46 protein-coding genes and 1 pseudogene (1 of these 47 running past the window's edge) are annotated in these 57671 nt (G+C 64.8%); 24 read left to right on the forward strand and 23 right to left on the reverse strand.

All coding sequences use genetic code 11. The features are described from left to right. The first annotated feature begins 69 nt into the window (after positions 1–69). The 7 genes from J6500_RS20350 (at position 70) to J6500_RS20380 (ending at position 5895) form a co-directional block, all read left to right on the forward strand. A complete protein-coding gene (locus J6500_RS20350; protein ID WP_225714473.1) occupies positions 70–549 on the forward strand; it encodes a chemotaxis protein CheW in 480 nt (159 codons plus the stop codon). A 43-nt stretch (positions 550–592) separates the two neighbouring features. Next, positions 593–982: a response regulator gene (locus J6500_RS20355; protein WP_225714474.1), complete on the forward strand. Its 390-nt coding sequence runs from the start codon at positions 593–595 to the stop codon at positions 980–982. A gap of 37 nt (positions 983–1019) precedes the next feature. After that, entirely contained in the window at positions 1020–1883 is an 864-nt protein-coding gene (locus J6500_RS20360) for a CheR family methyltransferase (protein WP_225714475.1), read from the forward strand. Between the two features lie 3 nt (positions 1884–1886). After that, entirely contained in the window at positions 1887–2201 is a 315-nt protein-coding gene (locus tag J6500_RS20365) for a PilZ domain-containing protein (RefSeq protein ID WP_225714476.1), read from the forward strand. A gap of 356 nt (positions 2202–2557) precedes the next feature. Further along, positions 2558–3193 carry a response regulator transcription factor gene (locus J6500_RS20370; protein ID WP_225714477.1) on the forward strand — a complete coding sequence of 212 codons (636 nt, stop codon included), beginning with the start codon at positions 2558–2560 and terminating at the stop codon, positions 3191–3193. Positions 3194–3305: 112 nt separating this feature from the next. Further along, the gene (gene araD, locus J6500_RS20375) at positions 3306–5045 is read left to right on the forward strand and encodes an L-arabinonate dehydratase (protein ID WP_225714478.1); all 1740 of its coding nucleotides are present in this window, start codon (positions 3306–3308) and stop codon (positions 5043–5045) included. 130 nt (positions 5046–5175) lie between these two features. Further along, entirely contained in the window at positions 5176–5895 is a 720-nt protein-coding gene (locus J6500_RS20380) for a ribonuclease activity regulator RraA (protein ID WP_225714479.1), read from the forward strand. Between the two features lie 378 nt (positions 5896–6273). Here the strand turns inward: J6500_RS20380 and J6500_RS20385 are convergent, their stop codons facing one another. The 7 genes from J6500_RS20385 to J6500_RS20415 form a co-directional block, all read right to left on the reverse strand. Next, entirely contained in the window at positions 6274–8376 is a 2103-nt protein-coding gene (locus J6500_RS20385) for a S9 family peptidase (protein WP_225714480.1), read from the reverse strand. A 189-nt stretch (positions 8377–8565) separates the two neighbouring features. Further along, positions 8566–10281: an ABC transporter permease gene (locus J6500_RS20390; protein WP_225714481.1), complete on the reverse strand. Its 1716-nt coding sequence runs from the start codon at positions 10279–10281 to the stop codon at positions 8566–8568. Positions 10282–10562: 281 nt separating this feature from the next. Next, entirely contained in the window at positions 10563–11615 is a 1053-nt protein-coding gene (locus tag J6500_RS20395) for an ABC transporter ATP-binding protein (RefSeq protein ID WP_225714537.1), read from the reverse strand. Positions 11616–11930: 315 nt separating this feature from the next. Further along, positions 11931–13115: a pyridoxal-phosphate-dependent aminotransferase family protein gene (locus tag J6500_RS20400; protein ID WP_225714482.1), complete on the reverse strand. Its 1185-nt coding sequence runs from the start codon at positions 13113–13115 to the stop codon at positions 11931–11933. Between the two features lie 135 nt (positions 13116–13250). Beyond that, positions 13251–14084, reverse strand: coding sequence for an LssY C-terminal domain-containing protein (locus J6500_RS20405; protein ID WP_225714483.1), 834 nt, complete (start codon positions 14082–14084; stop codon positions 13251–13253). A 46-nt stretch (positions 14085–14130) separates the two neighbouring features. Then, the gene (locus tag J6500_RS20410; RefSeq protein ID WP_225714484.1) at positions 14131–14856 is read right to left on the reverse strand and encodes a thermonuclease family protein; all 726 of its coding nucleotides are present in this window, start codon (positions 14854–14856) and stop codon (positions 14131–14133) included. Positions 14857–15066: 210 nt separating this feature from the next. Then, positions 15067–16797, reverse strand: coding sequence for a hypothetical protein (locus J6500_RS20415; RefSeq protein WP_225714485.1), 1731 nt, complete (start codon positions 16795–16797; stop codon positions 15067–15069). Positions 16798–17247: 450 nt separating this feature from the next. Between J6500_RS20415 and J6500_RS20420 the strand changes: the two genes are divergently transcribed. After that, a complete protein-coding gene (locus J6500_RS20420; protein ID WP_225714486.1) occupies positions 17248–18087 on the forward strand; it encodes a caspase family protein in 840 nt (279 codons plus the stop codon). Positions 18088–18255: 168 nt separating this feature from the next. Here J6500_RS20420 and J6500_RS20425 read toward each other — a convergent pair whose 3' ends face one another. Continuing rightward, complete coding sequence (locus J6500_RS20425) at positions 18256–19131, reverse strand: efflux RND transporter periplasmic adaptor subunit (RefSeq protein ID WP_225714487.1); 876 nt, start codon at positions 19129–19131, stop codon at positions 18256–18258. A 168-nt stretch (positions 19132–19299) separates the two neighbouring features. On the opposite strand from J6500_RS20425, the gene J6500_RS20430 reads away from it, so the two are divergent. Genes J6500_RS20430 through J6500_RS20440 form a run of 3 tightly spaced genes read left to right on the forward strand, consistent with a single transcriptional unit; the run spans position 19300 to position 22772 of the window. Further along, on the forward strand, positions 19300–20301 hold the full coding sequence (locus J6500_RS20430) for a DNA-methyltransferase (protein WP_225714488.1): 1002 nt from the start codon (positions 19300–19302) through the stop codon (positions 20299–20301). Positions 20302–20307: 6 nt separating this feature from the next. After that, on the forward strand, positions 20308–22167 hold the full coding sequence (locus J6500_RS20435; protein ID WP_225714489.1) for an AAA family ATPase: 1860 nt from the start codon (positions 20308–20310) through the stop codon (positions 22165–22167). Beyond that, positions 22164–22772 (forward strand): HNH endonuclease family protein, encoded by a 609-nt coding sequence (locus J6500_RS20440; protein WP_225714490.1) that lies wholly within the window; start codon positions 22164–22166, stop codon positions 22770–22772. Before J6500_RS20435 ends, J6500_RS20440 begins: the two co-directional genes overlap by 4 nt. A 727-nt stretch (positions 22773–23499) precedes the next feature. On the opposite strand, the gene J6500_RS20445 is transcribed toward J6500_RS20440, so the two are convergent. The 4 genes from J6500_RS20445 to J6500_RS20460 form a co-directional block, all read right to left on the reverse strand. Further along, on the reverse strand, positions 23500–23745 hold the full coding sequence (locus J6500_RS20445) for a hypothetical protein (RefSeq protein ID WP_225714491.1): 246 nt from the start codon (positions 23743–23745) through the stop codon (positions 23500–23502). Positions 23746–23888: 143 nt separating this feature from the next. Continuing rightward, a complete protein-coding gene (locus J6500_RS20450; RefSeq protein WP_225714492.1) occupies positions 23889–24161 on the reverse strand; it encodes a hypothetical protein in 273 nt (90 codons plus the stop codon). Positions 24162–24576: 415 nt separating this feature from the next. Continuing rightward, on the reverse strand, positions 24577–27009 hold the full coding sequence (locus tag J6500_RS20455; protein ID WP_225714493.1) for an adenylate/guanylate cyclase domain-containing protein: 2433 nt from the start codon (positions 27007–27009) through the stop codon (positions 24577–24579). Positions 27010–27121: 112 nt separating this feature from the next. Further along, positions 27122–29140: an AsmA family protein gene (locus tag J6500_RS20460; protein WP_225714494.1), complete on the reverse strand. Its 2019-nt coding sequence runs from the start codon at positions 29138–29140 to the stop codon at positions 27122–27124. A gap of 223 nt (positions 29141–29363) precedes the next feature. On the opposite strand from J6500_RS20460, the gene J6500_RS20465 reads away from it, so the two are divergent. Continuing rightward, positions 29364–30038, forward strand: a complete 675-nt coding sequence (locus J6500_RS20465; protein WP_225714495.1) for a Crp/Fnr family transcriptional regulator — start codon at positions 29364–29366, stop codon at positions 30036–30038. A gap of 242 nt (positions 30039–30280) precedes the next feature. Here the strand turns inward: J6500_RS20465 and J6500_RS20470 are convergent, their stop codons facing one another. The 4 genes from J6500_RS20470 to J6500_RS20485 all read right to left on the reverse strand — a co-directional run bounded on the left by J6500_RS20470 (position 30281) and on the right by J6500_RS20485 (position 36895). Next, the gene (locus tag J6500_RS20470; RefSeq protein WP_225714496.1) at positions 30281–33412 is read right to left on the reverse strand and encodes an efflux RND transporter permease subunit; all 3132 of its coding nucleotides are present in this window, start codon (positions 33410–33412) and stop codon (positions 30281–30283) included. Positions 33413–33424: 12 nt separating this feature from the next. Beyond that, positions 33425–34342, reverse strand: coding sequence for an efflux RND transporter periplasmic adaptor subunit (locus J6500_RS20475; RefSeq protein WP_225714497.1), 918 nt, complete (start codon positions 34340–34342; stop codon positions 33425–33427). A gap of 212 nt (positions 34343–34554) precedes the next feature. After that, on the reverse strand, positions 34555–35205 hold the full coding sequence (locus J6500_RS20480) for an OmpA family protein (protein ID WP_225714498.1): 651 nt from the start codon (positions 35203–35205) through the stop codon (positions 34555–34557). A gap of 142 nt (positions 35206–35347) precedes the next feature. Next, a complete protein-coding gene (locus J6500_RS20485) occupies positions 35348–36895 on the reverse strand; it encodes a caspase family protein (protein ID WP_225714499.1) in 1548 nt (515 codons plus the stop codon). A 384-nt stretch (positions 36896–37279) separates the two neighbouring features. Between J6500_RS20485 and J6500_RS20490 the strand changes: the two genes are divergently transcribed. Together J6500_RS20490 and J6500_RS20495 are read left to right on the forward strand one after the other, a co-directional pair. After that, the gene (locus J6500_RS20490) at positions 37280–38086 is read left to right on the forward strand and encodes an N-acyl homoserine lactonase family protein (protein WP_225714500.1); all 807 of its coding nucleotides are present in this window, start codon (positions 37280–37282) and stop codon (positions 38084–38086) included. 14 nt (positions 38087–38100) lie between these two features. Next, positions 38101–39009, forward strand: a pseudogene (locus J6500_RS20495) (NAD(P)-dependent oxidoreductase); the annotation flags it as partial. 195 nt (positions 39010–39204) lie between these two features. Here the strand turns inward: J6500_RS20495 and J6500_RS20500 are convergent. Further along, positions 39205–39765 carry a MarR family winged helix-turn-helix transcriptional regulator gene (locus J6500_RS20500; protein WP_376707833.1) on the reverse strand — a complete coding sequence of 187 codons (561 nt, stop codon included), beginning with the start codon at positions 39763–39765 and terminating at the stop codon, positions 39205–39207. A 148-nt stretch (positions 39766–39913) separates the two neighbouring features. Between J6500_RS20500 and J6500_RS20505 the strand changes: the two genes are divergently transcribed. The 5 genes from J6500_RS20505 to fahA all read left to right on the forward strand — a co-directional run bounded on the left by J6500_RS20505 (position 39914) and on the right by fahA (position 45691). Further along, positions 39914–41539, forward strand: a complete 1626-nt coding sequence (locus J6500_RS20505) for an FAD-dependent oxidoreductase (RefSeq protein ID WP_225714502.1) — start codon at positions 39914–39916, stop codon at positions 41537–41539. 9 nt (positions 41540–41548) lie between these two features. Further along, on the forward strand, positions 41549–41788 hold the full coding sequence (locus J6500_RS20510) for a DUF2783 domain-containing protein (RefSeq protein WP_225714503.1): 240 nt from the start codon (positions 41549–41551) through the stop codon (positions 41786–41788). Positions 41789–42005: 217 nt separating this feature from the next. After that, complete coding sequence (locus J6500_RS20515) at positions 42006–42962, forward strand: MBL fold metallo-hydrolase (RefSeq protein ID WP_225714504.1); 957 nt, start codon at positions 42006–42008, stop codon at positions 42960–42962. Positions 42963–42964: 2 nt separating this feature from the next. Then, positions 42965–44311 (forward strand): homogentisate 1,2-dioxygenase, encoded by a 1347-nt coding sequence (hmgA, locus tag J6500_RS20520; RefSeq protein ID WP_225714505.1) that lies wholly within the window; start codon positions 42965–42967, stop codon positions 44309–44311. 108 nt (positions 44312–44419) lie between these two features. Next, positions 44420–45691 (forward strand): fumarylacetoacetase, encoded by a 1272-nt coding sequence (gene fahA / locus J6500_RS20525; RefSeq protein ID WP_225714506.1) that lies wholly within the window; start codon positions 44420–44422, stop codon positions 45689–45691. 60 nt (positions 45692–45751) lie between these two features. Here the strand turns inward: fahA and J6500_RS20530 are convergent, their stop codons facing one another. Then, positions 45752–46063 (reverse strand): DUF1272 domain-containing protein, encoded by a 312-nt coding sequence (locus J6500_RS20530; protein ID WP_225714507.1) that lies wholly within the window; start codon positions 46061–46063, stop codon positions 45752–45754. Between the two features lie 86 nt (positions 46064–46149). Further along, positions 46150–46623: an Lrp/AsnC family transcriptional regulator gene (locus J6500_RS20535; RefSeq protein WP_225714508.1), complete on the reverse strand. Its 474-nt coding sequence runs from the start codon at positions 46621–46623 to the stop codon at positions 46150–46152. Positions 46624–46744: 121 nt separating this feature from the next. Between J6500_RS20535 and hppD the strand changes: the two genes are divergently transcribed. Continuing rightward, positions 46745–47863 (forward strand): 4-hydroxyphenylpyruvate dioxygenase, encoded by a 1119-nt coding sequence (hppD, locus tag J6500_RS20540; protein ID WP_225714509.1) that lies wholly within the window; start codon positions 46745–46747, stop codon positions 47861–47863. 92 nt (positions 47864–47955) lie between these two features. Here the strand turns inward: hppD and J6500_RS20545 are convergent, their stop codons facing one another. The 4 genes from J6500_RS20545 to J6500_RS20560 form a co-directional block, all read right to left on the reverse strand. Further along, complete coding sequence (locus J6500_RS20545) at positions 47956–49068, reverse strand: CaiB/BaiF CoA transferase family protein (RefSeq protein ID WP_225714510.1); 1113 nt, start codon at positions 49066–49068, stop codon at positions 47956–47958. Between the two features lie 197 nt (positions 49069–49265). Beyond that, positions 49266–50066 carry an FAD binding domain-containing protein gene (locus J6500_RS20550; protein WP_225714511.1) on the reverse strand — a complete coding sequence of 267 codons (801 nt, stop codon included), beginning with the start codon at positions 50064–50066 and terminating at the stop codon, positions 49266–49268. Between the two features lie 14 nt (positions 50067–50080). After that, positions 50081–52420, reverse strand: a complete 2340-nt coding sequence (locus J6500_RS20555) for a xanthine dehydrogenase family protein molybdopterin-binding subunit (protein ID WP_225714512.1) — start codon at positions 52418–52420, stop codon at positions 50081–50083. Positions 52421–52503: 83 nt separating this feature from the next. Next, the gene (locus tag J6500_RS20560) at positions 52504–52989 is read right to left on the reverse strand and encodes a (2Fe-2S)-binding protein (RefSeq protein WP_097675807.1); all 486 of its coding nucleotides are present in this window, start codon (positions 52987–52989) and stop codon (positions 52504–52506) included. Between the two features lie 417 nt (positions 52990–53406). Here J6500_RS20560 and J6500_RS20565 point away from each other — a divergent pair, with 417 nt between their 5' ends. The 4 genes from J6500_RS20565 to J6500_RS20580 all read left to right on the forward strand — a co-directional run. Beyond that, the gene (locus J6500_RS20565) at positions 53407–55122 is read left to right on the forward strand and encodes a PQQ-dependent dehydrogenase, methanol/ethanol family (RefSeq protein ID WP_225714513.1); all 1716 of its coding nucleotides are present in this window, start codon (positions 53407–53409) and stop codon (positions 55120–55122) included. Between the two features lie 28 nt (positions 55123–55150). Beyond that, a complete protein-coding gene (locus J6500_RS20570; protein WP_312018230.1) occupies positions 55151–56335 on the forward strand; it encodes a c-type cytochrome in 1185 nt (394 codons plus the stop codon). A gap of 36 nt (positions 56336–56371) precedes the next feature. After that, positions 56372–57052 carry a response regulator gene (locus tag J6500_RS20575; RefSeq protein WP_225714515.1) on the forward strand — a complete coding sequence of 227 codons (681 nt, stop codon included), beginning with the start codon at positions 56372–56374 and terminating at the stop codon, positions 57050–57052. Between the two features lie 115 nt (positions 57053–57167). Next, positions 57168–57671: the 5' portion of a response regulator gene (locus J6500_RS20580; protein WP_225714516.1), read on the forward strand. Its footprint extends 237 nt past the window's final position; the window shows 504 of its 741 coding nt (coding positions 1–504); the start codon lies at positions 57168–57170; its stop codon lies off the right edge, out of view.

The raw sequence follows: 57671 nt of genomic DNA on the forward strand, positions 1-57671 counted from the left end.
CTGATCGCGGCGCTGAAGGAACAGACCGCCGAGATGCGGCGGGCAGCCTAACCAACGGAAACGATACCGATGACCAGCAAGACCGAAGCGGGCGAAGGGGCGATGGCGGAATACGTCACCGCTGTGATCGGCGGACAGCTGTTCGGCCTGCCGATCTCGCGGGTGCAGGACGTGTTCATGCCGGAGCGGCTGACGCGGGTGCCGCTGGCGTCCAGCGAGATCGCCGGCGTGCTCAACCTGCGCGGCCGCATCGTCACCGTGATCGACATGCGCGCCCGGCTCGGCCTGCCGAAGGCCGACGACGGCCAGGTGCCGATGGCGGTCGGCGTCGACCTGCGCGGCGAATCCTATGGCCTCTTGATCGACCAGATCGGCGAAGTCTTGCGGCTGCCCGATGCCGGCCGCGAGGACAATCCGGTCAACCTCGATCCGCGCATGGCCAAGCTCGCCGGCGGCGTCCACCGCCTCGACGGCCAGCTCATGGTCGTGCTCGACGTCGATCGCGTGCTCGAATTGATGCCTAAAGCAGATCTGAAGACCGCAGCGTAATGCGCCGCCGCGACAGACGGCGGTTCAAAAGGGAGTGCAACAGATGAAGACATGTCTCGTCGTCGACGATTCCGGAGTGGTCCGCAAGATCGCCCGCCGCATCCTCGAGGGAATGGGGTTCACGGTCATCGAGGCCGAGGACGGCGCGGTCGCGCTCGAAGCCTGCAAGCGCGCGATGCCGGAGGCTGTGCTGCTCGACTGGAACATGCCCGTGATGGACGGCTTCGAATTCCTCGTGCAGCTCCGCCGCCTGCCCGGCGGCGACCAGCCCAAGGTGGTGTTCTGCACCACCGAGAACGGCATCGACCACATCTCGCGCGCGCTGCACGCCGGTGCCAACGAATACATCATGAAGCCGTTCGACAAGGACATCGTGATCGCGAAATTCCAGGAAGTGGGCCTGATCGCGCTCGACGCGCCGACCGAAGCGTGAAGCCAGTTTCATCCGTCTTTGTCTTTGTGAGGCTCCCGTGACGCCCCCCGACTTCGAGTATCTGCGCAAGCTGTTCAAGGACCATTCCGGTCTCGACCTCTCCGCGGACAAGCAATATCTGATCGAGAGCCGCCTGCTGCCGCTGGCACGCAAATGCGGCCTCGCCGGCATTCCCGACCTGGTGGCGAAGATCAGAAGCGGCTCGTCCCAGCACATCGTGCAGGCGGTCGAGGCGATGACCACCAACGAGACGTTCTTCTTCCGCGACAAGGTGCCGTTCGATCATTTCCGCGACACCATCATGCCGGAACTCTTGAAGGCGCGCGCCGCGCGGCGTGCCGTGCGGATCTGGTGCGCCGCCGGTTCGACCGGACAGGAGCCCTATTCGCTGGCGATGTACCTGAAGGAGATGAGCGCGGCGCTGGTAGGATGGCGGGTCGAGATCATCGCGACCGACCTCTCGCAGGAGGTGTTGGAGAAATCCAAGGCCGGCATCTACAGCCAGTTCGAGGTGCAGCGAGGGCTGCCGATCCAGATGCTGGTCAAGTACTTCAAGCAGTCGGGCGAATTCTGGCAGATCAATCCGGAGCTGCGCGCGATGGTGCAGCATCGCCAGCTCAATCTGCTGCACGACTTCTCCCAGCTCGGCAGCTTCGACGTGGTCTTTTGCCGCAACGTGCTGATCTATTTCGATCAGGACACCAAGATCAACGTCTTCAACCGGCTCGCCCGGTTGATGGACACCGATGGCTTCCTGGTGCTGGGCGCCGCCGAGACGGTGGTCGGGCTCACCGACACCTTCAAGCCGGTCGCCGACCGCCGCGGCCTGTACCGGCCGAGCGGCTTGCGGGCGGCCGGGGCCGTGACGCCAAGGCTTGCCGCGCTGGCGGCCGGACATTGAGCGATGACAGACGAGGGCAAAGTCGTTGAGCGGGTCACCTTCAGCCGGGGCTTCGACGTCTGCATCATGGCGATCGACGGCACCTGGCGGCGGGATTGCCTGCTCAACGCCATCTCCGATACCGACGCATCGCTCACCGTCGAGGGTTCCATCCAGGGGCTGAACCTGAAGGAGTTTTTTCTGCTGCTGTCGTCGACCGGGCTCGCCTATCGCCGCTGCGAGCTGGTCCGCGTCAATGGCACCGAGATGGACATCTGCTTCATCAGGGGGCGGCTGGGCAAGAAGCGCGCGGGAGATGCCGATCGGCTCGGGGCGTGAACCCGTCGCCACGCCGACGCTGCCTTTCCCGATGCGCGGAACCGACCGTTGCCGCCTCAGAGGTCAATTCGCCAAAAATGCAGGGCGGGTGATTTTCGCCCCAGCGGATCAGTTGAGGCGATGCGCCGGGACTGCCGCATCGCACAGCGGCCAATCAAGCGCCGCGCTGGCGTCCTGCTCGGTGAGCGGGGCCTCACTTGCAATCGCGGCTTCGATCAGCCGCAGGCTCCGTTCTTAGGGAATGTGCTGCTACTTGTGCGCTAAGCTGCCGTCCCGTACAAATACGGGACCATTGATCGCGAATGATCAGAGATGTGCGGTCACGCGCGATGCTGTACCACTGACGGACGATGCATATGGCTGAGAATGGTGCTCCCCGCGGGGAGATTTTCGTAGTCGACGACGATCCAGCCGTTCGCGAGACGCTGTCCGTAGTCCTGTCGACGGCGGGCTACAAGGTGATCTGCTTCGCCGACGGCGCTGCGCTGCTCGCCGTTGCGCGCTCCCGGACCCCGGCCTGCATCCTGCTCGACGTGCACATTCCCGGCAAATCCGGCCTCGATATCCTGCGCGAGCTGCACGGCGAGGACTATCCGGCGCCGATCTTCATGATCTCCGGCCAGGGCGATATCGCGATGGCGGTCAGCGCCATCAAGAACGGCGCGCTCGACTTCATCGAGAAGCCGTTCCGCGGCAATGAGATCGTCAGCCGGCTCAACGAGGCGATCGAGGCCTACACGCGACGCCGGAACGAGAGCTCGGCTTCGCGGATCGCCTCGCTGCACTTCCCGGGACGCGAGCCGCTGACCCGCAGGGAGCGCGAGGTGCTCGAGCAATTCACCTCCGGCGCCTCGAACAAGGAAGCCGGCCGCCAACTCGGCATCAGCCCGCGCACGATCGAGGATCACCGCGCCAACATCATGAAGAAGCTCGGAGCGCGCAATGCCGCCGACCTCGTCCGCATCGTGATGACGGCGCAGCGCCAGGCGTGATCTTGGCCGCTGAATTTCACCTCTGATTCTCTTCCCGCGGAGTTTTGCGGCGCACCCGTGCGGGGCGCGCCGCGCGCGTGCGGGCAATGTCAGGAAACATGGCGCATCGATCATGATCAGCAAGAGCAAGACCCCCGATCAACTGCGCAGCGCGCGCTGGTTCGCACCGGACGATTTGCGCGCCTTCGGCCATCGCTCGCGCGCGATGCAGATGGGCTATGCGCCGCAGGAGTGGCGCGACCGCCCGGTGATTGCGATCCTAAACACCTGGTCGGACGCGCAGCCCTGCCACATGCACTTCAAGAGCCGGGTCGACGACGTCAAGCGCGGCGTGCTGATGGCCGGCGGTTTCCCGCTCGAGCTGCCGGCGCTGTCGCTGTCGGAATCGCTGCTGAAGCCGACCACGATGCTCTACCGCAACATGCTGGCGATGGACGCCGAAGAGCTGCTGCGTGGCCATCCGGTCGACGGCGTCGTGCTGATGGGCGGCTGCGACAAGACCACGCCGGGCCTCTTGCTCGGCGCCACCAGCATGAACCTGCCCGCGATCTATCTGCCGGCGGGGCCGATGCTGCGCGGCAACTGGAAGGGCAAGACGCTGGGCTCTGGCTCGGATGCCTGGAAATACTGGGACGAGCGCCGCGCCGGAAAAATCTCCGACAAGGACTGGGTCGACATGGAGGCGGGCATCGCCCGGAGCTACGGCACCTGCATGACCATGGGCACGGCCTCGACCATGACCGCGATCGCGGAGGCGATCGGCATGACGCTGCCCGGCGCCTCGTCGATCCCCGCGGCCGACGCTAATCACATCCGCATGAGCTCGGAAGCCGGCCGTCGCATCGTCGAGATGGTGTGGGAGGATCTCACGCCGCAGAAGATCCAGACCCGCAAGGCCTATGAGAACGCGATCACAGTCGCTATGGCGATGGGCTGCTCGACCAACGCGATCATTCACCTGATCGCGCAGGCGCGCCGCGCCGGCCAGGATATCTCGCTCGACGATTTCGAGATCGCGAGCCGCAAGGTGCCCGTCATCGCCAATGTGCGGCCGAGCGGCGACACCTATCTGATGGAGGATTTCTTCTATGCCGGCGGTCTGCCCGGCCTGATGGCCCGCATCAAGCAGCATCTGCATCTCGATTGCATAACCGTCTCCGGCAAGACGCTCGGCGAGAACATCGAAGGCGCCGAGGTCTACAACGACGACGTCATCCGCACCGTCGAGAACCCGATCTACAAGGAGGGCGCGCTCGCGGTGCTGAAGGGTAATCTCGCGCCCGACGGCTGCGTGATCAAGCCGAGCGCCTGCGATCCGCGCTTCCTCAAGCACACCGGCCCGGCGCTGGTGTTCGACGATTATCCCGCGATGAAGACGGCGGTTGACGATCCCGATCTCGACGTCACGGCCGATCATGTCCTGATTCTGCGCAATGCCGGCCCGCAGGGCGGGCCGGGCATGCCGGAATGGGGCATGCTGCCGATCCCGACCAAGCTGGTGAAGCAGGGCGTGCGCGACATGGTGCGGCTGTCGGACGCGCGGATGAGCGGCACCTCCTATGGCGCCTGCATCCTCCACGTCTCGCCGGAAGCCTATGTCGGCGGTCCGCTGGCGCTGGTGAGGAATGGCGATCGCATCACGCTCGATGTTGCCGCGCGCACCATCAGCCTCGATGTCTCCGAGGCTGAACTCGCAAAGCGCCGCGCCGAATGGCAGCAGCCCGAGCGCCGCTTCGAGCGCGGCTATGGCTGGATGTTCTCCAGGCACATCAAGCAGGCCAATGAAGGCTGTGACTTCGATTTCCTCGAGACCGGCTTTGGCAAGCCGGTTGGCGAGCCGTCGATCTATTAGTCACTATCATTCCGGGGCATCGCGAAGCCATGAGCCCGGAATCCATTTCGCCACGCTTGATGCGGCTTAATGGATTCCGGGCCTGCGCCTTCGGCGCATCCCGGAATGACGAAGGGAGAAGGCAAGCACCATGTCCAAACTCAGCGACACCACCCGCAACAAGCTCAAATCCGTCTCCACAGCAACAGTCGCGACCGCGCTGTTCAAGCGCGGCTTCCGCATCCAGACGATCCAGGATGTGCATCCGCTCGGCCCAAACCAGCCGACCATGGTCGGCGAGGCCTTCACCCTGCGCTACATGCCGGCGCGCGAGGACCTCAACAAGATCGAGGTGTTCCGCGACCGCGCGCATCCGCAGCGCAAGGCGATCGAGGATTGCCCGCCCGGCGCCGTGCTTGTCATGGACAGCCGCAAGGATGCGCGTGCGGCAAGCGCCGGCGCGATCCTGGTGACGCGGCTGATGAAGCGCGGCTGCGCCGGCGTCGTCACCGACGGCGGCTTTCGCGATGCGGCCGAGATCGCGCGGCTCGGCTTCCCCGCCTTCCATCACCGTCCGAGCGCGCCGACCAACCTCACCTTGCACCAGGCGATCGAGATCAACGTCCCGATCGGCTGCGGCGACGCGCCGGTGTTTCCCGGCGACGTGATCCTCGGCGACAGCGACGGCGTCATCGTGATCCCCGTGCATCTCGCCGACGAGATCGCCGACGACACCTTTGAAATGACCGCGTTCGAGGATTTCGTCACCGAGCAGGTCCACAACGGCCGCGGCATCTTCGGCCTCTATCCCGCGACCGACGAGCAGACGCTGAAGGATTTTGCGGTATGGCGAAAGGCGAAGGGGAGGTGAGGCTCTTCGCCTCTCCCCGCCTGAGGGGAGAGCCCGGATCGCATGAGATGCGATCCGTGTGAGGGGGAGCCTCCGCGAGTCCGTCCCTAGCCATTGATGCTGATGCAGCCCCTCACCCCAACCCTCTCCCCGCAAGAGCTGAGCGAGGGAGCTAGAGCCGTCGTCCTGGCGAAAGCCTGGACTTATTTGCCGCGGTACTACGACCGCCGCGTTGCAGAGATCACGCGGTACGGGTCCTGGCCTTCGCCAGGACGACGATGGGGGGAAACCCGCGATCAACGATGATCCGTAGCCCGGATGAAGCGAAGCGTAATCCGGGATTCTCGCAATTGGAAAGACTGCCCCGGATTGCGCTGCGCTTCATCCGGGCTACGAGAGCTACACCTCGGCCCGTTCCGCCATTCCCACCGCCCACAGCGCGAACGCGTAGACGATCGCGATTTCATCGAGACGGTTGAAGCGCCCCGACGCGCCGCCGTGGCCGGCGCCCATGTTGGTGCGCAGCAGCACCGGGCCGCCGCCCGTCATGGTGGCGCGCAGCCGTGCGATCCATTTGGCCGGCTCCCAATAGGTGACGCGCGGATCAGTGAGCCCGCCCATCGCCAGGATCGCCGGATAGTCCTGTGCCGCGACGTTGTCGTAGGGCGAGTAGGACAGGATGGTGCGAAAGTCCTTTTCGCTTTCGATCGGGTTGCCCCATTCCGGCCATTCCGGCGGCGTCAGCGGCAGCGTGTCGTCGAGCATGGTGTTGAGCACGTCGACGAACGGCACCTCGGCGACGATGCCGCCGAACAATTCGCCGGCGCGGTTGGCCACCGCACCCATCAGCATGCCGCCGGCCGAGCCGCCATGGCCGACGATACGTTTCGCGCCGGTGTAGTTCGCTGCGATCAGCGCGCGTCCGGCGGCGGCGAAGTCGTCGAACGTGTTGGTCTTCTTCTCGCGCTTGCCGTCGAGATACCAGCCCCAGCCCTTGTCGGCGCCGCCGCGGATATGTGCGATCGCGTAGACGAAGCCGCGGTCGACCAGCGAGAGACGGTTGGCGTTGAACGAGGCCGGCATCGCCATGCCGTAGGAGCCGTAGCCATAGAGCAAGAGCGGTGCCTTGCCGTCGCGGGCAAGATCCTTGCGATGCAGGATCGAGACCGGCACCTCGGCGCCGTCATGCGACGTCGCCATGATGCGCGTGGTGACGTAATCCGCCGGGTTGTGCCGGGACGGAATCTCCTGCCGCTTGCGCAGCACCCGCGCCCGCGTCGCCATGTCGTAGTCGTAGACCTCCGATGGCGTCGTCATCGACGAATAGGCGAAGCGCAGATTGGTGGTCTCGAATTCGTAGCCGCCCATCGTGTCGAGCGAATAGGCCGCCTCGTCGAACGCGATGGCGTGCTCCTCGCCGGTTGAGAGATCGCGGATGACGATCGCCGGCAGCGCGTTCGCACGCTCCAGCCGCACCATGTGGCCGGCATAGAGCTCGACGTCGAGCACGTAGACGCCTTCGCGATACGGGATCAGGTCGCGCCAGTTGGCGCGCTCGGGCGCCGCGAGCGGCGCGGTCACCACCTTGAAGTCGATGGCGTCGTCGGCATTGCTGAGGATGTAGAGCTGATCGCCGCGGTCGGCGACCGAATATTGCACGCCTTCCTCGCGCGCCGCGACGAGGCGCGGCGGCGCATCGGGATTGGCGAGGTCGATCAGCCGCTGCTCCGAGGTCTCGTGGTCGCCGCCCGCGATCACGCAGAAGCGGCCGCTGGCGCTCTCGTGCAGATGAGTGAACCAGCCGGAATCCTGCTCCTCATAGATCAGGATGTCGTCGGCCTGCTTGGTGCCGAGCCTGTGCCGCCACACCTGCATCGGGCGGTGATTGTCGTCGAGCTTGACGTAGAAGAAACTTTTGGAATCCGCCGCCCAGACCACGCCGCCGTCGGTCTCCTCGACGCAATCGTCGAGATCGGCACCCGAGGCCCAGTCGCGCACGCGAATCGAGAAATACTCGGAGCCCTTGGTGTCGGCGCTCCAGGCGTGCAGCCGATGGTTGTTGGAATGCCGGCTGCCGCCGAACTTGAAATATTTGTGGTCCCGCGCCAGCACGTCGCCATCGAGCACCACATGCGCATCGCCGCCGTCGCGCGGCATGCGGCAGAACAACTCGTGCTGGCCGCCTTCGCGAAACTTCCTGAAATAGGCAAACGGGCCGTCCGGCGACGGCACGCTGGAATCATCCTCCTTGATCCGCCCGCGCATCTCCTTCACGAGCTGCTTCTGCAAGCCGTCGGTGTGGCCGAGCAGGCTCTCGGTGTAGCCGTTCTCGGCTTCGAGATAGGCGCGGATATCGGGATCGAGGATCGCGGGATCGCGCAGCACCTCCTGCCACTTCGGGTCCTTGATCCACGCATAATCGTCCGTCACCGTGATGCCGTGGGTGGTGAAACTGTGCGGCCGGCGCGGCGCGACGGGGGGCTTGCTGGCAGATTGGGTCACGCGGTCCTCATTGTGCGGGGGTACCGCTGTATATCGGGACGAATGTGGCGATTGCCAGATGGAAACCGTTGGTTTGGCGCTCCGCTCTACCCCCGTCATTGCGAGCGAAGCGAAGCAATCCATGCTTCAACGTATGCGGAGCCATGGATTGCTTCGCTTCGCTCGCAATGACCGGGGAGAGGGCGTGGGCTAACCGTTCCGCAGCTTCGCGCCGGCATTGCCGCCGGACATCGGAATCTGGTTCACGGCCAGCACCACGGCGAAGGTGATCACCAGCATCGCGATGCCGAGCACGGCGATCGCGGCGAGGTCGCCGCCCTCGTTGAGGTCGTAGATCAGGACGCTGAGCACCTTGGTCTGCGAGGTGAACAGCACGATCGCGGCCGACAGCTCCCGCATCACGCCGATGAAGATGAAGCACCAGGTCGCGATCACGCCGGTGCGCAGCAAGGGCGCGGTGATCTGGCGCAGTGCCTGCAGCCGTGTCGCGCCGAGGATGCGGCTGGCCTCCTCGAGCTCGGGATGGATGGTCGCGAACGCTGCCTGCAATTGCTGATAGGCCGACGGCAGATTGATGGTGAGGAAGGCGAGCAGCAGGATCCACAGCGTGCCGTAGAGCACGAAGGGCGGCCGCGTGTAGCTCAGGAACAGCCCGACGCCGAGCACGATGCCGGGGACGGCGACCGGCGCGGTGGCGAGGAAGCCGAGCACGCGGTGGCCTGCGATCACCTTGCGCGTCGTGACATAGGCGATGACCAGCGCGAGGAGGGTGCCGATGGTCGCGGTCGCGGTGCCGAGGATCACGGTGTTCCTCAAGGCCAGCTGGGTCGACGACAGCTCGGTGAACACGAAGACGATGTTGTGCAGCGTCGCCGTCGACGCCGTCACCAGCGTGGTGGCGTTCGGCGAGAACGCGGCGTTGAGCAGCGCGAAATAGGGCAGGAACACCGGGTTGAGCAGCACCACGAGGCAGAAGCCGAGCGCCGCCCAGCGCCAGCCTTTCAGCTCGACCCGGCGCGGCGCGCCGTATTTGCCGCCGATCACCGAATAGCCGCGGCGGCCGAGCAGCGCCTTCTGGCCCTGCAGCAAGAGGATCGTCAGCAACAGCAGCGGCACGGCGGCGGCTGCCGCGAGCTCGAGCTTCGGCGGATACTGGAACAGGCTCCAGATCTTGGTCGTCATGGTGTGGAAGCCGGCCGGCAGCGCCAGGATCGCCGGCGAGCCGAACAGCGTCATCGCCTGCAGGAAGGCGATCAGCGCGCCGGCGACCAGCGCCGGCAGCGCCAGCGGAATCGTCACCCGCCGCGCCGTGGTCCAGGCCTTGCCGCCGAGGATCGCGGAGGCGTCCTCCAGCTCGCCCGGCATGGTGTCGAGCGCATTCGCCACCAGCACGAACACGAACGGGAACGTGTAGCAGGAGATCACGAAGATGATCCCGGTCAGCGAATAGATGTTGAACAGGGCATCCGCGTCCTCGCCGGCGAACAGCCGATAGAGCTGGTTGAGCAGCCCGGAATTCGGCGCCGCCAGCAATTCCCAGGCCACCGCGCCGAGGAACGGCGGCGTCACGAACGACGCCGTCACCAGCGCGCGGATGGTCTGCCGACCCGGCATGTCGGTGCGCGACACCAGCCAACTGATCGGCGCGGCGACGATGCAGCAGATCAGTGCCGACGTGGTTGCGATGATTGCCGTGGTCAGCAGCGGATCGAGGAAATCCGGATTGCTGAACAGCGTGATGAAGTTCTGCAGCGTCGGATGCCGGCTCTTGTCGGTGAAGGCGAACACCGCGAGCCACGACAGCGGCAGCAGGATGAGGAGGACGAGCACGGCGGCGAACAGCCACAGCACCGGCCGGGTCCAGTCGAAGCGGGATTTGGGGGAGGTGGTGGTGATTGTTATCATGCTAGTCCGGACTGAGTTGCTTCAGCCCCCTCGCCCTGCTCTTGCGGGGAGAGGGGGGTGAGGGGCTGTTTCAGCGAGCGCGATGCGCGGAGAGTCCCCCTCACCCGGAGCGCATCTAACGATGCGCTCCGGCCTCTCCCCGCAAGCGGGGCGAGGCAAGGAAGCGGCGCCGCGGCGCGCGCCGGTGCAGCAAACACTGTGCTGAGCGCGAGCGTGGCCGCGCCTTTCAGAACATTGCGTCTGGAAATTCGCTTCCGCATCGCGCCGCTCCGTTTCTGTCGTTATCGGCTGAGCGCCCGGCAGCGTTCGGGCGGCAGGGTCAGCCAGACCTCGCTGCCCTTGTCGACCGCGGTCTCGGTCGGCGTGCTCACGCGCAGCGAGGTGCCGTCCGGTGTTTCCACCATGTAGTCGCGGTTCATGCCGAGATAGACTTGCCGGGTCACGACCGCCTTCAAGGTGTTCTGCTGCGATGCGGGTGCCTGCGTCGAAAGCTGGATCTCGTGCTGGCGGATCGCGACCGGCGCGCTCTGCCCGGCGGTGAGTTTTGCGCCGACCACTTCAAGCGTCGCGCCGGCGAATGCGACATGGCTCGCATCGCGCGCGATGCCCTTGATCACGTTGGCGGCGCCGATGAAGCGGGCGACGAACTCGGACTCGGGCCGCGCGTAAATGTCCTCGGGCGTGCCGAGCTGGTCGATCTTGCCGGCGTTCATCACCGCGATCAGATCGGCCGTCGTCATCGCCTCGGACTGGTCGTGGGTGACGTAGACCGTGGTGTAGCGATATTCGTCGTGCAGCCGGCGGATCTCGAAGCGCATCTCCTCGCGCAGATTGGCGTCGAGGTTGGACAGCGGCTCGTCGAGCAGCAGTGTCTCCGGGCCGACGATCAGCGCGCGCGCCAGCGCCACGCGCTGCTGCTGTCCGCCCGACAGCTCGCCGGGATAGCGCTGCGCCAGCGGCTCGAGTTTTGTGGTGGCCAGGATCGCGGCGAGCTTCTTCGCAATCATGTCGCGATCCATCTTGCGCAAGCGCAGGCCGTAGACGATGTTCTCGGCCACCGTCATGTGCGGCCACAGCGCGTAGCTCTGGAAGATCATCGACATGTTGCGCTGCTCAGGCGGCAGCGTGCGCGCGCGCGACGACACCACGCGTTCGCCGACCCGGATCTCGCCGCCGGTGGGTTCCAGGAACCCGGCGATCAGCCGCAACGTCGTGGTCTTGCCGCAGCCCGACGGCCCGAGCAGGCAGACCAGCTGGCCGTGATCGATCGTGAGTGAAACATCATCGACCGCGACAAACGACCCGAACCGCTTGACCAGCCCGCGCAACTCCACCGCCGCCAAGCGATCCCTCCATCTCATAGTGTCGCTGGGATCAGTGCCCGGCTGTTGCAGGCAGTAAAGCGGAAAAAGACGACGACGAAAAGTGTGGGGCTCTCGCAAAAAGTCGGGGCACCTCTTCATTTGATCATCCTGTGAACGTCGTTCCGTCATCCTGAGCAGCCGCGAAGCGGCATCTCGAAAGATCGACGGCGCGGATATTTTTCGCGTCCTCCGATTCGTTGCGGCGGCAGCGCGGCCATCGATCCTTCGAGACGGCGCTTCGCGGCCTCCTCAGGATGACGGGATTGGCGCATGAACTCGCAGCCGCTACGCCTTCACGTTCTCGCCCAGCCACTGCACCGCGGCGTCGACGCCGCCGCGGCCGTGCGGGATCTTCAGGGCGGCGAGGGCGACTTCGATGACGCCGAGGGTGCCGAGCACCATCGGGGCGTTGACGTGGCCCATATGGGCGATGCGGAAGGCCTGGCCCTGCAGGTCGCCGATGCCGGTGCCGAGCACGACGCCGCATTTTTCCTTGGCGTAGCGCTGGATCGCGGCGGGATCGGCGCCCTTCACGGTCACTGTCGTCACCGTGTTGGAGCGCTCGGCGGGCTCGGTGATGTTGAAACCAAGCACCTGGCCTTCGGCCCACACCGCGACCGCGCGGCGCACCGCTTCGCCGAGCAAACGATGCCGCTCGAACGCGTTCTCCAGCCCTTCGGCGTGGATCATGTTGATCGCCTCGCGCAGCGCGAACAACAGATGCACTGGCGCGGTGCCGGCATATTTGCGGTAGTGCTCGCTTCCCTCGCGCTCGGTCCAGTCCCAATAGGGCGTGCGCAGATCGGCCTTCTTGTGCGCCTCCCAGGCGCGGTCGTTGGCAGCGACGAAGCCGAGGCCGGGCGGCGTCATCAGGCCCTTCTGCGAGCCGCTCATCGCGACATCGATGTACCATTTGTCCATCTCGAACGGCGTGCAGCCGAGCGAGGCCACCGTGTCGACCATGAACAACGCGGGATGGCCGGCGGCCTTGATCGCCTTGCCGATCGCCTCGATGTCGTTGTAGGCGCCCGAGGCCGTATCGACCTGCACCGCGAGGATCGCCTTGATCGAGTGCTCCTTGTCGCGTCGCAAGCGTTCCTCGACCTCGGCGGGACGGATGGCGCGGCGCCAGTCGCCCTTCAGCACCTCGACTTCGGCGCCCATCGCGGCGGCAGCCTGGCCCCAGCCGATCGCAAAGCGCCCGCTCTCCAGCACCAGCACCTTGTCGCCGCGCGACAGCACGTTGGACAGCGTCGCCTCCCAGGCGCCGTGGCCGTTGGCGATGTAGATGTACGACTTGCCCTGGGTGGCGAACAGTTTCGACAGATCGCGCAGCAGGCCCTCGGTCAGCTCGACCATCTCGGTGGAGTAGATGTCGAGCGCCGGGCGATGCATCGCCTGCAGCACCTGATCCGGCATCGTGGTGGGCCCGGGGATGGCCAGAAATTCCCGGCCCGCGCGAACGGTCATCGTCCTGTTCCTTGTCGGTGAAGCGCGCAAATCATGCGTGTGAGGGGTTGAGGCCGGAGGATATGCCATCGAGCCGCCGATTGCGAGCATGGCGAAGCAATCCAGAGCTTCAAAAACTGCAAGGCCGCGGCCGCTTCACTTGCCGATCGCCTGGACCACGGCGCGCCAGACCTGGTCCTTGAATTCCGTCGCGGCCGGGCTCGGGAGGTTCTCGACGGCGCCCTCATGCTTCACGCAGTTCTCGACCAGCCGCAGTGCCCAGATCTCGCCGTCGGTGAAGTAAGGATCGCCGCCGCCATTGCGGCCGTTCAAGGTCGGGCCGATGCCGGTGACCTGATATTTCGCCGTCACCATGCCGGCCGCTTCCAGATCGCTCGCCAGCGTCGCGCGTTCGGCGTCGAGGTCGGCGGCAATGTGATGGGTCACCGCGCCGGTGTAGTGGCTGATGCCGACGCTGCGATCCAGCGTCGCGGCGCCGAGCCACACCGGGCGGTTCTCCTCGCCCTGGTCGAGCACCTTCCAGAGCCGCACATGGTTGCGGCGGTCGGCGCTCGATCCCACCGGCTTCTCGAAGGCGAGGTCCTCGCGGCGGCCGAGATAGAACAGATTGCTGACCGGCGCGTCCTTGTAGGGACGGTCGAGCAGCACGCTGCCGACGATCGCGATCGAGGATCGCAGCGTGATCGGGTCGGCCGGATACCAGCCCGCGTGGTGCATCGCGCAGATCACGTCCCGGTGGTCGCCGATCAGGCTGACATTCAAGGGATCGCCAGGAATGTCCTGCGCGGTGCGCGTCACCATCGGCAGCTTGGCAAGCCCCTTCTGGTGCTCGTAATGCGTCCAGAACGCCGGCAGCAGCAGATAGGCCGCGAGCAGATAGGCCGCCAGCACGAGCAGCAGCAGCCATCGCGCGCGCCGCAGGCGGCTGCGCTTGCGCGCGTTGACGTCGCTGTCTGTCTGAGCGTCCACGGCGTCATCCGCGAGTTCGCTTCACCAAACTGCCGTCCACCAGATGTCAGCGCCGCGTCTCGCGGCAGCCGGCGGCCTCGGCTTCCTCGACCGAGCAGAACCAGCGCGTGCCCTTGCTGATCTTCATCTCGATCTTGGCGTACCAGCGGCTGGTGCGCTGGTGGAAGATGCATTCGCCAGAGCGGTTGACGTTGCCCTTGATGGTGCAGTCGGGCGAGGGCGCGACCGGGCCCGAGGCGGACGCGAGCAGGATCGCGATGGCGGCCTCCGGCGGCTTCACGGCGCCGAGCACATGGGTCTTCTTGTTGCGCACGCGCCAGTCCCACGGCGCGATGAATGCGCCCTGCCACATCCCGGCCTTGGCTTCGCGCGCAGTCTTCTCGTCGGCCTCGTAGTCGCGCGAGACCCGGGTATTGGCCAGCGCCCAGCCGTTGCTGACCAGCCACTTCTGGATGTCTTCGCCGTCGGCTTCGCAGCGCGCCACGGTGCGGCCGCGGCGATCGACCGAGCGGGTGTGGCAGGTCCAGCTCTTGTTGCCGACATGCTTGATCAGTTCGTCGCGCGCGGCGACACCGCAGGTCCAGCGCTCGCCCTTGGTGTTGAGGCAGAGCTGGTCGGTCGACGGCGCATCGACGCCGCCGAGCCGGATCCGGGTCGAGCCGATCATGATCTGGTCGCCATCGCGAATCTTGGGGACGCCGGTGATGTCGGCGGCGAATGCCAGTGACGGCAACGACAATAGCGCGGCGGCGGTGAGCAACGTCTTGAGCATCGGCAATCCCGACGGGGTTGAGCAATCGATCGTCAGTGCCGAGGAATTGTGCGGGCAATTGGGCAGCGGTGCCAGTGGCGATATGTTGCAGGCCGTTTCAACTTTGCGAGAGGGCGAATAGCAAATAGGGAATAGGGAATAGGGATAGCGAATAGGGAAGAGGACTCAGTCTCGCAGCTTCCTTCCCTGTTCGCCACTCGCGATTCGCTATTAGCCTCTACCCGCCAACCGCTTCCTCGCCAACGCCAGCGCCATCAGCACGAAGGCCGACGTCACCTCCGGCCCGCCGACGAGGATCCGCGTCGGCGTCTTCATCTTGTTCCATTCATAGGCCTTGTAGGGCCGCTTGCGGCCGCCCTCGCCGAAGCCGTGCACGATGCAATGCAGTGCCGGCGAAAAGGTCGACACGTCGGCGTTCAGATGCGCCAGCGCGATCAGCGCCAGCGCGGCGTCGAACGGGTTCATCTCATGGGCGATCAGTTCGCCCGTGACATAGCCGAGCACGCGGGCGCGGATCAGCGCGAACACATTGCCAGGATCGATGATGCGCTGCGCCGTCAACGGCAGCGCGACGAACGCGGCATAGCAGCGGCCGAAATAGGCCGAGTACAGCTCCGGCAGATAGTAGATGTGCGAGCGTGGGTCCTTGAACGCGCCGCTTTCCACCAGCCGCGCCTGGAAGGCGATAATGCGCTGCAACGTCTCCAGCCGCTGCGGTGTCTCGATGATCTGCCAGCGCTTGAGGTTGCGGAACGAGACCTCGAGGATGTCGAGGTTCAGCGTCGGATCGAGATCGTTGCCGTAGGGCCGCTCGCCCTTGAGGTTGTCGATCCAGGTGACGATGCCGCCCTCATAGTCGATGTGGTCGTTGAGCGGCACGGTGACGCGCGGCTCGTTGGCGCCGGAGCGCACCTGGTAGCCGCGATAGAAGTCCACCAGCGGCTGCTGCAGCATCGGATCGCCGGCGCCGGCCTGCGTCGCAGCCGAGAACGCACACGCCGTGGTATCGCAGTCGGGCACATAGACGCCGAAGCCGAGGTCCTGCTTGATCTGGGCGAAGAAACGCGAGAAGCGCGGATGCGGCCCCGGCGCCAGCGCAGTGATCACCTTCACCGTGGAGCCGTCATGTGACGGCACCTCCTCGGCGCTGGTCTTGAGGCAGAACGCCACCATCTCGTCGATCGCGCGGCGCGCGGCACTGGCCTCGTCCGGCCGCGCCAGCCCCGTCTCGAGGAAGCCGAGCAGCGCCTCGGTGAAGAAGGCGTCGTAATAGGCCGAGCGGTGGCGGATCTGCACCGGCTCCCACATCGGCTCGGCGATGCCGCGCCACGGCGGATTGATCAGGGCGCGCGCCGGCGAATGCGCGATGAAGATGCGGGCGAGCGAGAACAGCAGTGTCGAGTTCTTGTAGCCGCGCGCGTTCAGCCCGGTCAGCGCCATCAGCATCTCGCGCCCGCCGATGTCGGCATCGCCGAGCAGGTTGAACGCGGCATAGGTCGGAATGAAGCCATTCTTGCCGAACGAGCCGACCAGGTGCGATCCGGTGGCGCGGATCACCCGGTCGATCTCGGCCATCGCGGGCGGCCGCCCCGGCGCGCCGGCCGGCGGCGGTGAGGGGTGGCGGAGATCCATGCCGTCCATCAGCGCCGCGACCGGTGCGCCGACCGCGGCCCAGTCCGGCGCCTCGTCGTCGCGCGCCGCGGTCAGTGCCGCGCGCAGGCCGGCCAGCCGCTCAGTGTCGGCCAGCGCGGGCAGGCCGGTGCGGCGGAGCAGCGCGCGCAGCGGCGGATTGCCGAGCGCGGTCTTGTAGAATTTCCCGAGATGGGCATCGCCGCCGCGATAGCTGGCGAGCACCGGATCGCAGACGTCATAGAGCGACGGCCCGTCCTTCTTGGCCGTCAGCGCCCGGCACACCGCCCCCGCGATCCCGTGAAACCCCATGAAATCCTTTCTAGGAGCGTTTTCGAGCGAAGTGGACGGCCGGCTCGGATGAAGTGGATGCCGGTTGGGCGAATAAGAAACTCCTTCCCCGGGAACCGGTTAACGCCACAAGCCGCGGCGATGTTTCTCCCGGCCGGTGCTGGAATTGCGCGAGTCCCCGGCAAGTATTTGGAAAACTATATGAATCGGCAGAGAACGCAAATGTGATGGAGGTCACGTAACTGGATCTTAACCGCGTCAAGTCTCTCTGCCGGTCGGCCGCATGCGGCAAACCGGGTTGCTCCACGCGCCCGGCCGGGTTAAGGAGTGTTTGTTGCGGCGCCGCAAATTGAGACCAATTCAACGGCACAGACCCCACAACCCCATTAAACCTGACTGTGTTTGAAGCGACTAACGGGCGCGGCCTTAACTGGAAGCGCCTTTGGGAAAATGATTGGGACCAGGAACGCCATGAACCTTAGGCAGCTTCGCATTTCCCGCCGGACCATCGCGGTGGCCGTTGCCGTTGCCGGCACGGTGTCGCTGGCGATCGGCGCCCATGCTGCGCTGAACAAGCGTCCGCTGGAGGCCGCCAAGGCCGTCACCACCGAGCACACCGGCAGCATCGCCGCCGGTGCCCCCCGCCTCGCGCTGGTGATCGGCAATGGCCATTATCCCGACGCCGCTGCCCCGCTGACCCAGCCGATCAACGACGCCCGGACGCTGTCGGCCCGGCTGCGCCATGAAGGTTTTGACGTCGACATGGTCGAGGACGCGACGCGCGACGACATGCTGCGCGCGGTCGAGCGCATGAAGGCCAAGATCCGCCCCGACACCGTGGTGATGCTGTTCTTCGGCGGCTACGGCGTGCAGGCCGGCCGCGACAGCTACATGATCCCGGTCGATGCCGCGATCTGGAAGGAAGCCGACGTCAAGCGCACCGGCGTCAGCGTCGAGGCCGTGCTCGACGTGATGAAAGAGCAGGGCGCCAAGACCAAGCTGGTGGTGCTGGACGCCTCCAGGCGCAACCCCTATGAGCGCCGCTTCCGCTCCTATTCCCACGGTCTCGCCCCGATCTCCCCGCCGGAGAACACGCTGGTGCTGACCTCGGCCGCGCCGGGCAAGGTTGTCGACGACGCCCGCTCGCCGAACAGCGCGCTGGTCGCCGAGCTGCTCAACAACCTCACCGGCGACGCCGGCGCCGAAAGCGCCTTCAACAAGACCCGCCTCGCCGTCACCCGCGCCTCCGAAGGCGAGCAGGTGCCGAGCGTGTCCTCCTCGCTCCTGGAAGACGTCAAGCTCGGCGGCTGAAGCGCGAATAGCGAGTGGTGAGTGGCGAATAGCGGCCCTTGTAGCCCGGATGGAGCGCAGCGAAATCCGGGAACCGCGCCTCCGCGGATATTGGCCCCGGATTACGCTTTCCGCTCCATCCGGGCTACGAACCCCTATTCGCTACTCACCATTCGCCATTCGCCCCCCTCACTTCGCCGCGGTATCGCCCACCGGCCGCACCGGATCGCCTTCGCGCAGCAGCGCGCCGGCGCGGGCGACCACGATGTCGCCTTCCGCAACGCCGTCGCGGATCTCGACCTGCCCGGCCGACATCAGCCCGGTCTCCACCCGCCGCGTCTCGACGCGGCCGCCGCGCACCACCTGCACCACGGTGCCGGCGGTCGAATAGAGGATCGCGGTCAGCGGCACCGCGACGCCGCAGCTCTGCCCGGTCTTGATCTGCGCGCGGCCGGATGAGTTCACCAGCAGCTTGCGGCTGGCGCCGATCGCCACGAACACCTGGCCGAGCTGGCTGTTCGGCTCGACCGTCGGCGCGATCCGCCGCACCTTGCCGTCGAGCTCGCCGGCGCCCGAGATCTTGATCCGCGCCGTCTGGTCGGCCTTCAGCCGCGTGATGTCGCGGGTCGGCACCATGCCGACCAGGTCGTACTCGCTCTTGACGATGATCGAGAACAGCGCCTCGCCCTTGCCCGATGCCGGCGCGCCGACGATCGCCGTCGACGCCGACACCGTCCCCGCCACCGGCGCCGTGACGTTGACCGAATTGGCCCCATCCGTCAGCCGCGCCAGCGCCTGCCCCGCGCTGACCGTATCCCCGGCATCCACCATCACCTCCGCCACCTTCAATCCGAAGCGGTCAGGCCGAACCTGCTGCTCGTCGCGCGGCAGCACGAAGCCGGTGACCTCCGCGATATTGTCGAAGCAGAACTTCGAGGCTTTGAGCACGGTGACGGCGGCGCCTTTCGGTGTGGCGTCGGTCTCGCCGGCGGCGAAGGCGGGGGATGCGGCGAGAAGCAGTAGCGCGGAGGCGAGGGCGGAGAGGCGGGATAAATGGGGCGTCATCGGCGGATCATTCCCAAAGTATGCGGCTCTTGACTCGTATGGCGATCATCGTCGGCTGCGGAGCAGTACATTGTAAGAAAAGCGTTATGACAGCCAATCCCCGATGACAAGTGCCGCAAATCTCTGGTTTAGTAGCTAAAAATCGATTCGATGGGGAAGCTCACTAGCATGACACGTTCCGGCTCGGCGAAATTCACGGTCATAGAGAACAACTCTCTACGACCGGTGACCAAAGCCAATCAGGCGATGCACCCCCAGATTGTATCGGAGGAGATATTTACGTCTGACGAAATTCGCAAGCTGGCTTATTACGCAGACGAGACCACCATTATTCTTCACGCCGACGTACGAGAGGGTGTCAAAACGCTGGCGGAGGCAGGGATCGTCGCTAATTGCATAGTCACTTCCCCCCCATTTTACGGTCAGCGCGACTACAAAATTAAGCACCAGATTGGTCTTGAGGATCATCCTTCAGAGTATATCGAAGCGCTGATTGGGGCCTTCGACAACATGAGCACTGTGCTCGCCGAAAATGGAAGCCTCTGGATAAATATCGGCGACACCTATTGGAGTGGAAAAGGCGAGCACAAAAGCTCCGAGGCAAAGCAATCGGCGCGTCGTTTTGGAGTGAGACCGCAAGACCGGAAAGGCGATGGTAAGTGGTGCGTTCCAAAACAGCTCTTGCTGATCCCCCATCGCCTTGCAATCGGCTTGCAAGAGAAGGGCTGGTTGGTTCGCAATGACAACGTTTGGGTAAAGCCCAATCCGATACCAGATCAGGTTCGAGATCGATGCTCGGTATCTCATGAGTACGTCTTTCATTTCGTGAAAGAGCGCTGGTACTATTTTGATAAGAACGCAGTTGGTCGGACAACTGATTCAGGCTCTGTGCTGCCTCCGCTCGACACTTGGGAAGTTCCTCCCGTGCGCAATGGGCAGTCCACTCAACACAAGGCGAGATTTTCCGAAGAACTCGTTCGAATTCCGGTCCTCACCACTACCCCGCCGCGTGGAGTTGTTTTGGACCCGTTTGCTGGTAGCGGAACTGCACTGCAATTTGCGCTGAGGCACGGCTTCCGCTGCATCGGAATCGATGCGAAGAAAGAGTACTGCCAACTAATGGTAGAAATGGTCAAAAAGCTCACTGAAGATGATCAGCCTGTTGAATAACGAGATATGTACCTAGCTGCGCAAACCGTTGTCTCCGCTATTCGCTCCCTCAAAGCGCAGACACATCCGTTTGTCGGAATAACCTTCCTCGCATGTAAAGAGCATGGGCTCAAAGTTGGAGGCACAGAGCAACTTAGCCTCGACACGTTGACGAGAAATCACCTTGGCAGGCATCACGTCCTTGATCGTCATAGCAGTTACTATTTTCAACCGTTCAAAAGCCAAGCTTACTGGGTCGTCCCAAGATACCCATCTACGGGACTGCAGACGGTAAACACACAAACGTTCAACGATGTGTTTATTCATCCACGAGGGACGTCTAAGTGGGGTTTCGTTAAAGACTACGTCGACAAAGTTAAGAGCAAGCTTCGCGAGATAAACTTCGCGGATAGAATCGGCATCGATGCGTTGGCCGTTTGGATTTACAAAGGCAGGGATGTTGGTGACCTAGCCGATATCGACGATATAGTCGCTCTCTTTGCCAATGAATTTCAAATTACGGAAGAAGAGCGCCGCGAGCTATTTTCAGAGAGATGGCTTACGCCGTCTTTGTTATTGCCGGGCTTCTCCGAAGATCCCCTTATCGTTACAGATGTTGCGAAGGAATTTCCAGCGCCACCCGATGCAGAATTGGAGATTGCAAAATCGCTCTCATTCATGCGGCTGACTAACGTCGGTCCTGCGTCAAATATGTCGATTTCGTTTGGCGAACGACTAACGCTTATCACAGGCGACAATGGGCTCGGAAAGTCCTTTCTACTAGATTTTGCTTGGTGGGCAGCAACTGGGGCTTGGCCCGAACGACCGATATTGCCTTCAATGCGTGGAGACGAAGAGGCGACCGTCGAATATTCGTTCCGAGCTTCATCGGGACGAGCGCTTGCCGCCAAGCGGGAATTCGATCCGCGAACCTTCTCTTGGGGGCAGCCCGAGCAAGGACATGTGACTGAAGCGCTCGCTGTATTTTCGCGTGCGGATGGCTCATTCGCCCTGTTCGATCCATTGCGAAAGAGATTTCAGGGCTACACAACGACGAATATCCTATCGGCATATGAGGTTTGGAACGGGAAGCCCGGCGTGATCGAAGGCCTGCTTCGCGACTGGCCCCGCTGGCAGTCGTCTCCAGACAGAATAGCCTTCGACAGGTATGCTGCGGTTCTTAGGCGACTCTCGCCAGAGGACCTCGGAGTATTGTCGCCTGGTCAGAGTGTACGCATCCCGGGGGACCCCCGCGATATTCCGACTGTCCAGCACCGCTACGGAACAGTGCCCGTTACTCAGGCCTCCTCAGGCGTGCAACGCGTCCTTTTGCTCGCGTATCTGATCATCTGGTCTTGGCAGGAGCACGAACTTGCTGCTTCGCAATTGGATGAGTTGCCTCTTCGTCGGATGCTCGTGATTGTTGACGAGCTTGAAGCTCATTTGCATCCGAAGTGGCAACGCATTGTATTGCCGGCATTGATGAGTGTTGGAGGCTTCCTAAGCGCTGATCTCGCAATGCAAATGATCTCAGCTACGCACTCGCCCATGATTCTGGCATCGGTAGAAACTCATTTTAGCAACGAGACGGATACACTTTACCATCTTTTCGGAGAAGGCGCAGAGGTGAAGCTAGAGGAGGTGCCCTTTGTTAAGTACGGAGATGTGTCGGGGTGGCTGACGTCGCCATTGTTTGGCCTCCGGCATGCAAGGTCGCGTGAAGCCGAGCAGGCCATTGAGGATGCTAAGGCACTACAGCAGCAGGAAACCCCAAGTGTGACGGCTGTGGTAGAGGTGTCGGCAAGATTGAAGATGCATTTGGCTGATGATGATAAATTCTGGCCCCGGTGGCTCTATTTTGCCGACAAGCATGGGGTCGAACTTTGATAAGAGTTGCTGCGAAGCTGGAATATCCCGATTTTGATGCTCAGGTCCGTCAGCCAGGAGCGGCATACCTACGCACTTGTCCGACTCCGAACTCCGAACAATTTCGTAAGAAGAACTTTTGGTCGCGCGCGGCAAAAGAACTGCACGCTGCGTACTCAGGAATTTGTGCCTACACTTCTATGTACCTGCCGGAACAAGGGTCTGTCGACCATTTCGTCCCTAAAACTATCAACCCGGCTCTGGCTTACGAATGGAATAACTTTCGGCTGGCCAGTGGGCGCGTCAACAGTGCGAAAGGCAATCAGACCCATATCATCGATCCGTTCCTCGTCGACAACGATTGGTTTCATCTTGACCTTCCTAGTTGCCTTTTAAGAGCAAATCCCGACTTGGATGTGGCACTTAGAGTCCGCATCAACGGCACGATAAATTCTTTGCGGCTGAACGCTGACGATTTTTATGTTCAGGAACGCTGTAACATCTTGATTGAACTTGCGAGGGGAGAGATTAGCTTGGGTTTCCTCGAGCGACGGTATCCGTTTTTGGCCAAAGAAGTCGCCCGTCAGAATGTCGGTGCTCAACTAACTCAGCTTTTCTGCATTTGACGGCCGATCGCCATCCCGCGACGGGAGGACAACCGACGTTCGGCAAATTGATATGCAGTGTGTAAACTCGTTAGGAGATGGGCGCGTGGCTCAAACTTCAATCGAAGTAGATATCCTCTTTTGCTTTCTACCGCTGTACTCGCCTGACGTTCTCCTCGGCGAAACTGCCGAATCGCTCGTACTGATGAATCGACCTCAGTTCGTCTCGCCCGATAGTCACCTTCACTTACGATTTTCGTAATTTTCCTTGACTCCACCCCAACTCACCTGTACAACTTCCCCCGTCCCGCCCGGCAAGAGGGGCGTTTCGCGAGCGTCACGGACGTGCGGCGGGATGCGATGGACGCTTGGCGGCGCGAGGACGATGCGCGGCCGTCGGCGTACGGCGAAATCGTGTGGTTCTGGCGCCCCAGTGGCAGGTGCCCAGTCAGCGAAGCGCGAATGCGGTTCGCTGGCGGCGGTGACAACAAGGCCTGGTCTCACCGGGAAGAGCACGTATAAGCCGTCAAACCGTCGCGCAGGGAAGGCCGGATGTTTCCGGTTGAACCTGTGGCCCTACCTCCCGTGCTTCCTATTTTGCACGGGACCCACGGGTGCGATCGGCACCCGGCCTTCCCTGCGCCCTCTCGCTTCTGACGAGGGCGAGACGATCGCACAGCTCGGGCGCTTCGCGCCGCGATGATGCGAACGCGCGTCTCCCTTGAAAATCTGCTGTTTGAAATTCGAATCAGGGGCGCTTCGCGCGGCGCGCGGGCTTCGGTTCGGTTGCGGGTAGGGGTTTGGGGGCCGGGTGGTTCGCTGCCTCGGCGTCTCTTGCCTCGCGGAGCGCGCGCAGGCGCTCCATGTTCTTGCGCACGGCGATCTTGTCGCGCTCGACCTCGGCCATCACGCGCGCGCCTTCCTCGGCCGCAAGCCGCTGGCGGTCCGCTCTTGCGAGGCTGCCGGGCGACGGAGTGGGAGGCGTCTTGGCCATGGCGTCCTTTTGCGGTGCGTCATATCGACAACGCGGAAGTCGTGAAAACGTTGCTGTTGCAGCGCGTCGAAGCCCGCTCGACCTTCCGATCGAGCGGGCCGCGCCGTCCGCATGCACGGGTGCTGCGCGCTGCGCGCGCCGCGTCAGAAGAAGTTGACGCAGCCGCAGCCGTAGAACTGGATGCTCGGGTCGTGGATCTTCAGGCAGCGGAATTCGCGCGGCAGCTGGCCGCAGCCACTGCCGCAGGCGTCGTCGTCGCCGCCGATGTGGTGGCAGGCGGCGGTCTCGATCGGACGATCGCTCGGGAAATCCGGCATTGCCGCGCGCAGCACCTTGACGCGGTCCTCCAACGTCGCGGGCTCGACATACTTCTTGCCCTTGTCGTCGCGGATGAAGAAGCCGTTGGGAAACCGCACGTCGCCGAGACTGACCGCCTTCAGGGCCTAGTTGGCCGGATGATAGCGGTCGCGGGCTTCCTCGGCGGTCATGAAGGTGATGCCGTTGCGCACGATAGCCAAGCCTCCGTTGCAGGGGTGCGCGGATGCTATCAGGCACGTCCGGCTTGTTGTGTGAAGCGGTTCACGGTGGACAGAATGCCGCGCTCTGCTCTCAACTTGCTCGGTGTCGTCGCCGGGCCTGTGCGCAATTACGTACATGCACCGGGCGATCCAGTATCCCAGAGACCGTCGTTATTGAGCCGATAGGCCGCGGCGTACTGGGTCGCCCGGTCGAGCCGGGCGACAACACCGGTGGATAGGGGCAAAGCTTCACACCCTCTCAAGGTGACGGGACGAGAGCGCCGCGACGACCAAATGAAAAGGTGCCTCGCCGCTACTCCGCCGCTGTTGCTTCCGCTGCCGGCTCGCCCTTCCAGCGCAGGATCTCCGCCGCAAGAACCGGGTGGTTGAAGCCCTTCACGGTGAGGTCGTCGATCGGGCGGCCCTCGACGAAGGGCTCGACGATGCCGTAGACGCGGCGGCTGACCACGATCTGGTTGGGCTTGGCCTCGCCGCAGAGGCGGGAGGCGAGGTTGGTGACGCTGCCGATCGCGGCGTATTCCAGCCGCTGCTCGAAGCCGACCTGGCCGAGCGTGGCGTAGCCGACCGCAATGCCGATGCCGAAGCCGAGGCTGTGCCCGCGGTTGCGCCAGCGCTCGGTGAGCGGGCCGATCACCTCGCGCATCTCGACCGCCATCTGCACGGCGCGCGCGGTGTGATCCTTGAGCAGGATCGGCGCGTTGAACAGGATCATCACGCCGTCGCCGGCATATTTGTCGAGCGTGCCTTCGTACTTGAAGATCAGCTTTCCGAGCGCGGCGTGATACTCGCGCAGCACGTTCATCGCCTCTTCCGGCTCGGTCGCCTCGGTGAACGCCGTGAAGCCGCGCAGGTCGCAGAACACCACCGTCACCTCGCGGCGGTGGCTGTCGAGCAGGCCCTCGGGATTGTCCGACGAGGCGATCAGCTGCGCCACCTGCGGGGCCAGGAAACGCTCCAGCCGGCGGGTGCGCTCGAGCTCGCCGAGCTGGGTCTCGACCCGCTGCTCCAGCGACCTGTTCCAGTCCTTGAGCTGCTCGGTCTGCTCGCGCAGCTTGTCGGCCTGCTCGCGCACGATGCTGTTGGCTTGTTCCAGCGCGTGGCTCTTCTGATCGACTTCGGTGAACAGCCGCGCGTTGCGCATCGCCAGCACCGCCTGGTGCGCGAACGTCTTCATCAGGCCGATCAGGCCGGCGGGGAAATCGCCGGCCGCCTTGCGCAGCACCACAAGCGCGCCGAGCACGCCCTGCTGGTCGACCAGCGGCACCACCAGCACCGAGCGGAAGCCGGCGCCGACCACGACATCGCGCAGCGGATGCGCGGGGCTGTTGGCGAGATCGGGGATACCGAGCGGCTCGCCATTCGCGGCGGCCTCGCCGAGCGGGCTGCCGCTCGCCTCGATGGCGCGGTGGCGGCCTTCGGCCTCGCCGTCGATGCCGATCGAGTGCGTCAGGTCAAAGCTGCGGCGCGCGGCGTCGTAGCCATAGATCAGCACGGCGTCGGCATGGGTGATCTCGAGCGCGCGGGCGGCGACCGTCGGCAGCACCGCGTTGAGGTCGAGCGAGGAGGCCACCGCGCGGCCGACCTCCTCGAGCACCTTCAGCTCGTTGATCGATTGCGCGAGGTCGCGGGTGCGCTCTTTCACCTTGGCCTCGAGGCCGGAATAGGTTTCCGCGAGCTGGCCGGCCATGCTGTTGAATTGCTCCGCGAGTTCTTCCAGCTCGTCCGATGTCTTGACCTCGATACGATGGTCGAAATCGCCGGCGCCGAGCCGCCGCGCGCCGGTGTTGAGCGCGGTGATCGGCACCAGCATGCGCCGCGCCAGGATCGTGCCGGCGATGATCGCGACGACGAGGCCGAGCGCCATCAAGAGTGCGATGCGCACCAGCTGGTCGCGGATCGGCGAGAGCGCCTGCGCGATCGGCTGCTCGTAGAACACCGACCAGCCGAGACTCGGCACCGCGCTCGCGGTGGTCAGCACCGCATGGCCATCGCCGTCGGTGCCGGAGGCGACGTTCGCGCCCGGCGAGGCGAGCCGCGCCGCGACCTGCGGCAGCGCGGAGAGATCTTTTCCGATCTCGGGCCCGCGCGACGAGGCCGCCAGCACCCGGCCCTTGCCGTCGACGACAAAGGCGTGCGCGAGGCGGCCGACCTGGGAGTCGCCGAAATAGCTGCCGAGGAAGCGCAGATCGATCTCGGCCACGGTGACACCGGCATTGACGCCGGAATGCTGCTCGCCGATCGACAGATACGGCCGCGCGTCGCGGAAATAGGCCGGCGCGAACGCGGTGCCGTTTTTGATGGTTTCGGTGAACCTGATATCGCGCGAGAAGTCGGCGTTTGAGTTGAGCGTCGTGGTCTGGCGCGACAGCCGCAGCACCTCCCTCCCACTGCCGTTGATCAAGGTGAGCTGGTTCACCGCCGGCACCTGGCCGAGCAGCTGCGCGTAATCGGCGCGGCGCAGCTCGATGGTGTTGGAGGAGGCGCGGGTCACCCAGGAGATCTGGCGTTCGAGATCGGCGACCGCCTGCTCGATGCGCTTGGCGGTCGCGTCGGCCTTCTCGCCCATCGCGTCGGTGAGCGTGCTCTTGATGCCGCGATAGCTGATCCAGGTCTCGAGCGCGCCGTTGACGGTAAGCACGAACACGACGAGGCCGACCAGAGCGAGGACGTATTTGGCGAACAAGCCCCCGCGCAGGAACCAGACCTTGTTCTCAACCCCGTTCATCCAGCCTCGTCCGTGCCTGCCGATCAACCGGGTGCGCCGCAGCTGTTTAGCACGGATCGGCCGGCGAGGGCGGGTCCCGCGGCTCGCATGGTTAGCTGGGGATGTTGGCGTGTCAGCGGTTGAACAGCTGCCGCAGCACCTCGTTCATCGCCGGATTGTCCGGGGTGACGGTGTCGGCCGCGGGCGGATCGGCCGGCGCGGGCTTGCCGGCAGTGGGAGCGGGCGGTGCCATGCCGCGTCTCGGGCGCGGTGCGTTACTCTGGTTCAGGGTGGAGAGGCCCTGCTGCAGCAGACTGCCGATGGTCTCGCCGAGCTGCCCGCCGAGCGGGTTGCCCTGCGGGTTGCCCTGGCCCGCGTCGCCCGGCTGCGCGGTGCCGCCCAGCAGGTTGCCGAGGCCATTGAGTCCCTGGCTCAAGCCCTGGCCGTTCGGCCCGAACAGGCCCTTGCCCATCTCTTTGAGCTTGGCATAGGCGGCCTCCGGATTGTCCAGCATGCCCTGCATCTCCGGATAGATCCGCGGGGACATCCAGGGGCCCTCGACCATTACGGGGATGCCGAAGCCGACCGGATTGCCGGCGCGGCCTTGGCCCTCGGTCGTCATCACGAGCTGCGGCTCGACGCGGAACCCGATCTGCCGCGTGTTGAGGTCGACGGTGCCGACCCCGGTCATCTTCACCAGCGGGCCGATCAGGTTGAGATCGGTGGTGACGGCCTGGCCCTTGTCGAGCTTGAACGAGGCCGAGAGCTGGCTGAGATCGGTCGACAGCTCCTGGCTCTCCTGCCAGCCCGACAGGGTGCTTGCCGTGAGGCTCCGGATCATCTGCGCGACGTTGAGGCCGAGGATCTTGCCGTCCTGGAACACGGCGAGCGCGGTGCCGCCGAGATTGCCGACGATGGCGCGTTCGCTCGCCCCTTGCGAACGCAGCGAGATCTTCGCCTGCATCTTGCCGTCGAGCTTGTCGAATGCGGCGAGGTTCTTCAGCACCGGCAGCGCGCGCACGCCGGCGAGATCGAGTTGCAGCGCATAGGTCGGCTCGGCCGTGGTTGCGTCGATGCTGAGCTCACCATTGGCGGTTCCCTCATAGGCGCCGAGATCGGCGAGCCGAGCCTTCAGCACGCCGCTGTTCAGCGTCGCATCGATCGCGGCAGGTGCGAAGCGGCCGTCGCTGATCACGAGTTCCGCCGTCGAGATGCGCGCCTGGGCGTCGACGTAGTTCAGGGTGGTGAGATCGATCGAGGCATTGCTCCAGGTGTTGGTGCCCAATGCCTGCCCTGTCGTGTCGGGCCGGCTCGGTCCCGCGACCGCGATGCGCTGGAAATCGAGATCGAGCTTCACCAGCGGCTTGTTGCTGGCGAGGTCGACCGAGGCCCAGCCGGTGAAGCCGCCGTCGCCGACCGTGCCTGAGACGCCGTTGAACATCACGACCGTGCCGTTCAGCCGCACCTCGGCATTGGCCTTCAGCGCGGCAGGCAACAGGCCGGGCGCATCGATATCGATCTCGGCCGGCACGTTCTGGCGCTCCAGCGGCGGCGGAGGCGCGGTGGTGCGGATCTCGAGTTTCAGCGGCTGGTCGCCGGCGCGCGCATTGCCTGTGATGACAAGCTTGCGGTCGTTGCCGAACGTCGCATCAGCGGTGAGCGACTCGATCCGGCGTTCGACGCGGTCGCGGACATTGGTGAAGATGATGGTGCCGTCATTGATGCCGACATGCCGGATCGTGACGCCGGTGCCGGAGGCGGATTTCGCCGGCGGATTATGGTCGCGGGTGCGCTCGCGCTGCAGCGGCAGGTTGACCACGGGCCGCGTGATGACGAGGTCGGTGATGTCGGGCTTCCCCGACCAGAGGCTCGACAGCGTCAGCCCGGCCTCGACACTGTCGGCCGCGAAGCGGTTATTGGCCTCGCGCTCCGCCGGATCCTGCAGCACGACGCCGCGCAGCGTGACGCTAACCGTCGGCCACAGTGCGATGCTGGCACCGCCGTTGATCGCGAGTTTGTAGCCGGTCCCGCGTTCCACCCGCTCGGCGATGGCCGAGGTCAGGAACCCGGACGGAATCCCGATCAGGGCAAGCACCGCGATGACCACGACCACCGCGGCGATCGCGGCCCCGGCAAGTTTCAATGCTCTCATGTCGTCGTTCCAGGCCCGGCAGGCGGCGTCAGATCGGTTGCGTCGCGGGTGGGCGAAGCCGGCCAGGCGCGATTATCCTCGCAAACGGGACCTTGCACCAACGCCCGGAAAAATAATCCGGTCCCGGCATGAACTTATGTGATCCGTGACACACTTCCATGAGGGTGAATTTTGCTAACCGCGTGGCGGGGACTGCGCAGACATCGATTTGGAAGGCAGTACAATGAGCAAACAGGCCGAATTTGCGGTCATTTTGAAGATGAACCCCATGTTCGCGGACCTCGGTGCGGACGAATTGCAGCGGCTCTCAAATCTTTGCCATACCCAGCAGGTCGCAGCCGGCGAGATGCTGTTCCAGAAGGGCGATCCCGGCGATGCCTTGTTCGGGGTCCGCCGCGGCCAGATCCGGATCGAGACCGGCGCCTCCGACGGCAGCCGGCTGACGCTGAACTTCATGGGCCCCGGCGACCTATTCGGCGAGGTCGCGGTGCTCGACGGCCAGGACCGCACCGCGGACGCGACCGCGGCCGAGACGAGCGAATTGTTCGTGCTGCGGCGGGAGGATTTTCTTGCCTTCCTCGAACGCGAGCCGAAGGTCGCGGTGAAGCTGATCGAATTGCTGTGCCAGCGCATCCGCTGGCAAAGCGAGCGGATGGAAGAATCCGTGCTGCAGCCGCTGCCGGTGCGGCTGGCGCGGCGGCTATGCGCGCTGGCCGAGGATTTCGGCTCCGAGGTGCACATCTCGCAGGAGCAGCTCGGCGTGTTCGTCGGCGCGGCGCGCGAGAGCGTCAACCGCCAGCTACAGAGCTGGCGCAGGGACGGCATCGTCGACCTGCAACGCGGGCGCATCCTCCTGCACAACATGACCAAGCTGTCGGCGGTGGCGCGCAACGATTAAGCGTCACCTGCAACGCGCGCGGGAAAATTGAATCGCTTCGCGGGCCGCGCTTCGCTTGCGTATGCAATGCGCAGCTGATGCACAAAAGACTTGCTTGCCGGAACCAGTCCGGATCGCTTTGATCTGGACGCGGGTCCTTGGGGTGACACCCAGTCCTTGCTGGCCTCACGCCATCCACCTGCAAACCCCTGCGGTCCTTCCCGTTGACCGCAGGGGTTTTGATTTTCCGGGTATCGCCGCCGTCACTCGGCCGCGGGCGACAGTCCCTTCGGCGGCTTCTGGTCTTGCGCGTTCGGGCTCAGCTCGTGGTCGGCGTGGGAGACCACGAGCCGCTTGCCGAAGCGCCAGAACAGGCTGCCGATATCGTCCATCACCATGAACATCGCCGGCACGAACACCAGCGACAGCACCGTCGAGAACAGCAGGCCGCCGATCACTGCGAGCGCCATCGGTGAACGGAACTCGCCGCCGGCGCCGAATGCCAGCGCCGAGGGCATCATGCCGGCGACCATCGCGATCGTGGTCATCACGATCGGTCGCGCGCGCTTCATGCCGGCGTCGATCATCGCATCCTCGCGCGTCTTACCGTCGCGGATCGCCTCGATGGCGAACTCCACCAGCATGATGGCGTTCTTGGTGACGATGCCCATCAGCATCAAGATGCCGATCCACACCGGCGTGGTGAGCTGCTTGCCAGTGAGCAGCAGCGCGATGATCGCGCCGCCGATCGACAGCGGCAGCGAAAACAGGATGGTGATCGGCTGCAGGAAGGTGCCGAACAGCAGCACCAGCACCGCATAGACCATCATCAGGCCGGCGGTGATGGCGGTGGCGAAGCCGTCGGACAATTCGTTGAGGCTCTCGGCGTCGCCTGATGGTGAGACCTTCACGCCCTTGGGCAGGCCCTTCATCACGGGCAGGTCGTAGATCAGCCTGGTGGCATCGCCGAGCGCCGCGGTGCCGACGAGGTCGGCGGCGACCGTGGCCTGCCGCTCGCGATCGTAGCGGTTGATGCTGGTCGGGCCCTGGTCGAGCTGGATATCGGCGATCACCGACAGAGGCACGCCGCCGCGCTCGCCGCGCTGGCCGAGCGGCACGCGCAGCTGTTCCAGCATCTGCAGGTCGCTGCGCGCGCTGTCCTCGAGCTGGACGCGGATCGGCACCTGGCGGTCGCCGGCGTCGAACTTCGCCAGCGCCGGGCCGACATCGCCGATCGTCGCGACGCGGATCGTCTGCGACAGGCTCTCGGTCGAGACGCCGAGCCGTGCGGCCAGCTCCGCCCGCGGGCGGATGCGCAGCTCGGGCCGGTCGAGCGCTGTCTCCGAGATCACGTTGGCAATGATCGGAATCCGCTTCATCTGCGTCGCCAGCTCGCTGGCGACATTGTTGACGATGTTGCTGTCGGTGCCGGTGACGACCAGCGAGATCGCGCGCAGGCCGTTCTCGTCGAGGAACCAGAACCTGATGTCGGGGACGTTCTCGAGCTCCCTGCCGATCGAGAGTTCGAGCGCGCGCTGGGTAATCTTGCGGTCCGCCTTCGGCGTGTAGTTGATGATCAGCGCGGCGCGGCGCACCTCCTGCGTGCCGGGCGGCACGCGGCCGCCGTCGACGAACACGCTGCGGACCTCGGGCCGCTTGCGCAGCCGCGTCACGATCTCTTCGGTGACCTTCTCGGTATAGGCCAGCTGCGATCCGGGCGGCAGCTCCATCGCCAGCAGCGAGCGCGCGGTGTCCTGCGCCGGCAGGAAGCCCTGCGGCAGCAGCGTGATACTCCAGATCGAGGCGGCGAACACCGCAAAGCCGATCAGCACGGTGATGAAGTAGTGCTTCACCGACCAGGCGACCAGGCTGTGATAGTTGCGCAGGATGAAGCCGGGCGGCGGCTCATCATGGTCATGGTGCTTGAGAAAATAGGCAGCCAGCATCGGCGTCACGAAGCGGGCGGCGAGCAGCGAGAAGAACACCTGCACCGACACGGTGATGCCGAACTGCTTGAAGAACTGCCCGGCGATGCCGGACATGAAGCTTGCCGGTGCGAAGATCGCGATGATGGTCAGCGAGATCGCGATCACCGCAAGGCCGATCTCGTCGGCCGCCTCGAGTGCGGCACGGTAAGGCGATTTGCCCATCCGCATGTGGCGGACGATGTTCTCGATCTCGACGATGGCGTCGTCGACCAGGATGCCGGTCGACAGCGTGATGGCAAGGAAGGAGACGAGGTTGAGCGAGAAGCCGAGCAGGTCCATCGCCCAGAACGCCGGGAAGATCGACAGCGGCAGCGAGACTGCCGCGATGATCGTCGCCCTGAAGTCGCGCAGGAACAGCAGCACGATGATGACGGCGAGGATCGCGCCCTCGAACAAGGTCGAGATCGCCGCTTCGTAATTGCCCTTGGTGAATTCGACCGAGGTGTCGATCAGCTTGAGGTCGACGTCCGGATAGGCCGCTTTCAGCGCCTCGATGCGCTTCTGCACAGCAGCGGCGACCACGACGTCGCTGGCGCCCTTGGAGCGCTTGATGCCCAGCGCCACCACCGGCTCGCCGTTGAAGCGGGCGAAGGTGCGGCGGTCGGCGATGGTGTCGGTGACGGTGCCGAGATCGTCGAGCCGCACCTCGCCGCCGCCGAACAGCGGGATCATTGTGCCGGCGAGCTCGTTCAGCGTCTTGGCGCCGGCCAGGGTGCGGATCGCCTGGTCGTTCTTGCCGATCTCGGCGCGGCCGCCGGCGACGTCGACATTGGTACCGCGCAAGATCTGGCTGACATTGACCGCGGTGAGCCCCACCGCCTGCAGCTTGTCCGGATCGAGCGAGACCAGGATCTCGCGCTCGACGCCGCCGATGCGCTCGACCTGGGCGACGCCGCGCACGCCCTGCAACGCGCGCTTGACCACGTCGTCGACGAAATAAGAGAGCTGTTCCGGCGTCTTGCCGGGCGAGATCGCGGCGTAGGTGACGATCGGCAGGCCGATCACGTCGACGCGCTGGATCAAGGGCTCGGTGACGTTTTGCGGCAGGTTGGCGCGCACACGGGTGACTGCGTCCTTGACGTCGTTCAGCGCGCGGTCGGTGTTGGTCTCCAGCGCGAACTGGATCGTGGTGACCGACAGGCCGTCGGTGATCGACGACGAAATGTGACGCACGCCTTCAACGCCGGAGACGCCGTCCTCGATGGTCTTGGTAACCTGCGATTCAAGCTCCGACGGCGCGGCGCCGAACTGCGAGACCACGACCGAGATCACCGGGATGTCGGCGCTCGGCAGCCGCGTCACCGCGAGCTTGGTGAAGGAGGTCCAGCCCAGCGCCAAGAGGATGATGGAGAAAACGATCGAGGGCAGCGGGTTCCGGATCGACCATGCCGAGATGTTCAAAGCCATTGGTGTGTCCGATTACCGTGACCGGGTGCGATCGAGTTCGTCGGCGAACATGGTCCTGATCTGGTCGCCGTCATGCAGCGAGGTGCCAGCATCGGCCACGACGATTTCGCCGACATCGAGGCCTTCAAGGATTTCGGTCGAGGTTTCCGAGGTCAGCCCGACGCGAACGCGGCGGGTCTCGACCGTGTTGCCCTTTACGACCTGCAAGGTCAGGCGGTCGATCGCGGTGCGCGGCACGGCGACGCCGCAGGAGCGCTTGGCATCGATATTGGCGCGCGCGAACATGCCGACCTTCAGCGTCGGATTGTTGTTCAGGGAGATGCGGACATGCCCGAGCTGGGTAGTGCGGTCGATCTGCGGCGAGATCTGGCGCACCTTGCCGACCATGTCGGGCGCATCGTCGCGGCTGATCCGCACCGTGGCGCCGGGATTGAGTTTTAAAAGCTGGAAGCCGGGCACCTCGGCGTCGAGCTCGATCTCGTTGTTGATCGAGATCTTGAACATCGGCGGCGCCTGCGGCGAAGCCGGCGCGCCGGCCGCAGTGCGCACTTCGGTAATGAGGCCGGCTGCGGGGGCGCGCAGCGAGATCGGCTTGGCGTTGCCCTGTGCGGCCTGTTGCGGCGGCGGCGTGAGCCGCGCCAGCTCCTGGTTCTCGGTGACGGTGTCGCCCTCGCGGACCAGCACGTCGGTGACCTTGGAGCCCTCCTGGTCGACATTCACCTGTGCCTCGCGGCGCGGCACGATGAAGCCGGTGACGCGGACCATGTCGGAGAAGCAGGCATTGGTTGATTTCGTCACCACCACCAGCGCCTGGCCCGGCGTCTCCTTCGGCTCGGGATGCGAGCGATGCTCGAACGCGTAATAGGCGACGACGACGCCGACAAAGAACACCGTGCCGAGCGCCGGCTTGAGGTATTGGGAAATGTTCATCGCCGGATCAACCAAGTGCCTGGCACGTCATGCGCTACTCTCGAACCTCATCCGCTCGCCGTTTGACCGCTTGAGCGCTACCTAGTTTTGGTCCTTTAGACGCCCTTCCGGGTTGCTCTCGAACCACGCCAAAAGCAAATGCGTCCCGCAGGGTGCGGAACGCATTGTAACCTCAAAGAAAGCCGGCCCGCCACGCCCATCACGCCGCGCCATTATTTGGACGCGGCGGCCTTGTTTTCCATGTTCACGACCTGCACGCGGCGGTTCACTTCCGCCAGTGGATGACCGGGGTCCTTCAGCTTGCTCTTGCCGTAGCCGACGGTGACGAGATCAGCGCCGTTGATGCCGTATTTGTCGACCAGATAACGCTTGATGGCATCGGCGCGGCGCTCGGAGAGGCCCTGATTGTAGTCCTCGCCGCCGGCGGCATCGGTATGGCCGGCGACCACGAAGGTCGAGCCCTTCAGATCGGGATTGACCAGCGCGCGGCCGAGCGCCTGCACCGAGGCCAGCGATTTTGCGCTGATATCGGCCGAGTTGTAGTCGAAGTTGATCTCGAGATCGATCTTGGGCTTGTCCTGGACGATGGTCGCGATCTCCTCGCGTTCGGCCGAGGACAGCGAACGCGTGGCGCGGCCGCGGACGCTCTGCACGAACTTGGCCTGCTCGGCGCTCAGTCCGGGCGAGGTCTGCGGGCCGGCCGACAGGCCGCGGGTCAACGGCTTCTTCTCCGGCGTCAGCGCCCTCAGGATCTGGTCTTCGGTAACGTTATCGCCGGCGCGAGCCGCCACCGTTCCGAGTGACAGCGCGGTGCCCACGGTCACGATCGACAGCATCGCTGCCGGTGCGGACGGCTTCAACATGTCGGTCCCTCCTTGCGCTTGCCGCGCGGTGCATCAAACCAATCAGATCGATCGCCGGCGTCGGCCGGGATACACTCCTGGTTTGTCGCCTGATTTTATCCGTGGTTCGAGGCCGGTCGCGGGCCGGCGCCCGATTTTATCGTCACTGCACGCCGTACTCGGCGAATTCCTTCACGATGTTCGGATCCATCGCCTTGGCATTGGCGATGTCGAGATCGCCCTCCGCGATCGCGCCGTTGCGCTTCTTGGCGAGGCCGCGCCCGTACAGCGAGGAGGTCAGTCGCGGGTTGATCTTCAAGGCCGCGTCGAAATCGGCGATGGCGTTCTTGTTCTGGCCGCTCTTCAGGTTCATCAGCCCGCGGCTGTCGAGCGCATCGACGAAATTCGGCCGCAGCCGCAGTGCCTCGTTGCAATCCTTCAGCGCCGCCGGCAGGTCGCCGATCACGGTGCGGACCCAGCAGCGGTTGTTGTAGGCCTCGACGTCCTTCGGGTTCAACCGCAGCGAATTGGTGAAATCCTTGACCGCGAGCTCATAGGCACCCTTGCTGGCATAGACCTGGCCGCGGCGGTACAGCGCCGCCGCATCGTCGGGGTTCTTATCCAGCTTTTCGCTCAGGCCCTTGATGGTCGGATCGTCGGCCAGCGCGGCGGTGGTCGGATTGGGTTGCGACGGCGCAGTCTGGATCACCGTCGGCGCGGAAGGCGGCGGTGGCGGCAGGGTGATCTCGGCCGGCTTCTGCGACGGCGCGGGTGGGGCCGGAGGCGGCGTCGCGGCTGTCGCAGTCTGGGTCGGAGGTGCCGGAGGCGGTGTCGGCGCCGTTGCGGTCTGCGCGGGCGACGTCGGTGCGGTCGCGGTCTGAACCGGCGGCGCTGGGGGCGGTGGCGGCGGCGTCGCGGCGGCTTCCGCAACTGCGGCATTCTCCGGCTGCGGCGTGCCGCCGCCCGGGCTGAAGGAGAAATCCTCGGCCAGCGAGGACGAGATCCACGGCACTTGCTCCTGGCGCGAGGCGCGGGTGACGCCGACCCGGGTGCGGTTCAGCGTCTCCTCGGCCATCAGGTCGGGGGTGCGGATCTCCTTCAAGAGTTCCCGCACGAACAGGCTGTGGTCGCTGCCATTGTCGGAGACCACCGACGACAGCGCGGCCGAATACATCACCAATGTTCCATTGGGCGCGATGACCGGGGCAAGGCCGGCGGAGAAGCTGCGGAAGCGGCGCTCGAACGGGTTGCGGCGGGAGGCGTCGATCAGCGCGATCTTGACTCCGGCGCCGCGGCTGTTGATCTCGCCGAGCACGGTCTCGAGGCTGAAGCCGTCGCGGCGCACGTCGGCTTCGGCCCAGATCTGGGCGTCGACCGGGATCATGTAGCTCTGCCGATTCGACTGGATGCCGTAGCCGGAGAAGAAGATCAGTGCGACCGCGCCGGGCTTGATCTTGCTATAGAGCTTGTCGAAGGCGCGGCGCATGCCGTCGCCGGTCAGGTTCTCGCCGACCTCGACGGTGAAGCCGCCGCGCTTGAGCTCGTCGGCAACGTCGCGCGCGTCGTTGATCGGCTCCTTCAGCGGCGCATCGGCGTCGGGATATTTGGCGTTGCCGATCACCAGCGCAAAGCGATCGCCGGCAGCGACGGACGCCGCGGGCAACGCGATCGAAAAAATCAGCGTGGCAAGCAATGCAAGGCGGATTCTCATGATCGCGGCAATCCAGATCGCGGCATTCCAAATGAAATGGCGCCGATCCCAGCCCGCGCCCCGGCGACCTTATCCCACGGAAAATCCATTATCAAACCACCGCAAAAGCCCGTCAACGGCCTGGAGTATCGTCGCGAATTGCGACAATTGATCGCGATGCGGCGAGATCGCGTTGTCGCCGTCACGCGCGTCCGCCTCACCTGCATGGTTCAGGTTCCGGCAGGCCCAAAATGTGACCGCTCTCACGATGGCTGGGCGGCCCTGGCATGCGCCCGGCGCCGTCGTGCGCGTTTGACCTTTGCGCGCGGCGATGGCTTTGTGTCGGACGGCAGGTCACGCCAAGCAAGCCGCGCCAAACAAGCTTTGCACACAAGAGCGAAACCGATGGGAAACGCCTACGAGATCTATGCCCTGCGCTATGCGACGATGTCGCCGCGCACCCCCCACATGAATTTCTTGGTGCCCGATCCGCATGACGGCGCCGCGCAGGACCTCGATTATTTCGTCTGGCTGGTCCGCGGCCGCGGCCGCGACATCCTGGTCGACACCGGCTTCAACGCCGAGGAGGCGGCGGCGCGCGCCCGCAAGCTGACGCTCAATCCGGTCGATGCGCTGGCCCGCTTCGGGGTCAGCGCCGACGCGATCCGCGACGTCATCGTCACTCACTTGCACTACGACCATGCCGGCAACCTCGACCGCTTCCCGAACGCCCGCTTCCATCTGCAGGAGCGCGAGATGAGCTACGCCACCGGCCGCTGCATGTGCAACGGCATGCTGCGGCATCCGTTCTCGGTCGAACATGTCACGCAGATGGTGCGTCACGTCTATGGCGAGCGCGTCACCTTCCATTCCGGCGACGGCGAGGTCGCGCCGGGAATCACCGTGCATCGCGTCGGCGGCCATTCCGACGGCCTGCAGGTGGTGCGGGTCGAGACCGCGCGCGGCCCGGTCGTGCTCGCCTCCGACGCCGCGCATTACTACGCGAACCTGCAGAAGCGCAGCCCATTCCCGATCGTCTACAATGTCGGCGACATGGCGCAGGGCTGGGAAACGGTCGAGCGGCTCGCCGGCCATCCCGACCGCTTCATCCCCGGCCACGATCCGATCGTCAGCGAGATCTATCCGCGCGCCAGCGACAAGGTCGACGCGTTCGCGCTGCATCTGGCGCCGTCGCGCTCGTTCGCGAAGTAGCGGCCCGATCCAAGAAAGAAACGTCAAGAAGAAGCAGCGATATGACCAATACCAAGACTCTCGGCTTCATCGGCCTCGGCGTGATGGGCGAGCCGATCTGCCGCAATCTCGTCAAGAAGAGCGGCAAGCGCGTCGTCGCGTTCGACCTTGCGGCCGAGCCGCTGCAGCGGTTGCGCGCCGACGGCGCCGAGGCGGCGGCTTCGGTCGCCGATGTCATCAGGCAGAGCGATCTGGTGTTCCTGTGCCTGCCCAGCGCCAAGCATGTCCGCGCGGTGTTCGAGGGCGACGGCATCTTGCAGAACATCAGGGGCGGCCAAGTCGTGGTCGATCTCGGTACCTCCTCGGTCAGCCAGACCCGCGACTTCGCCGCCCAATTGCAGGCCAAGGGCGCGGCCTGGGCCGATGCGCCGATCGCGCGGACGCGGCAGGCGGCGCAGGACGGCACGCTCAGCGTGATGGTCGGCGCGGCGCCTTCGCTCTATGCCGCGATCGAGCCCTTGATCCGCTGCTTTGCCACCGACGTCACCAATTGCGGCGACGTCGGCGCCGGGCAGGTGACCAAGATCCTCAACAACATGGTCCTGTTCGAGACCGTGAACGCGTTGGCGGAAGCCGTCGCGGTAGCGAAGCACAACGGCGTCGATCCGAAGCTGCTGCTGGAAACGCTCTCGAAGGGCTCGGCCGACAGCTTTGCGCTGCGCAATCACGGCCTGAAGGCGATCGTGCCCGGCGTGTTTCCGGAGCGCGCATTCTCGACCGACTATGCGCTGAAGGATCTGTCTTACGCGCTGGAGCTGGCGGCCGCCGCCGGCATCAGGATCCGCGGCGCCGAACTGATCGGCACGATCCTGCAGGAGGCGATCGACAAGGGATCGAAGGACAATTATTTCCCCGTGATCGCGAAGCATATCGATAAAGCGTGACTCTCTCCGCCGTCATTGCGATGCATTCGTTGACGCAGGTAACCAACCACAGCGTCGTCCCGACGAAGGCCGGGACCCATTACCACCGATGCTGCTCACTACGCCGTGTCGGAACGACGAATTGCGCTTGCAACGTCGCGCGCGGAGTATGGGTCCCGGCCTTCGTCGGGACGACGATTGGGGTGACAGCGAGGCCTAATACGCGTCCTTCGCGTCCGCCTCTTCGCTGGTCTGCACCAGCTCGAGGCTCTGCTCGACCTTGCCGAGCAGGCGGCCGAGGTCGCGGCGCTCCTGGGCGGTGAGGCAGGAGAGGATCTCCTGCTCCTTGCGCAGCAGGCGCGGGATCAGCTCTTCATAGAGGGCCTGGCCCTTCTTGGTCAGCTGCAGGCGGAATTCGCGGCGGTCGACCTCATTCTCGACGCGCTCCACGATCTCGCGCTCCATTAGCGCCGAGACGGCGCGGCTGATGGTGGATTTATGGGTGCGGGTGCAATGCGCGATGTATTGCGCGCTGCAGGCGTCGTTGCGGAAGCCGAGCGTCGCCAGCACGCGCCATTCCGGAATATCGAGACCATAGCGTGCCTGATATTCGCTCGACAGCGCCGACGACACCTCGGCCGCCAGCCGGTTCAGGCGGAACGGCACGAAGTGAAAGAGATCGAGGCGCTTCTTCCTCGCCGCGGCATCGTCGCGCAGCTCCGCGTCCACCGCGCCGCGTGGTCGCAGCGGAGGCTGGCCAGCAGAAGTCCTTGCCAAGAATCTCTCCAATTTGAGTTGACGGCGAGCCCGACTGGGAGTTTAAGATAGTTGCATGTGAGACTAATTTAGCAAGGTCGCGGTCCGGCCGCAAGCCGGTCACACGGAATAAGAGACCAGCGCTCAAAGGAACATCCGGGGTCACGCGATGGCAAACGCCAATACGGCACAGGCCAGAACCCAGTTCGGCTATCGCCGCCATCCGGACCAGGACCGGACCGGCGCCAATATCGCGGAGCATGCCGTCGTCGTGGTCGGCGCCGGCCCTGTCGGTCTGTCGCTGGCGATCGATCTGGCGCAGCGCGGCCAGCGCGTGGTGCTGCTCGACGATGCCGACCGGATCGGCGAGGGCTCGCGCGCGATCTGCTTCTCGAAACGCTCGCTGGAATTCTGGGACCGCCTCGGCGTCGGCGACCGCATGGTCGACAAGGGTGTGGTGTGGAGCGTCGGCAAGATCTTTCACGGCGCCTCCCAACTCTATCAGTTCAATTTGCTGCCCGAGGAGGGCCACAAGCGCCCGGCCTTCATCAACCTGCAGCAATTCTATGCCGAGGCTTACCTCGTCGATCGGGTCGAGCAGTTGCCTGACATCGACCTGCGCTGGCGCAACAAGGTGATCGCGCTGGAGAGCCGCAACAATGGCGTCGCGCTGACCATCGCGACACCCGACGGCGCTTACCAGGTGCGCGCGGCTTTCGTGATCGCCTGCGACGGCGCACGCTCGTCGCTGCGGCAGATGGTCGGCGCTGATTTCGCCGGCCAAGTGTTCGAGGACCAGTTCCTGATCGCCGACGTCAAGATGACCGCGGCGTTTCCGACCGAGCGCTGGTTCTGGTTCGATCCGCCGTTCCACGCCGGGCGCTCGGCGCTGCTGCACAAGCAGCCGGACGACATCTGGCGCATCGATTTGCAGCTCAATCCGGATGCCGACCCGGCGGTGGAGAAGCGGCCGGAGAATGTCCGGCCGCGGATCGAGCGGATGCTCGGCCATGACAAGTTCGAGTTCGAATGGATTTCGCTCTATAAGTTCCAGTGCCGGCGGATGGCGAAGTTCATCCACGGCCGCGTGATCTTCGCCGGCGATTCCGCGCACCAGGTCTCGCCGTTCGGCGCGCGCGGCGCCAATTCCGGGCTCGAGGATGCCGAGAATCTGGCGTGGAAGCTCGACCGCGTGCTGCGCGGGCTCTCGCCGGAAGGCTTGCTGGAGAGCTATCACGTCGAACGCAGCGCGGCGGCGGACGAGAACATCCGCGAGTCGACGCGCTCGACCGATTTCATGGCCCCGGTGACGCGGCAGGAGGCGCGGCTGCGTCAGGCCGTGCTGTCGCTTGCCAGGGAGACCGAGTTTGGCAAGCGCATGGTCAATGGCGGGCGGCTGTCGGTGCCGTCAGTCTACGATACGCCGCTCTCGACCGGCGACGGTGATGACTGGCGCGGCGGCCCGCGGCCGGGTGCCTCGATGCCGGATGCGCCGGTGACGGAGCAGGGCAGTTCCACTTATCTGACCGACGTTTTCATCCGGCAGGGAACGCGCTTCACGCTGCTGGAGTTTGCCAATGGCGCAGCCACTGATGTGCCCGAAGGCGTCGGCACGATCCGGATCGGCGGCGAGAATGGCTTCGTGGATACGCAGGGCCTTGCCGGCAAGCGCTACGACGCCGAGCCGGGCACGGCATATCTGCTGCGGCCGGACGGCTATGTCGCGGCGCGCTTCCGCAAGGCGCAGCGGCCGGCGATCGATGCGGCGCTGGCGCGCGCATCCGGCGTGTACTGAGGTTTGGCCATGGTGCTATCGACCAGTTCGAACTTCGCACGGCCCGACGATGCCTTCCGCGCCGTCGTCGAGGCGCATCGCGGCTTGACGGACGCGCAGAGCGCCGACCTCGATGCCGCACTGGTTCTGGTGCTCGCCAACCACATCGGCGACATCGACGTGTTGCGCGAGGCGATCGCGCTGGCGAAGCGGCAGATGCTGGACACGAGTCAGCAACAGCAACAGCAGCAGCAGCAGCAGCAGCAATAAGTCGTCGACGGAGTCTGGATGAATCAAATCGTGCCGCGATCCCCGCCTCACCTCGCCCCGCTTGCGGGGAGAGGTCGGAGCGCATCGTCAGATGCGTTCCGGGTGAGGGGGAGTCTCCGCAGGCGCATCTGTCACCGTTCGTGCGGAGACAGACCCTCACCCCACCCTCTCCCGTAAGAACGGGGGAGTACGCTCTTGAACGAACAGGATTGAACTGATGGCCAAAGGTTTCGCTTCGACCACTGACCTCGCGGAGAAAAAAGTCACCTTCTCCGAGATCGGCACCGATCTCTACGCGTTCACCGCGGAAGGCGATCCCAACACCGCCGTGATCGTCGGCGACGACGGCTGCCTGGTGTTCGACGCGCAGGCGACGCCGGCGATGGCGAACAAGGTGATCGAGCGGGTCAAGACCGTCACCGACAAGCCGATCAAATATGTCGTGCTGTCGCATTATCATGCGGTGCGCGTGCTCGGCGCCTCCGCCTATCACGCGCAGGGCATCGTCGCCTCGCAGGAGACGCACCGGCTGATCCAGGAGCGTGGCCAGCAGGACTGGGATTCCGAGTACGGCCGCTTCCCGCGTCTGTTCCAGGATGCCGCCAGCATTCCCGGCCTGACCTGGCCGACGCTGACCTTCGAGGGCGAGATGTCGATCTATCTCGGCAAGCGCGAGGTGCGGCTGATGCAGCTCGGCGCCGGCCACACCTCCGGCGACATCGTCGCCTGGGTGCCGGATGCCGAGGTGATGTTCTCGGGTGACCTCATCGAATACCACTCGGCCTGCTATTGCGGCGACGCGCATTTGCGCGAATGGCCGATGACGCTGAACGAGATCCGCGCCTTCAATCCGAAGGCGATCGCGCCGGGTCGCGGCGACGCGCTGAAGGGCCTCGCCACGGGACGCGATGCGATCGCGATGACCCGTGACTTCGTCACCACGCTCTATGGCGCCGCCGAATCGTCCGTCGCCAAGGGCCGCACGCTGAAGGAATCGATGGCGGCGACGCGCGAGGTGATGGACCCGAAGTTCTCGAGCTTCGCGATCTATGAGCACTGCCTGCCGTTCAACGTCTCGCGCGCCTATGACGAGGCGTCCGGGATCGACGACCCCGTGATCTGGACCGACAAGCGCGACCAGGAGATGTGGGCCGCCCTGCAAGGAGGAGGATAGTCATGAACATCAACACCTCGCCTGATCAGATCGTGCGCGGCACCGCGCAGGTGACGCCGGGCTACATGTCCGGCTTCGGCAACAGCTTCGAGACCGAGGCGCTACCCGGCGCGCTGCCGATGGGCCGCAACTCGCCGCAGCGCTGTGCCTATGGGCTCTATGCCGAGCAATTGTCGGGTTCGCCGTTCACGGCGCCGCGCGGCACCAATGAGCGCTCCTGGCTCTACCGCATCCGGCCCTCGGTGCGGCACTCCGGCCGCTTTGCCAAGGCAGATAGCGGGCTATGGCGCACCGCGCCCTGCCATGAGTACGACATGCCGATCGCGCAACTGCGCTGGGACCCGGCGCCGATCCCGCAGGAGGACATGACCTTCCTGCAGGGCGTGCAGACCATGACCACGGCGGGCGATGCCAACACCCAGGCCGGCATGGCGGCGCATGTCTACCTGATCACCAAATCGATGGTCGACCAGCATTTCTACAATGCCGACGGCGAGATGCTGTTCGTGCTGCAGCAGGGCAATCTGCGCCTCGTCACCGAGTTCGGCCGCATCGATGCCGAGCCGGGCGAGATCGTGGTGATCCCGCGCGGCGTCAAGTTCCGCGTCGAGATTCCGAACGGCCCGGCGCGAGGTTATCTCTGCGAAAATTACGGCGGCGCCTTCACGCTGCCGGAGCGCGGCCCGATCGGTGCCAACTGCTTGGCCAATTCGCGCGATTTCCTGACGCCGGTCGCCAGCTACGAGGACAAGGACACGCCGAGCGAGCTCTACGTCAAATGGGGCGGCTCGCTGTTCAGGACCACGCTGCCGCATTCGCCGATCGACGTGGTCGCCTGGCACGGCAATTACGCGCCCTACAAATACGACCTGCGCACCTTCTCGCCGGTCGGCGCGATCGCGTTCGATCACCCCGATCCGTCGATCTTCACGGTGCTGACCTCGCCGTCGGAGACCGCCGGCACCGCCAACATCGACTTTGTGATCTTCCCGGAGCGCTGGATGGTGGCCGACAACACCTTCCGCCCGCCGTGGTACCACATGAACATCATGAGCGAGTTCATGGGCCTGATCTACGGCGTCTACGACGCCAAGCCGAAGGGCTTCGTGCCGGGAGGTATCAGCCTGCACAATTGCATGCTGCCGCACGGCCCGGACCGCGATGCCTTCGAGCACGCCAGCAACGGCGAGCTGAGGCCGGTGAAGCTGACCGGCACGATGGCCTTCATGTTCGAGACTCGCTTCCCGCAGCGCGTGACCCAGCATGCCGCGACGTCGCCGACGCTGCAGGATGATTACTCGGATTGCTGGAAGGGACTCGAAAAGAAGTTCGACCCGAACAAGCCGTGAATTTGTGTCGGTCGTCATCGCCGGGCTTGACCCGGCGATCCATCCCTCTTCGTGAAGATGGATGCCCGGGTCAAGCCCGGGCATGACGACTTTCTGATTGGAGAGATCATGCCCCACCCCAACGACCCCTCGCTCCGCTCCTTCATCGACGTCGTGCCGACTTCGGACTTCCCGATCCAGAACCTGCCCTACGGCGTGTTCTCCTCGAAGGATGGCCTCGCGCCGCGCGTCGGCGTCGCGATCGGCGACTATGTGCTCGATCTCTGGGAGCTCGAGCAGGACTCGCGGCTCGACGTCGGCCCGCTCGGCGTGTTCTCGCAGGGCTCGCTCAACGCCTTCATGGCGCTCGGACCGGAAGTGTGGTCGAAGACGCGGGCGCGGATCAGCGAGCTATTGCGCTCCGATCATCCGGAGCTGCGCGACAACAGGGAATTGCGCGCTCGGGCGCTGGTGCCAATGGCCGATGTCAAGCTGCACATGCCGTTTGCGGTGTCCGGCTACACCGATTTCTATTCGTCGAAGGAGCACGCCACCAATGTCGGCGTCATGTTCCGCGGCAAGGACAATGCGCTGCAGCCGAACTGGCTGCACATGCCGATCGGCTACAACGGCCGCGCCTCGACCGTCGTCGTGTCGGGCACCAAGGTGCGGCGGCCGCGCGGCCAGCTGAAGCCGCCGACATCAGAGGTGCCGAGCTTCGGCCCCTGCAAGCGGCTCGATTTCGAGCTGGAGATGGGCGTCGTGGTCGGGCAGGCCTCGCCGATGGGCGAGATGCTCACCGAGGAGCAGGCCGAACAGATGATCTTCGGCTTCGTCATCCTCAACGACTGGAGCGCCCGCGACATCCAGCAGTGGGAATACGTGCCGCTCGGCCCGTTCCAGGCCAAGGCGTTTGCGACGTCGATCAGCCCGTGGGTGGTGACGCGCGAGGCGCTGGAGCCGTTCCGGCTGCAGGGGCCGGCGCAAGAGCCGCAGCCGCTGGCCTATCTGAAGCAGACGCAGCCGAACAATTACGACGTGCAGCTCGGCGTCGCATTGCGCACCAGTGCGATGAACGAGGCGAAGACGATCTGCAGCACCAATTTCAAATACATGTACTGGTCGTCGGTGCAGCAGCTCGTGCACCACGCCTCCAGCGGCTGCGCGATGAATGTCGGCGATCTGCTCGGCAGCGGCACGATCTCCGGTCCGGAAAAGCATCAGCGCGGCAGCCTGCTCGAAATCAGCTGGAACGGCGCCGAGCCGGTCGAGCTCGCGGCCGGCGTGACGCGCTCGTTCCTCGAAGACGGCGATTCGCTGCTGATGCGCGGCTGGTGCCAGGGCGACGGCTATCGCGTCGGCTTCGGTGAGGTCGAAGGCACGATCGTCGCGGCGGGTTGATGCGTCATTGCAAGGCGGAAGCATGGATTGCTTCGCTTCGCTCGCAATGTCGGGGAGAGGTCACCGCTCTTCCGGCCTGATGTCCCGCAGCCGCGCCGTATGCGCCGCGCAGTCCTCGACGCTGTATTTGAGATGCACCCGCTTATCGGATGGCGGCTGATTCAGCGTGCAGACGCCCGGCCGCCACGCCTTGGCGGGGCGGATCGGCCGCGGCGCGAAGCCGCCGCCGCAGTTCGGGCAGACATTGCCGAGCTTGGTCTCGGCGCAATCCGCGCAGAACGTGCATTCATAGGAGCAGATCCGCGCATCGGTCGCGCTCGGCGGCAGGTCCTTGTCGCAATATTCGCAGTTCGGTCGCAGCTGCAGCGCCATGGGTCGTCTCTCTTCCCGGTCTTCACACAATCATCGCAAATCGTCAGGCGAAAGCGAATGTCGCATTTCCCTCGATTTGCGCCACGCTAGCCCAATGCCTTGAGCGGCAGTTTGGTGCTCTCCTTCAGCCGGTCGAGCACGATCGAGGAGCGCACATGGGCGACGCTCTGGTGCGGCATCAGCACGTTGTTGACGATGTCGGACAGGCTCTTGAGGTCGCGCAGGATCACCTTGAGGACATAGTCGGCATCGCCGGTCAGCGCGTAGGCTTCCTGGATGTCGTCGATGCGGTTGACCAGCTCGCGAAATCGTTTGGCGTTATCTGGCGAATGGGTCGCCAGAGTGATGTGGATGAAGGCGATCAGGCCGAAGCCGAGCGCCTCGCCGGCAAGGTCGGCGTGGTACCCGGAAATCACCTTCTCCTCTTCCAGCCGCATCCGCCGCCGCGAGCATTGCGAGGCGGACAGGCCGACCAGGTCGGCGAGCTGCTGGTTGGTCAGCCGGCCGTCGTCCTGCAGGGCGGCAAGCATTTTGAGGTCGAAGGTGTCGACTTCAGCCATGCGCAGAATCTCGGTTTGATGCACATATCGTGCACGATACTGCCGAATAGCGAATCATTTTGCACGCACTTTGCGCGGTAAATGGCGGAAAATCACCGCAATTCATCAGGGAGATTCCGCCATGGGTCCGTTTCCGCACGACTCGCCGCCAGCCACGATCAGCGCCGACAACCCGATGGGCACCGACGGCTTCGAGTTCGTCGAATACGCCCACTCCCATCCTGAAGAGCTGCACGCTCTGTTCAGGCTGATGGGCTTTGCCCCGGTCGCCCGCCACAGGACCAAGAAGATCACGGTCTATCGCCAGGGCGACATCAACTACCTCGTCAACGAGGAGCCGGGCAGCCACGGTTTCGAATTCGTCGCCGCGCACGGACCCTGTGCGCCGTCGATGGCGTTCCGCGTGGTCGACGCCAAGCGGGCGTATGAGCGCGCAATCTCGCTCGGCGCCGAGCCGGCAGACGTCTCGTCCGCGCAGAAGACGCTGGATGTGCCCGCGATCAAGGGTATCGGTGGCAGCCTGCTCTATCTCGTCGACCGCTACGGCGGCAAGGGTTCGGCCTATGATGCCGAGTTCGAATGGCTCGGCGCGGTGAACCCGCGCCCCGCCGGCACCGGCCTCTATTACATCGACCACCTCACCCACAACGTCCATCGTGGCCGCATGGACGTGTGGACCGGCTTCTACGCAAAGCTGTTCAACTTCCGCCAAATCCGCTTCTTCGACATCGAGGGCCGCGCGTCGGGCCTGTTCTCGCGCGCGCTGACCAGCCCCGACGGCAAGATCCGGATTCCGATCAACGAGGACGCCGGCGACTCCGGACAGATCGAGGAATATCTCAATATCTATCGCGGCGAAGGCATCCAGCACATCGCCTGCGGCGCGCGCGACATCCATGCGACGGTGGAGGCGCTGCGCGAGGCCGGCCTGCCGTTCATGCCGTCACCGCCCGACACCTATTTCGAGCGGATCGACACCCGCCTGCCGAAGCACGGCGAAGACGTCGCGCGGTTGCAGCGCAACGGCATCCTGATCGACGGCGAGGGCGTGGTCGACGGCGGCCAGACCAAGGTGCTGCTGCAAATCTTCTCGGCGAATGCGATCGGGCCGATCTTCTTCGAATTCATCCAGCGCAAGGGCGACGACGGCTTCGGCGAGGGCAACTTCAAGGCGCTGTTCGAATCGATCGAGGAAGACCAGATCCGCCGCGGCGTGCTGAAGGTGGATCACGCGGCGTAGCGACCTTGTAGGAGAATGCGCTCGCGCAAGACTCCCGGTCGTCGTCCCGGCCTGGTGCGCAATTGCGCACGGCGGCCGGGACGACATCGAGGTTATCTCGCCGCCTTCCACGCCGCGGTCACATCGGCGATATCGGCGAGCTCCGGCTCGCGGATCGCCGACGGCGTGCGCGAGAAGCGCGGCGCGGGCGCCGGCTGGGTGACGCCGTGGCGCTCGACGAACACCCCGCGCGCCGCCATGTGCGGATGCTTCGGCGCTTCCTCCATGGTCAGGATCGGCGCGAAGCAGATGTCGGTGCCTTCCATGATCTCGCACCAGTCGGCGCGCGATTTCGTCTTGAACACCTTCGTCAGCTTTTCCTTGAGTGCCGGCCAGGCCTTGCGGTCCATCTGCGCGTCGAAATCGGCGTCGGTGAGGTCGGCATGCTTGCGCAGCAGCGCGTAGAACTGCGGTTCGATCGATCCGATCGAGATGAAATTGCCGCAGGAGCATTCGTAGACGCCATAGAAATGCGCGCCGCCGTCGAGGAAGTTCTGGTCGCGGCCGCCGCTCCAGCGGCCCTGCGCGGCCATGTCGTAGAACATCGACATCAGCGACGCCGCGCCGTCGCACATCGCCGTGTCGACCACCTGGCCCTTGCCGGATTTCTGCGCCTCGAGCAGCGCAGCGAGCACGCCAACCACCAGATAGAGCGCGCCGCCGCCGAAATCGCCGACCAGGTTGAGCGGCGGCACCGGCTTCTCCTTGGGTCCGATCGCGGCGAGCGCACCCGTGATCGAGATGTAGTTGATGTCATGGCCGGCGGCATTGGCCAGCGGGCCTTCCTGGCCCCAACCGGTCATCCGGCCGTAGACCAGTTTTGGATTGCGCGCGAGCACGACATCCGGACCGAGGCCGAGCCGTTCCATCACGCCGGGGCGGAAACCCTCGATCAATGCGTCTGCATGGCCGAGCAGCTCGAGCACCTCGGCGACCGCGGTCTTGTTCTTGAGGTCGAGCTCGATCACCTTGCGGCCGCGGGTTGCCACCGCCTTCAGATTCTTGCCGGCGCCGACGCGGTCGAGGGTGATGACCTCGGCGCCCATGTCGGCCAGCAGCATGCAGGCGAACGGGCCGGGACCGATGCCGGCGAATTCGACGATGCGGAAGCCGGCGAGGGGGCCCGAGGCGCGGACGGCGGATTGGGGAGCGGGCTTGTCGAGCACGTTGTTGTTCCGTTTGGTGCGGGGGATTTGATGGCGTTTCCGACCGTCCGTCAGACGGTATTCTTAATTAGCTGATTAGCTAAATTGTCTCGCCGAATGGGCGAGGTGGCAAGCGGCTTTTGCCGGTAAAATGCGAACGGCGCGCATCGCTGCGCGCCGTTCCAGACTTGCGTTTAGGCGCTATCGCCCGGTCGGCGCTAGCTCGCGGCAGCCACCGCGCGCTGGCCCATCACCTTGACCAGATTGGCGCGATAGTCCGCCGAGCCGTGGATGTCGGCGAGCAGGCCGCTTGCCGAGATCGTGACGCTGTCGAGCGCGCTTGGCGACCAGTTCGCCTTCAGCGCCTGCTCGATCGCCGGCACCCGCATCACGCCGCTCTGCGAGGCGCCGGTGGCGGCGACGCGGATGTCGCCGGACTTGGTCTGGGCGACGAACACGCCGGTCAGCGCGAAGCGCGAGGCCGGATGCCGCATCTTGGCGTAGCCGGCCTTCGCCGGCACCGGGAACGCGACTTGCGTGATGATCTCGCCGTCTTCGAGCGCTGTCGAGAACAGGCCCTTGAAGAAATCCTCCGCCGAGATCGACCGCTTGTTGGTCTTCACCGTCGCGCCGAGCGCCAGCACCGCCGCCGGATAGTCCGCCGCCGGGTCGTTGTTGGCGAGCGAGCCACCGATCGTGCCGCGATAGCGCACGGCAGGATCGCCGATCATCGAGGCCAGATGGGCCAGCGCCGGGATCGCCTTCCGCACCGCGTCGCTCTGCGACACGTCGTAATGCGGCGTCGCCGCCTTGATCGTCACGGTGTCGCCCGACACCTCGATTCCGATCAGTTCCTGGAGCTTGGAGAGGTCGATCACGTCGGAGGGCGAGGCGAGGCGCTGTTTCATCACCGGAAGCAGGGTCTGCCCGCCGGCGAGAAACTTCGATTCGCTGCCCTTGGCGAAGGTGGCCGCGGCGTCCGCGACCGAGGAAGCGCGATGATAATTGGTCTCGTACATGGCTCTCCCTCCTTTTAACCGTGAATGGCGTGCCAGACGCGATCGGGCGTCGCCGGCATTTCCAGCTTGTTGTTGCCGATCGCGTCCGTGATCGCGTTGATCACGGCCGCCGAAGCGCCGATCGCGCCGGCCTCGCCGCAGCCCTTGACGCCGAGCGGATTGCCCGGACACAGCGTCGTGGTGTGGGAGAGCTTGAACGACGGCAGATCGTCGGCGCGCGGCATGGTGTAGTCCATGAACGACGCGGTCACGAGCTGACCGGTACCGTCATAGACCGCGCCTTCGAGCAGCGCCTGCCCGATGCCCTGGGCAAGCCCGCCATGGACCTGGCCCTCGACGATCATCGGGTTGATCAGCCGGCCGAAATCGTCGGCTGCGACGAAGTTGATGAAGGAGGTCTTGCCGGTGCCCGGATCGACCTCGAGCTCGCAGATATAGGCGCCGGCCGGGAAGGTGAAGTTGGTCGGATCGTAGAACGCCGTCTCCTTCAATCCGGGCTCCATGCCGTCAGGCAGATTGTGTGCAGTGTAGGCCGCGAGCGCGACCATCGGCAGCGCGATCGATTTGTCGGTGCCGGTGACCTTGAACTCGCCGTTCTCGATCACGATGTCGCTCTCGGATGCCTCGAGGGCGTGCGCCGCGATCTTCTTGGCCTTGGCCTCGACCTTCTCCATCGCCTTCACGATCGCCGTGCCGCCGACCGCGAGCGAGCGCGAGCCGTAGGTGCCCATGCCGAACTGCACCTTGTCGGTGTCGCCATGGACGATCGAGACCTGGCTGATCGGCACGCCGAGACGATCGGCGATGATCTGGCAGAACGTCGTCTCGTGACCCTGGCCGTGGCTGTGCGATCCCGTCAGCACTTCGATGGTGCCGACCGGGTTGACGCGGATCTCCGCCGACTCCCACAGGCCGACGCCGGCCCCTAAACTGCCGACCGCCTTCGAGGGCGCGATGCCGCAGGCCTCGATGTAGCAGGAGATGCCGATGCCGCGCAGCTTGCCGTCGGCCTTGGCCTTGGCCTTGCGCGCGGGGAAGCCGGCATAATCGATCGCCTTCATCGCGGCGTCGATCGAGGCGTGGAAGTCGCCGATGTCATAGGCCATGATGACGGGCGTCTGATACGGGAACTGGGTGATGAAGTTCTTCTTGCGCAGCTCGGCCGGATCGACCTTCAACTGCCGCGCAGCGGTCTCCATCATCCGTTCGATCAGATAGCTCGCCTCGGGGCGGCCGGCGCCGCGATAGGCGTCGACCGGCGTGGTGTTGGTGTAGACGCCGATCACCTCGGCATAGATCGCCGGGATCACGTACTGGCCGGACAGCAGCGTCGCGTAGAGATAGGTCGGCACCGCCGAGGAGAACAGCGACATATAGGCGCCGAAATTGGCGTGGGTCTTCACCCTGAGGCCAAGGATCTTGTTATCCTTGTCGAACGCCATCTCCGCCTTCGAGACATGGTCGCGGCCATGCGCGTCGGTGAGGAAGGCCTCGGAGCGGTCCCCGGTCCACTTCACCGGGCGGTTGACCTTCTTCGACGCCCACAGCGCCACCATCTCTTCCGGATAGATGTAGATCTTGGAGCCGAAGCCGCCGCCGACATCGGGGGCGATCACACGCAGCTTGTGCTCGGGCGCGATGTTGTAGAACGCCGACAGCACGAGGCGGGCGACGTGCGGGTTTTGCGAGGTCGTGTAGAGCGTGTAGTGCTCCTCGGCCTGGTCGTAATGCGCGACCGCCGCGCGCGGCTCCATCGCGTTCGGCACGAGGCGGTTATTGGTGAGCTCAAGCGTCACCACATTGGCCGCCTTACTGAAGGCATCCTTGACCGCGGCCTCGTCGCCGAGATGCCAGTCATAGACGATGTTGCCGGGAGCCTCGGGGTGCAGCTGTGGTGCGCCCGACGCGATCGCGGCCTTGATGTCCGGCACCGCCGGCAGCTCTTCGTAATTGACCACCACGGCCTCGGCGGCATCCCGGGCCTGGTTCTTGGTCTCGGCGATCACGACCGCGACCGCCTGTCCGACGAAGCGCACGGTCTCCGGCGCCATCGCCGGCCATGCGCCCATCTTCATCGGCGAGCCGTCCTTCGAGGTGATCGCCCAGCCGCAGATCAGGTTGCCGACCTTGTCGTCGACGATCTGCTGCCCGGTCAGCACCGCGATCACGCCGGGCATCTTCATGGCCTCGGCTGAGTCGATGCCCTTGACCCTGGCATGCGCATGCGGGCTGCGGATGAAATGGGCGTAGCTCATGCCCACCATCTTGACGTCGTCGACGTATTTTCCCTGCCCGGTGATGAACCGGCGGTCTTCCTTGCGCACGACCCGTGCGCCAATTCCTTCAACACCCATTGTCTGATCCTCCCGACCGGAGATTTCGAATGCCGCCGTTTCCTTCGAGACCGGCGGTGATGAGCTTGATCGTGCGTGGCGCGCTATTCGGCGGCCTGCGCCACCTTCATGCGGCCGGCGGCATCCAGCACCGCCTTGACGATGTTGTGGTAGCCGGTGCAGCGGCAGATATTGCCTTCGAGCTCGTGACGGACGGTCTCCTCGTCGAGCTTGCCACCATGGCGGTGCACGATGTCGACCGCGGACATGATCATGCCGGGGGTGCAATAGCCGCACTGCAGGCCGTGATTGTCCCGGAAGGCGGCCTGCATCGGATGCAGTTCGTCGCCCTTGGCGAGGCCTTCGATCGTGGTGACGTTAGAGCCAGCGGCCTGGCCGGCCAGCATGGTGCAGGATTTGACCGCGCGTCCATCGACATGGACGACACAGGCGCCGCACTGGCTGGTATCGCAGCCGACATGGGTGCCGGTCAGATTCAGGTTTTCGCGCAACAGGTGCACGAGGAGGGTCCGGTCCTCAACGTCGACCGAGACCGCCCTGCCGTTTACCGTCAGTTTGACTGTAGACACGCGTTCCTCCCAAGTCTTGGCTCTCAAATTATTGGCCCACTACAGCACGCTTCATTTGCCACGTAACCGCGATCAAAGTCGTAGTCGCGGACTTGTCATGAAGGCGCGCCGGGCTTGCATCTTCGATCCTAGCAGCCGGCCATTGAATGGGCAATTTGCAAGCTGACGCAAGGCCGGTGCAGCGCGGCGAAATAGCATCTGCATGCACGGTGGTGCCCGCAATCGCACGCGCGTTCGCTGTGCGGGAATCGGCCGGCGCGGCCGCTACTACCTTCCGCCTATAACGAGCAAAAAGCGTTGCTGTCATTTTTGTCGTCGATGCAGCGACGGAAGATCTCTGGTTCACGAATTGGGTAGAGAGCCGCGCGCGCGATGCATGCATCGCGGCAACGAAACCATTTTGTTTGGAGGAAACAGATGAAGCTGAGAAGCGGGATTTTCTTTGCCGGCGTGTCGCTGGCGGCCATGCTGATGGTGGGCATCGGGGCGTCGAGGGCCAACGATTCCGTCGCCAAGGCGGTATCCGATCCGAACGGATGGGCGATTGCCGGCCATGACTACGGCAACACACGCTTCAGCGGCCTGAAGCAGATCAATGCCGAGAATGTCGGCAAGCTGCAGCTGGTATACTCGATGTCGCTGGCCTCGTTGCGCTCCAACGAAGCCTCGCCGGTCGTGATCGGCAAGACGCTCTACGTCTCAACCTCCTGGGGACCGAAATACGTCTATGCGATCGACGCCGCCACCGGCGCCCGCAAATGGACCTGGCAGCCGGATATCCCCGATGACGTGCTTCAATATGCCTGCTGCGACGTCAACAGCCGCGGCGTGTCCTACGCCGACGGCAAGATCTTCGTCGGCCGGCTCGACGGCAAGCTGACCGCGCTCGATGCCGAAACCGGCAAGGAGCTGTGGACCTCGACCGTCGTCGACTACAAGCAGGGCTCGGTGATCACCTCGCCGCCGCTGATCGTCCGCGACAAGGTCATCACCGGCTTCGGCGGCGGCGAATACGGTGTCCGCGGCGCGTTGCAGGCGTACTCCCTCAAGGATGGCAAGCTGCTCTGGCAGACCTACACGGTGCCGGCGCCCGGTGAGCCCGGCAGCGACACCTGGAAGGGCGACACCGGCCTGCATGGCGGCGGCGCTGCCTGGCTGGTCGGCTCCTACGACGCCAAGACCGACACGGTGTATTGGGGCACCAGCAACCCGGGGCCGTGGAATACCGCGGTGCGCTCCACCGGCGACGGCAATTTCGGCAAGCTGACCAATCTCTACACGGCCTCGACGCTGGCGATCGATCCCAACAACGGCAAGATCAAGTGGCACATCCAGGGCACGCCGGCCGACGCCTGGGACTATGACGGCGTCAATGAGCTGCTGCTCGCCGACCTCAAGATCAAGGGGGCGGACACACCTGTCCTGATGAAGGCCGACCGTAACGGCTTCTTCTTCGTCGCCAACCGCGAGACCGGCAAGATGATCTCGGCCGAGAAGTATGTCTTCACTAACTGGGCCAAGAAGTGGGACATCAACACGATGCGCGCCGACGAGGATCCGGACAAGCGCCCGGGCCCCGGCCATCCCGCCAAGGACATCTGCCCGAACCTGATCGGTGGCAAGAACTGGCAGCCGATGTCGTTCAACCCGCAGACCGGCCTCGTCTACATCCCGACCAACAATGTTTGCATGGACTGGTCGGTCAGCGACGTGAACTACAAGCGCGGGGTGTTCTATCTCGGCGCCGAATTCCCGACCAAGGAAGGTCCGGGCGGCTTCCTCGGCGAGCTCGTGGCCTGGGATCCGATCGCCAACAAGAAGGTGTGGAGCATCAAGGAAGACCTGCCCTTCAACGGCGGCACGCTGACGACCGGCGGCAACCTGGTGTTCTCCGGCAATCTGCACGGCGACTTCCGCGCCATCGACGCCAGGAGCGGCAAGGTGCTGTGGAGCAAGAACCTCGGCAGCGGCATCGGCGCGGGCCCGGTGACCTATTCGGTCGACGGCAAGCAGTATGTCGCGATCGTCGTCGGACGCACCGCGGCGCTGCCGGCCTTCCTCGGCGACATCGGCAAGAAGATGGTCGCCGCGGCGCCCGAAGGCGGCTCGCTGTTCGTGTTCGCCCTGCAGTAACGATCACTGAACGGAGGCAGCATTGGCCGTGACCTGCATCGCCCGAAACGACGTGCGCATCCCCTCGCGCCACATGCCGTTGGACCATGTGATCCGAGCCGTGCTGCTCTCCACTTTGCTGATGGCGCCGGCCCTTGCGGCCGGCGCCGAGGAGGCGAGACCGCTGCGGCTCTGCGCCGACCCGACCAATTTGCCGTTCTCGAGCGACGATCCGGCGCGGCCGGGCCTCTATCTCGAGATCGGCCAGGCGGTAGGCGCGAAGCTCGGCCGCACCGTGAGCACCAACTGGTACAAATCCTATTTCGGCAAGCGCACGGTACGTGAGACGCTGCTGAGCAAGCAGTGCGACGCCATGGTCGGCCTGCCGCTGGCCGACGATTTCATGGGACCAGCGGTGATCTTCTCCAGGCCGATTGCCCATGAAGGTTACGCACTGGTCGGCGCGAAGAACCGCAAGCTTTTCGGCATCGATGATCTGAAGGGATTGCGCGTCGCCGTGCAGTACCAGTCGACGCCGCAGAACCTGTTGGCGTCGCGCGACGAGATCAGCAAGGTCACGGTGCTCAGCCCGGACGAGGGCATGGCGGCGCTGGACCAGGGCAAGGTCGACGTCGCCTTCATCTGGGCGCCGGTGGCGGGCTGGCTCAACAAGACCGCCTATGGCGACAAGTATCAAGTTGTGCCGACCGAAGGCGACGGGCTGCTCTGGCCGACGGCAATCGGCTTCGCCAAAAGCTCGGGCACGCTGCGCGACGAGGTCGACGCGGTGCTGCCGTCGCTGCAGGCGGATATCGCCGCGCTGTTCGCCAAATATGGCGTGCCGAACGGAACCCCGGTGAAGTTCGGTCAGGCCGATCGGGCGACGACGTCGTCCGTTGGCGCAAAGGAACCCGTCACGGTCGGGCAGGCGGCGGCCGAGAAGCCGGTGCAGACTGCCGCCGTGGCCGGAGATATCAAGGCGGGGCGCGAGATATTCAACGGCACCTGCGCGCATTGCCATGGGCCGGACGCGGTGCAGGCCGAACGCAAGATCGACCTCAGGCTGCTGAAGAAGCGCTATGCCGACGAGATGGAACAGACCTACTGGAAGACGGTTCATGACGGCCGTCCGGCCAAGGGCATGCCGGCCTGGAAGGACGTTTTCAGCGACGATGAGCTCAAAAACGTATATGCCTATTTGCAGACCGTGCAGGAGGCCGGCGGGTCGAACTAGCCGCAAGGCTTCTGCAACATCGGCGCGAGGCCGCTCATGATGGGCTTCCTGATCATCGACGATCATCCCCTGTTCGGGGAGGCGCTCGGCAATGCCATCCGGATCTCGCATCCGGATGCGCGCGTCTTCGAGGCGACCTCGATCAAGGGCGCGCTCGGCATCCTCGCCACCGAGCCGAACATCGATCTGGCGCTGCTCGACCTGCTGCTGCCCGATGTCGTCGGCTTCTCCGGGTTCCAGAAGCTGCGTGACCGCTATCCCCGGCTGCCGATCGCCATCGTGTCGAGCGAGGAGGACAAGCATACGATCCGCGAGGCGCTGGAAATGGGCGCGGTCGGTTATCTGCCGAAATCGACCTCGCTCGGCGAGCTGTCGCAGGCGATCGCGCGGGTGCTGAGCGGCTCGGTGTCGGCGCCGCGTGATTTCGTCGCGGTCGGCGCGCTCGAGCAGTCGGAGACGGCGCGCACGCTGCGCGAACGGGTGCAGAAGCTGACACCGCAGCAGATCCGGGTCCTGCATCTGATCACGCGCGGCCTGCAAAACCGCGAGATCGCGGCCGAGCTGAAGCTGGCGGAGTCCACGGTGAAGGCGCATGTCACCGAGATCCTGCGCAAGCTGAAGCTGTTCAGCCGCAACAAGGCGATCATCGAGCTCAGCAAGATTCCGCTTCCCGTTCCCGAAGCCTGCTCGGATGCGAAGGCAGATAAAGCATCCTAGATTGCTGCATTGCAAGGCGAGCACGGCAGACTTCGCCTGTAGGCTGCACCCGAGCTTTGGGATAACGTCGTCCCGCAATGGCTGTCATGAGCGATCGGGAGAGGACTGCACAGCGTTGACCACGACCGCGCCCCTGGCGGACCAGCCGCCGGTCAGCAAGCAGGGTGCCCCTCGGCTGCTCATCGTCGAGGATCACCCGCTGTTTCGCGCTGCTTTGGTCGGCGTGATCGGTGCCGAATTTCCCGATGCCGAGGTAATGCAGGCGACGTCGATCGACGCGGCGCTCGACATCATCGTCGCGCGCGATAATCCCGATCTGATCCTGCTCGACCTCTCGATGCCCGGAACCAGCGGCCTGCTCGGCGCTTACCGGGTGCGCGCCGCGGCGCCGCGCAGCGCGCTCGTCATCGTGTCGGCGCATGACGATTCGCGGATCGTCGGCAGCGCGATCGCGCTCGGCATCTCCGGCTATATCCCGAAGTCGACCCCGAAGGCGGAGCTGGCGCAGCTATTGCGCGGCATCCTCGACGGCGAAGTCAGCCTGCCCAAGCGCTTCCGCGATGCGGCTGCCGCCAAAAAGGGACAGGCCGATACCAAGGATCTGCTGCGGCATCTCGGC

The organism is Bradyrhizobium semiaridum (assembly GCF_020329505.1).
Lineage (GTDB): Bacteria > Pseudomonadota > Alphaproteobacteria > Rhizobiales > Xanthobacteraceae > Bradyrhizobium > Bradyrhizobium semiaridum.

What these genes read in the sequence shown, in the direction of transcription:
- J6500_RS20400 (WP_225714482.1), bottom strand. Translation starts at nt 13,115, where the DNA reads ATGACCGTTCGCGCGGGCCGGGAATTTCTGGCCATCCCCGGGCCCACC.
- J6500_RS20435 (WP_225714489.1), top strand. Translation starts at nt 20,308, where the DNA reads ATGTACCTAGCTGCGCAAACCGTTGTCTCCGCTATTCGCTCCCTCAAA.
- J6500_RS20420 (WP_225714486.1), top strand. Translation starts at nt 17,248, where the DNA reads ATGAACCTTAGGCAGCTTCGCATTTCCCGCCGGACCATCGCGGTGGCC.
- J6500_RS20430 (WP_225714488.1), top strand. Translation starts at nt 19,300, where the DNA reads ATGACACGTTCCGGCTCGGCGAAATTCACGGTCATAGAGAACAACTCT.
- J6500_RS20410 (WP_225714484.1), bottom strand. Translation starts at nt 14,856, where the DNA reads ATGCTCAAGACGTTGCTCACCGCCGCCGCGCTATTGTCGTTGCCGTCA.
- J6500_RS20485 (WP_225714499.1), bottom strand. Translation starts at nt 36,895, where the DNA reads ATGAGAATCCGCCTTGCATTGCTTGCCACGCTGATTTTTTCGATCGCG.
- J6500_RS20480 (WP_225714498.1), bottom strand. Translation starts at nt 35,205, where the DNA reads ATGTTGAAGCCGTCCGCACCGGCAGCGATGCTGTCGATCGTGACCGTG.
- J6500_RS20565 (WP_225714513.1), top strand. Translation starts at nt 53,407, where the DNA reads ATGAAGCTGAGAAGCGGGATTTTCTTTGCCGGCGTGTCGCTGGCGGCC.
- J6500_RS20505 (WP_225714502.1), top strand. Translation starts at nt 39,914, where the DNA reads ATGGCAAACGCCAATACGGCACAGGCCAGAACCCAGTTCGGCTATCGC.
- J6500_RS20355 (WP_225714474.1), top strand. Translation starts at nt 593, where the DNA reads ATGAAGACATGTCTCGTCGTCGACGATTCCGGAGTGGTCCGCAAGATC.
- J6500_RS20510 (WP_225714503.1), top strand. Translation starts at nt 41,549, where the DNA reads ATGGTGCTATCGACCAGTTCGAACTTCGCACGGCCCGACGATGCCTTC.
- J6500_RS20470 (WP_225714496.1), bottom strand. Translation starts at nt 33,412, where the DNA reads ATGGCTTTGAACATCTCGGCATGGTCGATCCGGAACCCGCTGCCCTCG.
- J6500_RS20465 (WP_225714495.1), top strand. Translation starts at nt 29,364, where the DNA reads ATGAGCAAACAGGCCGAATTTGCGGTCATTTTGAAGATGAACCCCATG.
- J6500_RS20555 (WP_225714512.1), bottom strand. Translation starts at nt 52,420, where the DNA reads ATGGGTGTTGAAGGAATTGGCGCACGGGTCGTGCGCAAGGAAGACCGC.
- J6500_RS20530 (WP_225714507.1), bottom strand. Translation starts at nt 46,063, where the DNA reads ATGGCGCTGCAGCTGCGACCGAACTGCGAATATTGCGACAAGGACCTG.
- J6500_RS20370 (WP_225714477.1), top strand. Translation starts at nt 2,558, where the DNA reads ATGGCTGAGAATGGTGCTCCCCGCGGGGAGATTTTCGTAGTCGACGAC.
- J6500_RS20575 (WP_225714515.1), top strand. Translation starts at nt 56,372, where the DNA reads ATGATGGGCTTCCTGATCATCGACGATCATCCCCTGTTCGGGGAGGCG.
- J6500_RS20515 (WP_225714504.1), top strand. Translation starts at nt 42,006, where the DNA reads ATGGCCAAAGGTTTCGCTTCGACCACTGACCTCGCGGAGAAAAAAGTC.
- J6500_RS20445 (WP_225714491.1), bottom strand. Translation starts at nt 23,745, where the DNA reads ATGGCCAAGACGCCTCCCACTCCGTCGCCCGGCAGCCTCGCAAGAGCG.
- hppD (WP_225714509.1), top strand. Translation starts at nt 46,745, where the DNA reads ATGGGTCCGTTTCCGCACGACTCGCCGCCAGCCACGATCAGCGCCGAC.
- J6500_RS20350 (WP_225714473.1), top strand. Translation starts at nt 70, where the DNA reads ATGACCAGCAAGACCGAAGCGGGCGAAGGGGCGATGGCGGAATACGTC.
- J6500_RS20390 (WP_225714481.1), bottom strand. Translation starts at nt 10,281, where the DNA reads ATGATAACAATCACCACCACCTCCCCCAAATCCCGCTTCGACTGGACC.
- J6500_RS20365 (WP_225714476.1), top strand. Translation starts at nt 1,887, where the DNA reads ATGACAGACGAGGGCAAAGTCGTTGAGCGGGTCACCTTCAGCCGGGGC.
- J6500_RS20455 (WP_225714493.1), bottom strand. Translation starts at nt 27,009, where the DNA reads ATGAACGGGGTTGAGAACAAGGTCTGGTTCCTGCGCGGGGGCTTGTTC.
- J6500_RS20490 (WP_225714500.1), top strand. Translation starts at nt 37,280, where the DNA reads ATGGGAAACGCCTACGAGATCTATGCCCTGCGCTATGCGACGATGTCG.
- J6500_RS20460 (WP_225714494.1), bottom strand. Translation starts at nt 29,140, where the DNA reads ATGAGAGCATTGAAACTTGCCGGGGCCGCGATCGCCGCGGTGGTCGTG.
- J6500_RS20415 (WP_225714485.1), bottom strand. Translation starts at nt 16,797, where the DNA reads ATGGGGTTTCACGGGATCGCGGGGGCGGTGTGCCGGGCGCTGACGGCC.
- J6500_RS20425 (WP_225714487.1), bottom strand. Translation starts at nt 19,131, where the DNA reads ATGACGCCCCATTTATCCCGCCTCTCCGCCCTCGCCTCCGCGCTACTG.
- J6500_RS20550 (WP_225714511.1), bottom strand. Translation starts at nt 50,066, where the DNA reads ATGTACGAGACCAATTATCATCGCGCTTCCTCGGTCGCGGACGCCGCG.
- J6500_RS20535 (WP_225714508.1), bottom strand. Translation starts at nt 46,623, where the DNA reads ATGGCTGAAGTCGACACCTTCGACCTCAAAATGCTTGCCGCCCTGCAG.
- araD (WP_225714478.1), top strand. Translation starts at nt 3,306, where the DNA reads ATGATCAGCAAGAGCAAGACCCCCGATCAACTGCGCAGCGCGCGCTGG.
- hmgA (WP_225714505.1), top strand. Translation starts at nt 42,965, where the DNA reads ATGAACATCAACACCTCGCCTGATCAGATCGTGCGCGGCACCGCGCAG.
- J6500_RS20380 (WP_225714479.1), top strand. Translation starts at nt 5,176, where the DNA reads ATGTCCAAACTCAGCGACACCACCCGCAACAAGCTCAAATCCGTCTCC.
- J6500_RS20475 (WP_225714497.1), bottom strand. Translation starts at nt 34,342, where the DNA reads ATGAACATTTCCCAATACCTCAAGCCGGCGCTCGGCACGGTGTTCTTT.
- fahA (WP_225714506.1), top strand. Translation starts at nt 44,420, where the DNA reads ATGCCCCACCCCAACGACCCCTCGCTCCGCTCCTTCATCGACGTCGTG.